Annotated in this window: 43 protein-coding genes and 2 pseudogenes (1 of these 45 running past the window's edge); 14 read left to right on the forward strand and 31 right to left on the reverse strand. The window is 64.3% G+C overall.

The window, feature by feature from the left end; genetic code table 11:
* The 6 genes from NPS29_RS06055 to NPS29_RS06080 all read left to right on the forward strand — a co-directional run.
* Positions 1–450, forward strand: partial view of an amino acid ABC transporter permease gene (locus tag NPS29_RS06055; RefSeq protein WP_274131348.1) — the 3' portion only. It extends 222 nt beyond the left edge of the window; only the last 450 of its 672 coding nucleotides appear in the window; its start codon lies off the left edge, out of view; the stop codon is at positions 448–450.
* Between the two features lie 74 nt (positions 451–524).
* Complete coding sequence (locus NPS29_RS06060) at positions 525–1,349, forward strand: amino acid ABC transporter ATP-binding protein (RefSeq protein WP_274131349.1); 825 nt, start codon at positions 525–527, stop codon at positions 1,347–1,349.
* Between the two features lie 179 nt (positions 1,350–1,528).
* Positions 1,529–2,266 (forward strand): histidine utilization repressor, encoded by a 738-nt coding sequence (gene hutC / locus NPS29_RS06065; RefSeq protein WP_274131350.1) that lies wholly within the window; start codon positions 1,529–1,531, stop codon positions 2,264–2,266.
* An 86-nt stretch (positions 2,267–2,352) separates the two neighbouring features.
* Positions 2,353–2,538 carry a hypothetical protein gene (locus tag NPS29_RS06070; RefSeq protein ID WP_274131351.1) on the forward strand — a complete coding sequence of 62 codons (186 nt, stop codon included), beginning with the start codon at positions 2,353–2,355 and terminating at the stop codon, positions 2,536–2,538.
* 337 nt (positions 2,539–2,875) lie between these two features.
* A complete protein-coding gene (locus NPS29_RS06075; RefSeq protein WP_274131431.1) occupies positions 2,876–4,189 on the forward strand; it encodes an MFS transporter in 1,314 nt (437 codons plus the stop codon).
* A gap of 115 nt (positions 4,190–4,304) precedes the next feature.
* Entirely contained in the window at positions 4,305–5,138 is an 834-nt protein-coding gene (locus NPS29_RS06080) for an oxidoreductase (RefSeq protein WP_274131352.1), read from the forward strand.
* Positions 5,139–5,355: 217 nt separating this feature from the next.
* Here NPS29_RS06080 and NPS29_RS06085 read toward each other — a convergent pair whose 3' ends face one another.
* The 9 genes and pseudogenes from NPS29_RS06085 to NPS29_RS06120 all read right to left on the reverse strand — a co-directional run bounded on the left by NPS29_RS06085 (position 5,356) and on the right by NPS29_RS06120 (position 14,081).
* Complete coding sequence (locus tag NPS29_RS06085; RefSeq protein ID WP_274131353.1) at positions 5,356–6,678, reverse strand: cytochrome c; 1,323 nt, start codon at positions 6,676–6,678, stop codon at positions 5,356–5,358.
* A 12-nt stretch (positions 6,679–6,690) separates the two neighbouring features.
* Entirely contained in the window at positions 6,691–8,466 is a 1,776-nt protein-coding gene (locus NPS29_RS06090) for a GMC family oxidoreductase (RefSeq protein ID WP_274131354.1), read from the reverse strand.
* A 2-nt stretch (positions 8,467–8,468) separates the two neighbouring features.
* A complete protein-coding gene (locus NPS29_RS06095; RefSeq protein ID WP_274131355.1) occupies positions 8,469–9,218 on the reverse strand; it encodes a gluconate 2-dehydrogenase subunit 3 family protein in 750 nt (249 codons plus the stop codon).
* Positions 9,219–9,445: 227 nt separating this feature from the next.
* Positions 9,446–9,961, reverse strand: a pseudogene (locus tag NPS29_RS28810) (methyl-accepting chemotaxis protein); the annotation flags it as partial.
* 342 nt (positions 9,962–10,303) lie between these two features.
* Positions 10,304–11,128: pseudogene (locus NPS29_RS28815) on the reverse strand (cache domain-containing protein); the annotation flags it as partial.
* 88 nt (positions 11,129–11,216) lie between these two features.
* A complete protein-coding gene (gene fhuF, locus NPS29_RS06105) occupies positions 11,217–11,975 on the reverse strand; it encodes a siderophore-iron reductase FhuF (RefSeq protein WP_274131357.1) in 759 nt (252 codons plus the stop codon).
* A 30-nt stretch (positions 11,976–12,005) separates the two neighbouring features.
* Complete coding sequence (locus tag NPS29_RS06110; protein WP_274131358.1) at positions 12,006–12,839, reverse strand: formyltransferase family protein; 834 nt, start codon at positions 12,837–12,839, stop codon at positions 12,006–12,008.
* 11 nt (positions 12,840–12,850) lie between these two features.
* The gene (locus tag NPS29_RS06115) at positions 12,851–13,837 is read right to left on the reverse strand and encodes a TauD/TfdA family dioxygenase (protein WP_425312453.1); all 987 of its coding nucleotides are present in this window, start codon (positions 13,835–13,837) and stop codon (positions 12,851–12,853) included.
* A 43-nt stretch (positions 13,838–13,880) separates the two neighbouring features.
* Positions 13,881–14,081: an MbtH family protein gene (locus NPS29_RS06120; protein ID WP_081569556.1), complete on the reverse strand. Its 201-nt coding sequence runs from the start codon at positions 14,079–14,081 to the stop codon at positions 13,881–13,883.
* A gap of 967 nt (positions 14,082–15,048) precedes the next feature.
* Here NPS29_RS06120 and NPS29_RS06125 point away from each other — a divergent pair.
* Positions 15,049–15,270 (forward strand): hypothetical protein, encoded by a 222-nt coding sequence (locus NPS29_RS06125; RefSeq protein WP_274131360.1) that lies wholly within the window; start codon positions 15,049–15,051, stop codon positions 15,268–15,270.
* 56 nt (positions 15,271–15,326) lie between these two features.
* Here the strand turns inward: NPS29_RS06125 and NPS29_RS06130 are convergent, their stop codons facing one another.
* The 6 genes from NPS29_RS06130 to NPS29_RS06155 form a co-directional block, all read right to left on the reverse strand.
* Entirely contained in the window at positions 15,327–16,121 is a 795-nt protein-coding gene (locus tag NPS29_RS06130; RefSeq protein ID WP_274131361.1) for an acyl-CoA thioesterase, read from the reverse strand.
* 99 nt (positions 16,122–16,220) lie between these two features.
* Positions 16,221–17,000, reverse strand: coding sequence for a CHAD domain-containing protein (locus NPS29_RS06135; RefSeq protein ID WP_274131362.1), 780 nt, complete (start codon positions 16,998–17,000; stop codon positions 16,221–16,223).
* Between the two features lie 20 nt (positions 17,001–17,020).
* Positions 17,021–19,024, reverse strand: coding sequence for a transglutaminase TgpA family protein (locus NPS29_RS06140; RefSeq protein ID WP_274131433.1), 2,004 nt, complete (start codon positions 19,022–19,024; stop codon positions 17,021–17,023).
* Positions 19,025–19,037: 13 nt separating this feature from the next.
* Positions 19,038–20,021, reverse strand: coding sequence for a DUF58 domain-containing protein (locus NPS29_RS06145; protein WP_274131363.1), 984 nt, complete (start codon positions 20,019–20,021; stop codon positions 19,038–19,040).
* Positions 19,991–20,908: an AAA family ATPase gene (locus NPS29_RS06150; RefSeq protein ID WP_274131364.1), complete on the reverse strand. Its 918-nt coding sequence runs from the start codon at positions 20,906–20,908 to the stop codon at positions 19,991–19,993. The genes NPS29_RS06145 and NPS29_RS06150 overlap by 31 nt, the downstream gene beginning before the upstream one ends.
* 284 nt (positions 20,909–21,192) lie before the next feature.
* Positions 21,193–21,471 carry a hypothetical protein gene (locus NPS29_RS06155; protein WP_166595210.1) on the reverse strand — a complete coding sequence of 93 codons (279 nt, stop codon included), beginning with the start codon at positions 21,469–21,471 and terminating at the stop codon, positions 21,193–21,195.
* Between the two features lie 177 nt (positions 21,472–21,648).
* Between NPS29_RS06155 and NPS29_RS06160 the strand changes: the two genes are divergently transcribed.
* Positions 21,649–22,707 carry a patatin-like phospholipase family protein gene (locus tag NPS29_RS06160; protein ID WP_274131365.1) on the forward strand — a complete coding sequence of 353 codons (1,059 nt, stop codon included), beginning with the start codon at positions 21,649–21,651 and terminating at the stop codon, positions 22,705–22,707.
* Here NPS29_RS06160 and NPS29_RS06165 read toward each other — a convergent pair.
* The 6 genes from NPS29_RS06165 to kdpF form a co-directional block, all read right to left on the reverse strand.
* Positions 22,704–23,393, reverse strand: coding sequence for a response regulator (locus tag NPS29_RS06165; RefSeq protein WP_274131366.1), 690 nt, complete (start codon positions 23,391–23,393; stop codon positions 22,704–22,706). The two genes, NPS29_RS06160 and NPS29_RS06165, sit on opposite strands and share 4 nt — an antisense overlap.
* A gap of 145 nt (positions 23,394–23,538) precedes the next feature.
* Positions 23,539–26,199, reverse strand: a complete 2,661-nt coding sequence (locus NPS29_RS06170; protein ID WP_274131367.1) for a sensor histidine kinase — start codon at positions 26,197–26,199, stop codon at positions 23,539–23,541.
* Positions 26,200–26,395: 196 nt separating this feature from the next.
* Positions 26,396–26,953 carry a potassium-transporting ATPase subunit KdpC gene (gene kdpC, locus NPS29_RS06175; protein WP_274131368.1) on the reverse strand — a complete coding sequence of 186 codons (558 nt, stop codon included), beginning with the start codon at positions 26,951–26,953 and terminating at the stop codon, positions 26,396–26,398.
* Positions 26,954–27,026: 73 nt separating this feature from the next.
* Positions 27,027–29,090, reverse strand: coding sequence for a potassium-transporting ATPase subunit KdpB (kdpB, locus tag NPS29_RS06180; protein WP_274131369.1), 2,064 nt, complete (start codon positions 29,088–29,090; stop codon positions 27,027–27,029).
* Between the two features lie 10 nt (positions 29,091–29,100).
* Entirely contained in the window at positions 29,101–30,795 is a 1,695-nt protein-coding gene (kdpA, locus tag NPS29_RS06185) for a potassium-transporting ATPase subunit KdpA (protein WP_274131370.1), read from the reverse strand.
* Between the two features lie 5 nt (positions 30,796–30,800).
* On the reverse strand, positions 30,801–30,896 hold the full coding sequence (gene kdpF / locus NPS29_RS06190; protein ID WP_037009437.1) for a K(+)-transporting ATPase subunit F: 96 nt from the start codon (positions 30,894–30,896) through the stop codon (positions 30,801–30,803).
* A 377-nt stretch (positions 30,897–31,273) separates the two neighbouring features.
* On the opposite strand from kdpF, the gene NPS29_RS06195 reads away from it, so the two are divergent.
* The 3 genes from NPS29_RS06195 to xopAW all read left to right on the forward strand — a co-directional run bounded on the left by NPS29_RS06195 (position 31,274) and on the right by xopAW (position 33,897).
* On the forward strand, positions 31,274–32,026 hold the full coding sequence (locus NPS29_RS06195; protein ID WP_274131372.1) for a response regulator: 753 nt from the start codon (positions 31,274–31,276) through the stop codon (positions 32,024–32,026).
* On the forward strand, positions 32,023–33,108 hold the full coding sequence (locus tag NPS29_RS06200; RefSeq protein WP_274131373.1) for a sensor histidine kinase: 1,086 nt from the start codon (positions 32,023–32,025) through the stop codon (positions 33,106–33,108). The genes NPS29_RS06195 and NPS29_RS06200 overlap by 4 nt, the downstream gene beginning before the upstream one ends.
* 252 nt (positions 33,109–33,360) lie before the next feature.
* Entirely contained in the window at positions 33,361–33,897 is a 537-nt protein-coding gene (gene xopAW, locus NPS29_RS06205) for a XopAW family type III secretion system calcium-binding effector (protein ID WP_274131374.1), read from the forward strand.
* A 57-nt stretch (positions 33,898–33,954) separates the two neighbouring features.
* On the opposite strand, the gene NPS29_RS06210 is transcribed toward xopAW, so the two are convergent.
* The 8 genes from NPS29_RS06210 to NPS29_RS06245 form a co-directional block, all read right to left on the reverse strand.
* Positions 33,955–35,007 (reverse strand): AI-2E family transporter, encoded by a 1,053-nt coding sequence (locus NPS29_RS06210; RefSeq protein WP_274131375.1) that lies wholly within the window; start codon positions 35,005–35,007, stop codon positions 33,955–33,957.
* 97 nt (positions 35,008–35,104) lie between these two features.
* A complete protein-coding gene (locus NPS29_RS06215) occupies positions 35,105–35,935 on the reverse strand; it encodes a DUF4892 domain-containing protein (protein WP_274131376.1) in 831 nt (276 codons plus the stop codon).
* A gap of 150 nt (positions 35,936–36,085) precedes the next feature.
* Entirely contained in the window at positions 36,086–36,940 is an 855-nt protein-coding gene (locus NPS29_RS06220) for an alpha/beta hydrolase (RefSeq protein ID WP_274131377.1), read from the reverse strand.
* A complete protein-coding gene (locus NPS29_RS06225) occupies positions 36,937–37,770 on the reverse strand; it encodes an alpha/beta fold hydrolase (protein ID WP_274131378.1) in 834 nt (277 codons plus the stop codon). Before NPS29_RS06225 ends, NPS29_RS06220 begins: the two co-directional genes overlap by 4 nt.
* 117 nt (positions 37,771–37,887) lie before the next feature.
* Positions 37,888–38,331, reverse strand: coding sequence for a hotdog fold thioesterase (locus NPS29_RS06230; protein WP_274131379.1), 444 nt, complete (start codon positions 38,329–38,331; stop codon positions 37,888–37,890).
* Between the two features lie 165 nt (positions 38,332–38,496).
* The gene (gene sixA / locus NPS29_RS06235) at positions 38,497–38,955 is read right to left on the reverse strand and encodes a phosphohistidine phosphatase SixA (RefSeq protein WP_274131380.1); all 459 of its coding nucleotides are present in this window, start codon (positions 38,953–38,955) and stop codon (positions 38,497–38,499) included.
* On the reverse strand, positions 38,952–39,296 hold the full coding sequence (locus NPS29_RS06240) for a DUF4389 domain-containing protein (protein WP_274131381.1): 345 nt from the start codon (positions 39,294–39,296) through the stop codon (positions 38,952–38,954). The genes sixA and NPS29_RS06240 overlap by 4 nt, the downstream gene beginning before the upstream one ends.
* A gap of 21 nt (positions 39,297–39,317) precedes the next feature.
* The gene (locus NPS29_RS06245; protein ID WP_274131382.1) at positions 39,318–40,343 is read right to left on the reverse strand and encodes an NAD(P)H-dependent glycerol-3-phosphate dehydrogenase; all 1,026 of its coding nucleotides are present in this window, start codon (positions 40,341–40,343) and stop codon (positions 39,318–39,320) included.
* A gap of 283 nt (positions 40,344–40,626) precedes the next feature.
* On the opposite strand from NPS29_RS06245, the gene NPS29_RS06250 reads away from it, so the two are divergent.
* From NPS29_RS06250 to fabB, 3 genes are all read left to right on the forward strand, one after another.
* Positions 40,627–42,552, forward strand: a complete 1,926-nt coding sequence (locus NPS29_RS06250; protein WP_274131383.1) for a response regulator — start codon at positions 40,627–40,629, stop codon at positions 42,550–42,552.
* 197 nt (positions 42,553–42,749) lie between these two features.
* Positions 42,750–43,265 (forward strand): 3-hydroxyacyl-[acyl-carrier-protein] dehydratase FabA, encoded by a 516-nt coding sequence (gene fabA, locus NPS29_RS06255; protein ID WP_274131384.1) that lies wholly within the window; start codon positions 42,750–42,752, stop codon positions 43,263–43,265.
* Positions 43,266–43,275: 10 nt separating this feature from the next.
* Entirely contained in the window at positions 43,276–44,496 is a 1,221-nt protein-coding gene (gene fabB, locus NPS29_RS06260; RefSeq protein ID WP_274131385.1) for a beta-ketoacyl-ACP synthase I, read from the forward strand.
* A gap of 542 nt (positions 44,497–45,038) precedes the next feature.
* Here the strand turns inward: fabB and NPS29_RS06265 are convergent.
* Together NPS29_RS06265 and NPS29_RS06270 are read right to left on the reverse strand one after the other, a co-directional pair.
* Positions 45,039–55,643, reverse strand: coding sequence for an autotransporter-associated beta strand repeat-containing protein (locus NPS29_RS06265; RefSeq protein WP_274131386.1), 10,605 nt, complete (start codon positions 55,641–55,643; stop codon positions 45,039–45,041).
* A 311-nt stretch (positions 55,644–55,954) separates the two neighbouring features.
* Positions 55,955–57,580 (reverse strand): methyl-accepting chemotaxis protein, encoded by a 1,626-nt coding sequence (locus tag NPS29_RS06270; protein WP_274131387.1) that lies wholly within the window; start codon positions 57,578–57,580, stop codon positions 55,955–55,957.
* Positions 57,581–57,671: the final 91 nt, after the last annotated feature.

Genomic DNA, 57,671 nt, shown 5'->3' on the forward strand with positions numbered 1-57,671 from the left:
TATTACGGCGGGCCGTCCTTCGGCCTGAGCCTGGACCCGGTCCCTGCGGGGATACTGGGCCTTGGGGTGTACGGCAGCGTGTATTTCGCCGAGATCTTCCGTTCCGGCTTCGAGTCCGTCGCCCGTGGCCAGCTGGAAGCGGCCGATTGCCTGGGCATCACCCGCCTGCAATGCATCTGGCGCATCCAGGTGCCGCAAATGCTGGTGATCATTCTCCCGGCGCTGGTCAACATGATCACCGTGCTGTGCAAGGAAACCGCCGTGCTGTCGATCATCACCATTCCGGAACTGACGATGGTGCTGACCGGCATCGGCTCGGAAACCTTCGCCTTCGTCGAAACCCTGCTGATGCTGTGCATCGGCTACCTGATTCTGGTGGAACTGTGCTCGCGGCTGGGCATGCTCCTGGAAACCCGCGTCGGCCGCTTCATGAACAGGCAAGCACGATGAACAGTTTTCTGATCCCTGGTGGCGGTGCGAGCGCCGAGCCACGTAAGCAAGCCAGCGAGCAACAAGGTGACAGCATGAAGACTTCTGCAACCGCGCCCGGCGAGCAGCCCACCATTCTCACGCTGAGCAAGGTCGGCAAGAGCTTCGGCCAGTTGCGGGTGCTCAAGGGTATCGACCTTGAGGTGCGCCGCTCGGAAGTGGTGTGCCTGATCGGGCCTTCGGGTTCGGGTAAGAGCACACTGCTGCGCAGCATGGCGTTTCTGGAGGAATACGACGAAGGCCAGATTCACATCGAAGGCAAGTTGCTCGGCTGGCAGGAAACCGACCGGGGCCGCAAGCGCGCGCCACAGTCACAGATCAACCAGGTGCGGCGCAACGTCGGCATGGTCTTCCAACAGTTCAACCTGTGGCCGCACATGACTGCGCTGGGCAATGTGTGTGAGGCGTTGCGTCAGGTACGCAAGCTGCCGGCGGACGAAGCGCGCAAGCGTGGCATGGCGATGCTGGAGAAAGTCGGCCTGGCGCACAAGGCCGACAGCTACCCGGCGCAGTTGTCGGGCGGGCAACAGCAGCGCGTGGCGATTGCCCGGGCGCTGGCGATGGAGCCGCACATCATGCTGTTCGACGAGCCCACCTCAGCGCTGGACCCGGAGCTGGTGGGCGAGGTGCTGCAGGTGATGAAGACCCTCGCCAAGGAAGGCATGACCATGGTCGTGGTCACCCACGAAATGGGCTTTGCCGCCCAGGTGGCCGACTCGGTGATTTTCCTCGACCAGGGCGAAGTGGTCACCCGCGGCACACCCCGGGACATCTTCCACAACGCCACCCAGCCCCGCTTGCAGCAGTTCCTGCAGAACTACCTGGATCGCAATGCGTTCTGGCAGGACGGTGGTCGATGAGCATCCACTCCCCCCGTAGCAGCACGGCTTGCCGGCGGGCTGCCGCGCAGCGGCAGTAGATTCAGACGACCGCGTCGTGTCAGGCGAATCGCGTTCACCGGTTTTACTGCCGCTTCGCGCCAGCCCGCCGGCGAGCCGTGCTGCTACGGACAGGTGTTGAACCAGAAGGAGGATTGCAGATGGACAAAACCGTGCCCCAGGCTCTGTATCGCCAGGCCAAGGATTTCGTCCATGGCAAGCTCGCCTCGGGCGAATGGAAACCCGGCGACCTGATCCCTTCGGAGAACCGCCTGGTACTGGAGCTGGGCATGTCGCGCATGACGGTCAACCGTGCCTTGCGCGAACTCAGCGAGGAAGGCCGGCTGGTGCGGGTTTCCGGGGTCGGCACTTTCGTGGCGAAGGCCAAGCCGCAGTCGAACCTGTTGCAGATCACCAACATCGCCGACGAGATTCTCGCCCGTGGGCACCGTTATCGCTGTCAGGTGCTGCACCTGGCCCGGGAAGCGGCGTCGATGTCCATTGCCGCCGCCCTCTCGCTGCCAACGGGTGCCTCGGTGTTTCACCTGCTGTGCGTGCATTACGAGGAAGATGTCGCGGTGCAACTGGAGGACCGTTATGTGAACCCGCAGACGGCGCCGGACTTCCTGCATCAGCCCTTTGGCGATCAGGTGCAGTCGGCGCGCTATCTGTTGCAGATCATCGAGCCGGACGAAATGGAGCACATCGTCGAGGCCGGCCACCCGAGCGCCGACGAGGCCCGGCACCTGCAGATCGACGCCAGCGAGCCGTGCCTGGTCCTGATGCGCCGCACCTGGCACAAGGACCGGGTGGTGACCTTCGTGCGATTGGTCCACCCTTCTTCGCGCTACCGTCTGGGCAGCCGGTTGCCGGTGACTGGTGCCTGGCGCAATGCCTGACCGATCGGCGGATTGATCGAACCCCTGCGCCGTCACGCCCTCGATATCAACAAGACCCGTTCACCAGGGCTTGCGAGGAGAGGTATATGAACGACCAGAGCACCGAACGTAACGACCCGGGCATCGATCCGGAGAAGACCAACGGGGAAACAACCGACGATAACAGCTACACCCCGGATTTCGAGCCCGAGGAACACGAGTCGCCGGACACCACCAAGGAAGAGAACCAGACGGGTGAGACGGACCGGGATATCGATACGGCTGGGGGCTAGGAACTCCCCCAATCCTGTAGGAGTGAGCTTGCTCGCGATAGCATTTTGTCTGGCAATACTGTTGTGACTGTCAGACCGCTATCGCGAGCAAGCTCACTCCTACAGGGGATATGTCGCCCGAGAAGCAACAGGCGCCCAACATCGTGGATTTGTCCATTGCATAGCTGCCTAACCAATAGGCACCATAGCGCTTTCGCCTGCCTTGGCAGCCTTGTCTGCCGCGATGCCCGGAGCGTTGTCGATAATGGTCCAGTCCACCACCCAGCTGCCTGGTCAGCCGGCTACCCAGAACCCTCCCCCGATCAATGACAAGCTCACCTCCCGCGAATTTCGCGGCATGGTGGCGATTCTCTTGTCCATCGCCCTGGCCACCCTCGACACGGCCATCGCCAATACCGCCCTGCCCGCCATTGCCGCAGACCTGAAAGCCTCCCCCGCTGCGTCGGTGTGGATCATCAACGCCTACCAGCTCGCCGCCGTCGCCACGCTGTTGCCCTTCGCGGCGCTGGGCGGGGTGCTGGGCCAGCGCAAGGTCTACCTCGGCGGGCTGATGCTGTTCGTACTGTCGTCGGCGCTGTGCACCTTTTCCTGGTCCCTTGAAACCCTGACCATCGCCCGCGTGCTGCAAGGCCTGGGCGCCAGCGCGATCATGAGCGTCAACGCCGGTCTGATCAGTTCCATCTTCCCCCCTGAGCGCCTGGGCCGTGGGTTGGGCATGAACGCGCTGGTAGTCGGCACATCGTTCTCTATCGGCCCGACCATCGCCTCGCTGGTGCTGTCGGTTGCCAGTTGGCCGTGGCTGTTCGCGATCAACCTGCCCATCGGCGTGTTCGCCCTGGTGTTCGCCTGGAACTCGTTGCCGGTGGTCAAGCCCGGCAGCCTGACCTTCGACCGCGTCACCGCGCTGCTCAACGTCCTGACCTTTGGCGCGCTGATCTTCGCCCTAAGCCAGGCCGCGCAACTGGGCTCGCTGGCTAGCGTGCTGATTGCCCTGGCGGTGTTCCTGGTGTGCGGCGCGGCAATGATCAAACGCGAGACAGGGCACCCGGCGCCGATGTTTCCACTGGACCTGCTCAAGCGGCCAATGTTTGCGTTGTCGGCACTGACGGCTTTCTGCTCCTTCGCAACCCAGGGCCTGGCGTTTGTCTCGCTGCCGTTCTTTTTCGAGGCGACACTGGGCCGCGACCCGGTGCAGACCGGCTTTCTGATGACGCCCTGGTCGGTCGTGGTGGCGATGATCGCGCCGTTCGCCGGACGCATGTCCGACCGTTATCAACCGGGGCTGCTGGGCGGCATAGGGCTGGCCTTGCTGTGCTGCGGGATGATTTCCCTGGCGACCATGCCCGCCGACGCCAGCGTGGTGGCCATCGCCGCGCGGATGGTCCTGTGCGGCATCGGCTTTGGCTTCTTCCAGGCGCCGAACCAGAAAGCCCTGATGACCAGCGCCCCGAGGTCACGTTCCAGTGGCGCCAGCGGCACCATCGCCACGGCGCGCCTGATCGGCCAGGCCACAGGGGCGGCGCTGGTGGCGTTGAGCTTCGGGATCTCCAGCGAACACGGCCCGGTGCTGGCGTTGAGCATCGGCGCCGGGTTTGCGGCGGTGGGGAGCATCGCCAGCGGATTGCGCCTGGTCACCCGCACTGCGGTCTAAACGCCACGGCAGGATCAGGCAAGCATCGCGTAGAACTGATCCATCGCCCGCCACGTCAATGTTTCTAACATGGGGGTCTTACAGCCACGGCATCACGTTTGACGAGGTACATCACATGAGCGATACCAAAACCCTGTTCATCACCGGCGTCAGCACAGGCTTCGGCAGGGCCCTGGCGCAACAGGCGCTGGCCGCCGGGCACACCGTCATCGGCACCTTGCGCAACCCTCAGGCGCTGGCGGACTTCGAAGCCCAGGCACCGGGACGCGCCCATGGGGTGCTGCTGGACGTGACCGAATTCTCGGCCATCGACAGCGTCATCAATGACGTCGACACCGCCTATGGCCCCGTGGACGTGCTGGTCAACAATGCCGGGTACGGCCACGAAGGGATTCTGGAAGAGTCGTCGCTGGACGATCTTCGCCAGCAGTTCGATGTGAACGTGTATGGCGCGGTAGCGATGATCAAGGCGTTCGCGCCGTTGTTCCGCCAGCGCCGCAGCGGCCACATCATCAATATCACCTCCATGGGCGGCTTCATCACCATGCCGGGGATTTCCTATTACCACGGCAGCAAGTTCGCTCTGGAGGGGATTTCCGAATCGCTGGGCAAGGAGCTCAAGCCGTTCAATGTCTTCGTCACGGCGGTGGCGCCGGGCGGATTCCGCACTGACTGGGCTGGCCGTTCGATGCAAAGGGCGCCACGGCAGATCGCCGATTACGATGAGAGCTTCGATCCGGTCCGCAAGGCCCGCGAGGAACGCAGCGGCAAACAGCCGGGCGACCCGGTCAAGGCCGCTGACGCGATGCTCAAGCTGATCGCCAGCGACAACCCACCCGCCCACCTGCTGCTGGGCAGCGATGCACTGAAACTGGTGCGGGACAAACTGGCGCAGCTCGAAGCCGAGATCACGGCGTGGGAAGCGGTGACGCGGTCTACCGATATCTGATGGTATCCCTTTGATTTCGTAGCAGCACGGCTTGCCGGCGGGCTGGCGCGAAGCGGCAGTAAAACCGGTGAACGCGATTTGCCTGATACAACGCGGTCGTCTGATTTTACTGCCGCTGCGCGCCAGCCCGCCGGCAAGCCGTGCTGCTACGGGGTCGGGGGGCAAATTTGATGAAAGAAAGCGGCGTCATGCATTGCGCGTGACGCCGCTTCTGCTTTTATGGCTTGGGCAAAGTCGCGCGCAGTTCGGCGACCTGGCTGGCTTTCACCGCAGGCGCCTGGTTGCCCCAGTTGCTGCGGATGAAGGTCAGCAGTTGCGCCACTTCTTCATCGGACATGCGCCAGGCAAAGCCCGGCATGCCCAGTTCCGACGGCGCCGTTGCCGTAGCCGGCAGTTTGCTGCCAGTCAGCACCAGACGAATCATCGACACCGGATCCTGCGACAGCACGGACGAGTTGCCGGCGATCTTCGGGAATACCCGCTGATAGCCCTGGCCGTCGGTGCGATGGCAGGCTGCGCAGTTGTCGACGTACAGCTCGGCGCCGCGACCGCTCTCCTGCCCTGCCTGCAACGCCTTGGCGGTGGCCGGATCGGCCTTGAAGCTCGATACCGAATGGGCGCTCGGCGGCAGGCTCTTCAGGTAGGCCGCCACGGCGTGCAAGTCGGCGTCGTTCAAGTGCTGGGTGCTGTGCACCACCACATCGCCCATGGCCCCACCCAGTACCGCGTGGGTTTCGCTGCGGGCGCTGCGCAGGGTCGCGACGATGTCATCGGCGCTCCAGTTGCCCAGGCCGTCTGCCGGGTTGGCGCGCAGGTTCACCGCCAGCCAGCCACCGATCACCGGGCCGCCAGCCAGGTACTCGCTGCCCGACTCATCCAGCGCCTTCTCCTGCAAGGTCAGCGCCCGTGGCGTGTGGCAACTGCCGCAATGCCCCAGGCCCTGCACCAGATAGGCGCCGCGAGCGATCTGCGGGTCCTGGTAACGCGCCGCGTCGAACGCCACCGCTTGCGGCGCCGGTGCGAACACCTTGCGCCAGATCGCCAGCGGCCAGCGCATCGACAACGGCCAGGGCACGTCGTTGGCGCGATTCTCGGCTTTCACCGGCTCCACCCCCTGCATGAAGTACGCATACAGCGCACGCACGTCATCGTCGCTGGCGCGGGCATAGGACGGGAACGGCATGGCCGGGTACAGGCTGTCGCCGTTGGCCGCGATGCCGTGACGCAGCGCGCGGTCGAACTCGTCCAGCGAGTACTTGCCAATGCCGGTGTCCTTGTCCGGCGTGATGTTGGTGCTGTACAGCGTGCCCACCGGCGAGGCGATCGGCAGGCCACCGGCGAACGGCTGGCCGCCCTTGGTGGTGTGGCAGGCGGTGCAGTCACCGGCGTCGGCCAGGTAGCGGCCCTTGTCGATCAACGCCTGGTCGATGCTCGCCGAGGCACTCAACGCAGGCGTCGAAGTGGGCCACAGGGCGAACGTGAACAGCGCCACGAACACCAGCACGCCCAGTGCGATAAGGCTCAAGAGAAACTTTTTCATCGTTGTTTCTCCTTATGCCTGAACCAGCGGGCCGGGGTTTTTCAGGTACTGCTCGCGAATGGCCTTGGCAGACCAGTACGCCAGCGCACCCACCATCCCGGTCGGGTTGTAGCCGTTGTTCTGCGGGAAGGCGTTGGCGCCGATGGCGAACACGTTGTGCACGTCCCACGATTGCAGGTAGCGGTTGAGCGCCGAGGTCTTCGGATCGCTGCCCATGATCGCGCCACCGCAGGTGTGGGTGCTCTGGTACTTGGTGATGTTGTAGTGCTCGCCCGGCTTCTTGGCGTCGCCGGACATGGCGGTCGGGTTGAGGATCTTCGACATCTCCATGGCCTTGCCCACCAGGAACTGCGACGCCTTGACCTCGTTGTCGTGCCAGTCGAAGGTCATGCGCAACAGCGGCCTGCCGAAACCGTCCTTGTAGGTCGGGTCCAGGCTCAGATAGTGCTGTTTGTAGGACATGCACGCGCCCTGCACCTCGAAATAGAACGAGTGGCGGAACGCATCGCTGGCCGCCTGTTTCCAGGCCGTGCCCCAGTTCGGCGTGCCCGGCGGCACGTTGATCCCGCGCACCGGCCCGGCACCCGGCTGACGTGCCCAGATGATGCCGCCGCCGACGAAACCGGCCTTGGCATTGTCCAGCTGGTTGCCGTTGAGGTTGTCCATGGTGGTGCCGGCGCCGCCGATCCCGATGAACTGGTTGGCCTGCACGTCCTTGTTGAAGAACAGAACCACGCGGTTGAGGTTCTGGTAGGAATAGTTGCGCCCCACCGTGCCTTCGCCGGTCTGCGGGTCATAGGGTTTGCCGATGCCCGACAGCAGCATCAGGTGCACGTTGTACAGCGAGAACGCGCACAGCAGCACCAGGTCGGCCTGCTGCTCGACTTCCCGGCCCTGGGCGTCGAGGTAGGTCACGCCGGTGGCCTTCTTGCCGTCGCTGTCCAGGTTGACCTTGAGCACTTGCGCGTGGGTGCGCAGCTCGAAGTTCTTGCGCTGGCGCAGCACCGGCAGGATGCTGATGTTGGGACTGGCCTTGGAGTAGTTCAGGCAGCCGTAGTCGCTGCAGAAACCACAGGCGTTACACGGGCCCATCTGGCAGCCGTAGGGGTTGACGTAAGGTGCCGAGGCGTTGGAAGCGGGAATCGGGTACGGATCCCAGCCCATCTCGCGGGCGCCCTTGTAGAACATCTCCGCGCCCAGGTAATTGGGGTTGGGCCCCAGCGGGAATTCACGGGAACGCGAACCTTCGAACGGGTTGCCGCCGGCCTGTTTCACGCCCTGGATCACCCCAGCCTTGCCCGAGGTGCCGCAGACGTATTCGAAGTGATCGAAATGCGGTTCCAGGTCCTCATAGCTGACCGGGAAGTCCTGGATGCTCATGTCGCTGGGGATGAATTTCGCGCCATAGCGCTGCTCGACATTGCTGCGCAGCTTGAAGTCTTCCGGCAGTGCGCGGAAGTGGCAGCCCGACCAGTGACTGCCCGCCCCGCCCACACCGGTGCCCGGCTTGAACGAACCCATCTGCCGATACGGCACGGCGGTGCCGTTGAGGCCGTGACGGGCAGTGACGGTCTCCTGGGACAGGCTTTGCAGGTAGCGCCGATGCACCGAGCCTTCCAGTTCATCGACCACCTTGGGGTAGGCGAAATCCGGCTGGGTGTCGCGGTCGGCGCCGCGTTCCAGCACCACCACGTGCAGGCCGGCGTCGGTCAGTTCCTTGGCCAGGATCGCGCCTGTCCAGCCCATGCCGACGATGACGGCGTCCACTTTAGGTTTTGCAGTTGCCATGTTCAGCCCCTCCGTCCGGCCAGATCGACTGGCGGCAATGGATACGGCTTGTCGCGCACCGTGACCCAGTCCATGTAATCGGCGCGCATGCCCGGATAGCCGATCATCTTCCACGCGCCCATGTTCTTGTTGCCACCGTGGGACGGATCGGCGAAGTAGCCGTTGCGCACCTCGTTGAGCAGATTGGTGAAGAACAACTTCGACGAGATGTCCTGCAGCGCAAGCTTGCCGCTCTCGGCGGCCTTGAGCAGTTCTTCCTGCTGCGGATGGGACAGCTCGGCGAAGACCTTGCCGGAGAAGGTGCTCTTGCAGCTCTCGTCCATGGACTTGATGCCAATGCGCAGGGTTTCGCGCAGGTTCAGGCGGCCCTGGTAACCGAACTCGGGCGCGGCCTCCAGAAACGGGCCTTGCATGTACCAGATACCGCCGTTGGCGTAGGGCGTCTGCATGTGGCGGTCGAGAAACTCCGGCACGCCAAGCTCGACGGCGCCGGGGCCGACGTGATCCGACGGGATCAGCCGGTCACAGGCGGCGATCAGAAAGGCCCACTCCTGCGGGGTGAAGAAGGTCGGCTTGTAGTCGCCGGGCACTGCCGGGGCGACCGGTTGCGCGGCCTGGGCGGCGTCGCTTGCCGGCGTCTGCGCGAAGGAGGTGCCGGGAAGGCCGGCACTGGCCAGGGTTACAACGGGGATAAGGGTCAACGACTTGCGCAGGAAATCGCGCCGCGCCGGTGACGTGTCGTCATCGAACATCGGGTTTTACTCCTCGGACTGAACACGGGTGTGCTGCGTTTTTCTTGTGGGGTGTTACGGCCTCTTGTCGTGGCTCTCGTTGTGCATCGCCCATACGCGAAGGCTTGCACAGCCTCCGCGACGGAAGATTCGATTGCCAGCTAATCATTAGATAGCTAAGCAATTGGGCGTTACTAAACCAGCTATTGCCGCCCTCGGCTACGAGCAGGGACGGGTTAAACGATTCATCAAATCTTGAACTGCCCTACCAGCACGCTGAGGTTGTTACCCAGTGCCGAAACGTCGCGCATGGTACGGGCGCTCTGCTCGGTTTCCTCGGCGAGGTTTTCCACGGCGCCGGCGATCTGGTGCACGCTGCGGTTGATCTCCTCGGCGACCGAGGTCTGCTCTTCGGCGGCACTGGCGATCTGCGCGTTCATGGCATTGATGGTGCCGATCAGGCCCGAGATGGAGTCCAGCGAGACGCCGACTTCGTTGGTCTGCTGGTTGGCGCCCTCGCCCGCTTCGGTGGAACGGCGCATGGCCGCGACCGAGGCATGGGTGCCTGTTTCAAGGCGGGTGATCATGCCCTGGATTTCCTGGGTGCTCTGCTGGGTACGGCTGGCCAGCGCGCGAACCTCGTCGGCGACCACGGCAAAACCACGCCCGGCTTCACCGGCCCGTGCCGCCTCGATGGCCGCGTTGAGCGCCAGCAGGTTGGTCTGCTCGGCAATCGAACGAATCACGTCGAGCACCGAGACGATGGAGCGCACGTCCTGTTGCAGGTTGTCCAGACTGGTGCCGCTCAAGCGGATGTCATCGACCAGCGAACTCATGCCGGTGATGCTGGTGCCCACCACCTTGCGCGCGGCCTGGCCTTGCTGGTCGGTTTCGCTGGCGGCTTCGGCGGCACGCTGAGCGCTGAGGGCCACTTCCTGGGCTGCGGCGGACATCTCGTGAATCGCTGTCGCCACCTGATCGGTTTCCTCGCGCTGGCGCTGCATGGCCACCTCGGAACGCTGGGTCTGCTGCGTCGCCTGGTCCACCAGGCCTGCGAGATCTGTGGTCATCTGCGCGATCTGCCGGACCATCGCGTGGATCTTGTCGACGAACAGGTTGAACGACACGGCCAGATCACCCAACTCGTCGCGGCTGGTCACCACCAGACGGTGGGTCAGGTCGCCGTCGCCGGCGGCGATGTCATCCAGGTTGGTCTTGAGAATACGCAGCGGACGCACGATACCGTTGGCAGTCCAGACACCGGCAGCAGCGGTCACCAGCAGCAGGATCAGGGTCACCACGAACACGCTGGCCAGAATGCTGCGGGTACGGCTGGTCACCGCTTGCTGTTCCAGCACCATGGCCGCGTCGATGTCGTCCATGTTGATCGCGCTGCCCAGCACCATGTCCCACTTGTCCAGGAACACGGTGTAGCCCAGCTTGGGCACCTGCACCGCTTCGTCACCCGGCTTGGGCGCCGCGTAGTCGATGTAATGCTTTGCGTTTTTAGCGACCTCGACGAAGGTCTGGTAGTGATACGAGCCATCGGGATCGCGGGTGTCCCAGAAGCTCTTGCCGACACCGGCCGGACTGTCGCCCCGGAAGATGCGCACGCCCTTGGTGTCGTAGCCGAAGAAATAACCGTCCTCGCCGTACTTCATCGGCTTGAGCAGTTCCAGCGCCTTGTCCCGCGCGGCCATGTCGCCTTTGGCAGACGCGTCATGCAGCGGCTTGATGGTGGTCAGCGCGACATCGACATAGTTTTTCAGCACCTGGCGGTTGCGTTCCACCAGTTGCTCACGGGTTTCCTTCATTTCCTGATTGGCACTGTTTTGCAACATCCATGCGGCCACGCCACTGAGAATCAGGGCGAACAGCAACGCGGGAACGATGGCAAGACAGAGCAGCTTGCTTTTGACGGTCAGCTTCATGAGACGAATCACCTCCTGGTCGTGTGGTGATCCCCTATCGGCCGGTGATCGTACATCTTGAAATAAATTGATGGCAAATTGACGCCAATCAGTTGGCAGATTTAATCAGGGCGCACTCAAGCCGGCGTTCACGGGCGGGCAGCGGGCAGTTCTCGCAGTACTCGAGCCCCCCTACCAGATAGCGCACGCAACACACCCGACGCTGTCGCTTGAGGCCATGTTGTCCGATCACTTTGACGTAGCGCACCGGCTGATACAGCGGGTTGCGCGTGCCGTCAGGCTGGGTCGGCGCGGCCAGCAGTTCGTGGCCGTGGCCCAGGTCGGCGTGTGGAACGCCAGCGGCAAGCACGCCCAGCAACCACTCGAAATAATTGCCGGCATTGCTCCACAGCACTTTGGGCGAGACGCGCACACGCCCGGCGACGCCGTCGATGAAGGGACGCAAATGGCCCTCGATGAGGTCTTCGAAACGCTGGAAGGGATCCGTGGGTGTCGACGCCCAGCGTTGGCCGGCGTCAGGCAATTTGAAGGCCTGGGGCATGCCCTGCTCGTCCAGCACCAGTTGCAGCCGTTCCAGGTGCAATGGCAGCCGGTGACCGAGAACCAGCGAAGCGGCCACCACGGGCGGAATCAGCTTGATGAAATAGTACTTGGTCCAGATCGACGCCAGACCGCGTCGGTCACCCCCGGCGTAGTGCGCACCAAAGCGGTCGAGCACCTGATCGAAAATTTCGGGGTCGAGCAAAGTGCGCAGGGGAATCCCCTCGCGCGGGTCGTCGTTCAGCACCAGCACATCGCGGTAATGGGCGAACTCGGCAATGAACAACGGCGCCAGGGCGGGGATCATCGCGCTGGCGCCGTTTGTGTGGTTCGACCGTTAATGAGGCTGACGCCGCGCCAGCACCAGCAACCCCTGCTCCAGCGCCGGGAACAGGCTGTTGTTGAAGTTGTTCCAGCGCAGTTCCAGGATGGTGTCGTCGGGGGCGATGGGCGTGTCGAGGACGTCGAAGATCACCTCGCCCGAATCGATGCCGTTATCGACGTAATGGAACGAAGCGCCGGTCATGTCCACCACCGGGATGTCCACGGTTTCGCGGGTCTTCCAGTCGATCACCTTCTTGCCACTGGCGCCGTACAGCGCGTCGAGGGTGGCGTAGGCGCCGCGACGCTCGTAGGGCGATTCCAGGCGGGTGATGCCCGGATGGATGTTGACGATACGCCGATGGAAATCCGCACCGGGACGCACCAGTTCATCGAGGATCACCAGCAGGCCATCGAGCACCACGACCTCCGCTTCAAGGGCATGCAGCCGCTCGCCCAGACGACGCTCGAAATCCGACTTGCCCGCCGGACGGCCCGTGTCGCCCAGAGGCAGGGCACGGTAGGTGGATGGCACGTTTTCCAGCAGGTCATTGACCAGGCGCCCCTGCACCTTGAGCCCGGCAGGATAGAACCAGTGCTCGCCCTGCCCCGGCGCGAAGCCGTATTCCCTGATGTTTTCCCGGTCGCGGGGCGATTGCGGGTTGTCGTCGCAGATCACCGCTTCCAGGGAGTAGTAATCCCCCAGCGGCGTGTCGTTGAGCGCCTGCACCAGGAACTCCAGGGGCGACTTCATGTAGCGTTTCTCGCCGTGGTAGTCGACATACTGACCGGCCTTGTCGGCCGCCCCGTTGCGCAACGACCAGACGTACACAAGCTTGGTTTTTTGCATGGATTTCGAACTCATGGAGTGTTGTGCAGCGTGTGACCGTTGACGCCTTCGGCCATGGCGACCACCACTTTGCGCTCGCCGCTGAAGGGCTTGCGCGAGTGGGCGACGAGCATGTTGTCGAGCATCAGCACATCGCCGGTCTGCCAGGGGAACACCACCTCGCATTGCGCGAGCACGCCGCGAATCTGCGCCAGGGCGTCGTCTTCCAGCGGGCTGCCGTCGCCGTAGTAGACGTTACGCGGCAGGCCCTCCTCGCCCACGGTGTCCAGCAGGATTTCCTGCATTTCCGGATCGAGGTTGGAGAGGTGGAACAGGTGCGCCTGATTGAACCAGACCCAGTCTCTGGTGCGTGGATGTTGCGCCACGCCCTGGACCTGCTCGCGGGTGCGCAGGTCGCCGTCCTCGGTCCACTCGTACTGGATGCCGCGCTTGCGGCAGTAGGCTTCGACCTCGCTGCGTTGCTCGGTGTTGAACACCTGCTCCCAGGTCAGGTCCAGGCCGTTGCCGTAGTTGCGCACGTACATCAGGCGCTTCTCTTCGAAGCGTTTGCGCAGCGCCGGGTCGATGCGGCGGAACACTTCGCGGCTGTCGGCAATCGGCGTCTCGCCGCCACTGGCTGCGGCCTTGGCGCAGTAGAACCAGATACGCATCGGCCACTCAGTGGTGTAGGCCTGTTCGTTGTGCAGCGGGATCGAGCGGTGCGCGGGGTACTCGGTGGAGGTGTAGACACCCTTGCCACCGACCTTGCTGCGCGGGGTCGAGCCGAACTCGTAGTTGAGCAACGGGTGGCCGAAGGCTGCGGCGAAACGCTGGAAGCCTTCGACGCCTTCGCTGTCAAAACCGCTGAACAGGATGGCACCGTCGCGTTCGAGCATCCGGTCGACCACGCCGCGCAGGGACTGGAATTGCGCCGCCAGCGACGCATCCGCCTGGCCTGGGTAGACGCGCAGCGGAAAGCCGGTTTCGAGGTGGAGCTGGTGTGGCGTGAGCATGCTCATGTTCATGGGCAGGTCGCTCCGCAGGCAAATGGGTTTGTCTGATTCAGGCCATGGCCTTGCGCAGGCTCAGCGGGCGCATGTCGGTCCAGGTGGTTTCGATGTAGTTGAGGCAGGTCTGTTTGTCGCCTTCGACGCCAACGCTTTTCCAGCCTTCGGGGATGGCCTTGTAGTCAGGCCAGATGGAGTATTGTTCTTCGTGATTGATCACGACCCGGAACTGGGTGTTTTCGCCGTCAAAGCTCATACGCAAAACCTCTTCAGATGGAAATCGCCTACGTGCAGGAGGCGTTATCTAGAAGACGATTGAGGGGGCGGGATGATTAGTGGTTCTTTCAAAAAATCGGCGGAAATCCCGCTGGTTATGATCGTTCCCACGCTCCGCGTGGGAATGCGTTGTCTGACGCTCCGCGTCTTCTTGCAACGCTGAGGTCGGGTGTATATCCGTTTTCGCGGGGGTTTTTAGCTTAGGGTTTCGCCCCTTACGGGCGACCTACTTTCTTCCGGGAAAGTAGGCAAACCATTTGCTCCTGGCTAGGGTCCTTCGGACTTCCCTCGACTCCGGCGCCGTTCCGTGGGCACGCCGTGATGGGCCGTCCCTGGCCCGCACGGCTTTCGCGGCTTCCTGCCGCTCATCCCCCTCCACGACACCTGCGCTCGGCCTGGCGCCTTAACGTCGCATTCGGCGGCGCCTGCACCATCGCGCACAAGATCAAAAGCAAGATCAAAATCTTTGGTCGAATCCCATCCCGTAGCAGCACGGCTTGCCGGCGGGAGCGATCTCAAAGGCGCCATCGCGAGCAAGCTCACTCCTACAGGTTGAGGTGACCACACCCGTAGCAGTCCGGCTTGCCGGCGTCGGCGGTCTTCCGGACGCCATCGCGGGCAAGCTCACTCCTACAGGTTGAGGTGACCACACCCGTAGCAGTCCGGCTTGTCGGCGTCGGCGGTCTTCCGGACGCCATCGCGGGCAAGCGCGCTCCTACAAGGTTGAGGTGACCACACCCGTAGCAGTCCGGCTTGCCGGCGTCGGCGGCCCCGAAATCGCCCCGCCGGCAAGCCGTGCTGCTACGGGAGGTGGGGCCGATGCGATTGGCTAAACCCATGCCCCCTATCGCGGCGATAGCAAACCTCCATTCGCCGCGATGGGCTGGCGGGCCTATTCTGAATCCATCGAAAACAGTTCTTATTCAGTGTCCATGGAGGCCTGCATCATGCCCAAGTTCATCACCAACCTGCACCTCGACGATTTCTTCTCGGCCGTGAACAAATCCGGCCTGTCATCCAATCTGGTGCTGTCGTCGATGGCGTTCCCGTTGTCCATCGTCTCGGGTCTGCTGCTGCTCGACGGCGCGTTGAACGCCAGCGTGACGTCGGCGGGGATCGGCGTGTTGGGCCTGATTGCGGCGCAGGCCATCAAAGCCCGAGGCCAGTAGGGTCTCGGGGCGGGTCTCGAAGCAGCGCTCATCGGCCCTTCTTCAGCACATCATACCTATCCGAACACCGTCACCGTCTGGCGGCTGATCGCCACCAACTCCCCCTTCGGCGTCCACAACGCGGCGGCCACATGGCCGTAACCGTCTCGCGCGTGTTCGATCACCGCACGATATTGCGTCCAGTCATGGGTAGTCATGGCCGGCAAGGGTTGAACGAATTCGATGGTCCAGGTCAGCGAGCTGCCCGGCGCCGGTTTGCTCAGGTGCGGCAAGGTCGCTGGCGGCCAGGTGTCTACCAGGGCCAACAGATGCGCCTCGGTCAGCGGTTCTTCTTCCACGTCGCGCAGGCGCGCGTAGCCGCCAATGGCGGGCGATGGCGTGTTCGAATAGGGAAAGCCGCCCAGCGCCCAGCGCATTTCGATGAAGCGCAGGTATTCGGGCATGACACCGGGGATGAACGGAAAGGCCGGTACATCCTGCACCGGTTTGAACGACGGCGCGGGCTCGGCCCGTACCGCGATCGTCGATTCACGCGGCGCGCCGAAGCTGCCCTGGATCAGGGTCACGGTCTGGCCGTTCTGCACCGCCCGGCCCAGCACCTGGCTGACCGCCTTGCCCTCACGCAGAATCTCCACCTCGAAGGAAATCGGCACATCGACCGCAGGCGGCCCGACAAAGCAGATCGCCAGGGAACGCACAGGCCGGTCAGCCGCAACCCTGGCGCGCATGGCTTCGAACTGCAGCGCCGCCATCAGGCCACCGAAACAGGAACGGCCCTGGCCCCAGGCAGCGGGGATGGAAACGTTACCCGGGTTATCCCGCACGGCATCGAGTAATTCGGAAAATTTCATGCGCACTCCTGGAGGCGGACGACAGGGTTTTCCGGATGTTAGCGAGGCCGATGGCGCAGGACAGGGCTCATAACTGCCAATCCTGCGGCCTGATCGGGATCAGTGGGCGGGCTTTTCGCCAAAGCAGGCATGAAACAGGCGATCCAGCGCCTTGTCGGATTTCTCCTCGGCACGCAGAATCCCCAATTCCCACCCGGCCACACAGGGCGCAAGGTCCTTCTGTTCTTCGGCCTGGGCCAGCCACTGCAAGTGATCGTGCCAGTCGCCCAGCGCGCCCTGGGCCGACTTGAGGCGCTTCTGCATCCCGTCAGGCTGATGGCTCAGCTCAGGGTAGGCCTCGGCGGCGTAGCGCACCCGCTTGATCAGCAGGCGCAGGCGATGGCGGTCATGGGCAGGGTCGGCCATCGCCTCGCGCAGCTTCTTCCACTGTTTGTCCATGCGCTTCTCGATCCGCTGACGCAGCTTCTTGAGCAGGCCATGGCGTTGCTGGGCACGCAGGAACGACGGCAACTGGTCCAGCACGCCGAGCAGGCGATTGAGTTCAGCGCTGGTGGCCACTTGCGGGCAGGCCGTGTCCAGATAGTGCGTGCGTTTGCGGGCAGGCTCGTGCATGCCTTGCTTGTGCAGGAAGGCCGCCAGCACCTGCATGTCCCGCAGCGGCGTGGTCAGGTCACCGACGCCCTTGGCCGCCTCTTCGACCTGATCCATCCCCGGCAGACCGCGCAGCGGGCGCAATACACTGCGCAGACGCCTGACGGTGGTGCGCAGATCGTGCAGCGCTTCGCTGTCCGTCGACGCGGCCAGCCGTGCGTGACAGGCCAGCAACTTGACGTTGAGACTGAGAATCTCGGCGACCAGATGATCGACCATTGAGGACATCGAACCACTCCTTTATTCATTCATGACCGCGGCTTGTCTCTGACCGCCGACAGGCGCCAGGGCAGGCTACGGCGTAGATATTTCAAACGTCGGCGTAAATGCCCGACCGAGCCTGCAACTCCGGCGTACCGCTGGGCTTCGAATTCCCGGGCGAACGCTTCGATGGCCTCGGCCTGCGCGGGAAAACGCAGGGCCGCGCGTCGGGCGAACGCCTGCGCACCTTCGCCCTGCTGTCGTTTAAGACCATGGCGGGCCAGCAGTCGTTCGAATGCGTTGAACAGCCGCAACTGCGAATCGCTTTCCCGCCGCCAGGGTTTGAACACCCACAGCGCCAGCAAGCCGAGGATCGCCACGGCGCCGCCCGCGAATACCGGCGCGTGAAACCCGGAGAACCAGCGCCCCAGCACCTGCAACTGCTGCTGCCCCTGATAGCCAAGTACCCAGCGCTGCCAGCCGTAGTTGAGGTTATCCCAGCTCATGCGGATCGCGTTGAGCCAGGCCAGATGGCGGTAGCGCAGGGCCGACATCGGCGAGTCACCGAGAAATTCCTCGTCAGCGGCCAGTGCCTGTTCCAGTCCCTGTTCGATTCGCGCCGGTGCCACCGCCGCCGTCGGGTCGACGCTGCGCCAGCCCACACCCGCCTGCCAGTATTCGACCCAGGCGTGGGCATCGAACTGACGCACGCTGATGTAATTTCCGTCAGGGTTCAGCTCCCCGCCCTGATAGCCCGCCACCACTCGTGCCGGTATGCCGGCAGCCCGCAGCACGAAGGTCATCGCCCCCGCGTAGTGCGCGCAGAACCCCGAGCGGCTGCCGAACAGGAAGTCATCGATGCTGTTGGGGCCCAGCGCCGGCGGCTTGAGGGTGTAGTGAAACGGCTGTTCGGCGAAATTCGACAGCACGGCGTCAACCAGCCTGTCGGGCTGAGGGTAGCGCCGGTGCAGGTCGGCCGCCCATTCCCGGGCCTCGGGGTTGACCTTCGCCGGCAGCTGCAGGTCCTGGGAACGGGCGCCGTCGCTGAGGGTGGTTTCCCGCACGGCGTCAGGCCAGGAGTTGACCGTGTAGAGGATCGACTGGTCGATGGGCCGCCTGCGCTGCCAGCGGAAATCGCTCATCTGGCGCACCCCGGCAAGGTCCGTCTCACCCACATCCAGGGTCATCAACCAGGGTTTGCCGGTCGGCTCCATGACCACGCTGTAGCTGACCTTTTCGCCATCGCGGCGCCAGTCCGGCGCATCGGGCACCTGGGCCCGGGATGACTGGGACCAGCGGCGTCCGTCGAACTGTTCAAGGGTCAGGCCGCGCCAGTATTGCTGATCGCGTGGTGGCACCGGCCCCTCGAAACTGGCTCGAAACACCAGCGCAGCCGACTTGCTCAACTCGGTGACATCGGCCGGCGCCATGCTGTCGGACAGACCGGTCAGGGCCTTGTTGCTGGGCTGGGGCAGCGACCACAGCGGGTCCAGGCGCGGAAAGAACAGAAACAGCAGCAACATCAGCGGCACAGCCTGCAAAACCAGCTTGCCCGACAGCATCAGGGTGTCCGCCGGCTTGCTGGCAAAACCGGACTGCTGCAAGCCGATCAGCGCCGCCAGCAGGGTGACGATGGGCAGAATCGTGAACAGTCCCCAGAGCAGGGCATCCTCGAACAGATACCCCACCGACACGCAGAAGAACCCCAGGAAAATCAGCACCAGGGCATCGCGGCGGGTCTGCATTTCCAGCATTTTCAGGATGAACGCCGCGATCAGCAACGCCGCCCCCGCGTCCAGCCCCACCAGGCTGCCTCGGGCCAGGAAGATGCCGCCCGCCGTGCCCACCAGCAACCCGGACTTGACCCAGTTGCCGGGCATGCGCACGCGCATGCGAAAGATCTGGATGCGCCAGAAGGTGCAGGCCAGCCACAGCACGATCAAGGAAACGGGAACGTGCAGGGAAAACGGCACGATGACCAGTGCCTGGGCAATCAGCAGCCAGTTCAGGCTGGTCCTGGGGATGGGCTTGGCAAGATTGCCCAGGGTCATGGCCGCGCGCCCCTCATGCCCGCACGCCGTACAGCGCCAACTGGCGCAGGCAGGCTTCACGATGGGCATCGCCGCTGTCCACCGCCGACAGGAAGCCCGGCAGGCGCAGGGCGAACGGCTGCTGGCGTTGCGACAGCTCCAGCACCCAGTAACACAAGCGCGACAGGCGCTCTTCGATATCGCCGCCCAGCGCCATGAAATCCAGGCACAAATCGTGGCCCGACAGGTCCGTGAACTCCTTGACCATCAGCCCCTGCCCCCGGGACCACGCCTTCCAGTGCATGCGCCGCAGCGAATCGCCGGCCTGCCACGGGCGCAGGCCCTGATAATCGTCGACGCCTTCCCCGCGCGTGGCCTGGCCGTCGTCCTCGGCATGAGGTTGCACCCCTTGCAGCAACGGCATGCTGCCGGGCACCGGGCGCGGGTAGATCAACACCGTCTGCTCCAGGTCCAGCCAGCTCCAGGCGCGGAAGATGCCCAGCGGAAACACACTTTCGACCCGCAGGCGCGGCGCCCGCAGCCAGCCGCGGTTGATCGCAGGCAGGGTCAGCGCCACTTCCTGCTGGCTATGGGCAGCGACGTCGGCCTGTTCGAGCTGTTCGGTGTCCCAGCCCAGGGCGATGGCATGATGGCCGCTGCCGGCACTCTCCAGGCGCAGGCGCAGTTGCACCGGCTCGCCGACGAACACCGAGCGGGCGTTGCTTGCACTGAGCACCAGCCCGGTGAAATTGCGGTAGGTGTGCAGAATCGCGAGGATGCCCACCGACAGCATCAGGAATGTCAGGCCGTAGGCCAGGCTGTTCTGGTAGTTGATCGACACCAGCAACAGTAACACCAGCACGAATGCGTACGTGCCACCGACCCGGGTCGGCAGTATGAAGATTCGACGGTGATTCAGCTCGATCCGCGAGGCCGGGGGGATACGGCGTCCCACCCAGCGCTGCCAGAGCGGCTTGAACTGTTCGATCAAAGCACCGGCACCTCGCGCAGCAGCCACTGGACCAACGCCCCGCCTCCATGCCCGGTGGGGTCGGTACGATCGCGCAAGCGATGGCCGATCACCGCAGGCAGGATCGCCTGGACGTCTTCAGGTATCACGTAATCACGACCGATCAACAACGCCCAGGCCCGCGCCGCCGACAGAATCGCAAGGCTGGCCCTGGGCGACAGCCCGTACGCAAACTGCGGCTGGCTGCGAGTGGCGTCCACCAGGCGCAGGACATAGTCGATCAGCGCATCGCTGGCCCGCACCCGCCGGGCCTCTTCCTGCAAGGCGGCCAGTTGCCCGTGATCGATGATCGGTTCGATGCGCGGCAGCAGCTCGCGGCGGGATTCGCTCTGCAACAGCGCCTTTTCCGCCGAGCGCGCCGGGTAGCCCAGCGACAGGCGCATCAGGAAACGGTCCAGTTGCGACTCGGGCAAGGCAAAGGTGCCGCCCTGGCTGAACGGGTTCTGCGTCGCAATGACAAAAAACGGATCAGGCAGCAGCCGGGTTGCCCCTTCGATGGTCACCTGCCCTTCCTCCATGGCTTCGAGCAATGCGCTCTGGCTCTTGGGGGTGGCCCGGTTGATCTCGTCGGCCAGCACCAGTTCGGCGAAGATAGGCCCCGGATGAAAGGTGAACTGCCCGGTTTCCCGGTTGAAGATCGAGGTACCGAGGATGTCGCCCGGCAGCAGGTCGGAGGTGAACTGGATGCGCTGGAAGCTCAGGCCCAGGACCCGGGCCAGGGTGTGGCTCAAGGTGGTCTTGCCCATGCCGGGCAAATCCTCGATCAGCAGATGGCCCCCGCCGAGCAGGCAGGTCAGGGCCAATCGCACCTGAGGCTCCTTGCCCAGTACCACCTCGTTGATCGCGTTCAGACACAGATCGAGTTTTCTGCCCATTGGAAAGCCTCCCCAGGCGACTGCTCACGGCTCAAGGACCGCAGAAAAGACCTAGCGTACAGCCACTTTAAAATCAGCGTAGGCCTTTTCGCCAGAGCGGGATGGGATTGGGGATGGATTTATTGCACATGGGCGAGGCAGAGCGGCAAGAACGAAGCGTTCCATGGCATTGATCGTCCCCACGCTCTGCGTGGGGATGCCGCCGGGGACGCTCCGCGCCCCGTGACGCGGAGCGTCACATGATCGTTCCCACGCCGGAGCGTGGGAACGATCATTATCCGAACTCAGCGGCCGGCGCGGGATTCGCGAATGTAGAAGCGCGCTTTCTCGGCCTTCTCGTTGCAGCCTTCAAAGGCTTCGAACTGCTGCTGGGTCTTGGCGCCGGTCAGCAACGACAGGGCCTTGGAGTAACTGACGGTACCGGCAAAGCCTTCGGCCTTGGCCAGGTCCAGCTCGTGCCAGGCAGCGTCCAGATTGGTGGCGCAGCTGTCGCGGTAGGCGGTTTTACCGGCGCAGCCTGTGAGAACAAGGGCGAGCAATGGCAGGCAGATCCAGGCTTTCATCGGGTGTTACCTCAACAATGGAAATCGACATTGCGAGTTGGACGGTGCGGCGATGCAAAAGTGCCATAACGGCGCGTCGCAGAGTATCTGTTTTATGTCGCACGGGTTATACAAACACCTGATGATTCGCGGCAGGCTTGGGCGTAGGGTAGAAGCACTGCAACGGGGGACCTGCCAATGAAAAAAAGAATAGCGCTGGTGTTGGGGTCCGGCGGTGCCAGGGGGTATGCGCACATCGGGGTGATCGAGGAACTGGAGCGGCGCGGGTATGACATCGCCTGCATCGCCGGGTGTTCGATGGGGGCAGTGGTCGGCGGGATTTACGCCGCCGGAAAATTGCCGCAGTACCGGGCCTGGATCGAAAGCCTCGATTACCTGGACGTGCTGCGTCTGGTGGACGTGAGCTTTCGTCTGGGGGCGATTCGCGGGGAGAAGGTGTTCGGGCAGATTCGCGAGATCGTCGGCGAGGTGAATATCGAGGACTTGCGCATTCCCTACACCGCCGTCGCGACCGACCTGACCAACCAGCAGGAAATCTGGTTCCAGGAAGGCAATCTGCATGCGGCCATGCGCGCGTCGGCGGCGATCCCCACGCTTTTCACCCCGGTGGTCCAGGGCAACCGCACCCTGGTGGACGGCGGCCTGCTCAACCCTTTGCCGATCGTGCCGGTGGTCTCCAGCCACTGCGACCTGATCGTGGCGGTCAACCTCAACTCCACCAACCAGAAGCAGTATCAGCTCCCGGTGATCGAACGCCCGCCGGCAGTGAAGAAACGCTTCGACAGCCTGATCGCCTCCATCGGCTCGCACCTGCCATTCCGGCGCAAGCTGGAGGTCGGCGGTGGCGATGTGTTGCGGCTGCAGCAGGACAGCCTCAAGGCCACCGCCGCCGTGCTGCCGGATCCCTGGCCTGGCGCGGGAGGCGAGTCGGCCAATCCTCAGGGCCAACAGCCGGCGGCGGCCCCCACCGAACCCGGCGCGCCGAAGTCGGCCAGCGGCGCGGTGATCATCGATAACGTCGGCCCCGCCTCACTGCTGGACCTGATCAACCAGAGCTTCGAGGTCATGCAGACGTCACTGGCGCAATACAAGATCGCCGGTTACCCGCCCGACATCCTGATCAACGTGCCCAAGCGGGTCTGCCGTTTCTTCGAGTTCTACAAGGCCCCGGAGCTGATCGCGCTGGGGCGTGAAATTGCCCGGGATACGCTGGATCGGTACGAGCGCGAGCACTAGGCCGAAATCAGCCGATACCCTACCCCCGCCTCGGTCACGATGAAGCGGGGCGCGGTCGGGTCATCGGCGAGTTTCTGGCGCAGGTGGCCGACGACGATGCGCAGGTAATGGGTATCCTCCACGTGGGTCGGCCCCCAGATGTCCTTGAGCAGTTGCTGCTGGGTGATGACCCGCCCCGGATGCCGCGCCAGTTGCGCAAGGACTGCGTATTCCTTGCGGGTCAGGGCGACTTCGTTGCCGTCGAGCATCACCCGCCGATAGGCAAGATCCACGGTCAGCGGACCGATCACCAGCGCCGACTCGGCTTGACCGGTGTCCGGCGCCTGGCGCAACAGGGCCCGGATGCGCGCCAGAAACTCCTGGATGCCGAACGGCTTGGTCACGTAGTCGTTGGCGCCTGAATCCAGCGCCCGTACCTTTTCCCCTTCACTGGCGCGCACCGACAACACCAGCACCGGCACTGCCGACCATTCGCGGAACTGGCTGAGCACGTCCTGGCCGTCCATGTCCGGCAGGCCCAGGTCGAGCACCAGCAGATCGGGCTTGTTCAGCGCCGCCTGGCTCAGCCCGTCGCTGCCGGTGCCGGCTTCCAGCACTTTGTAACCCTGTGAGGCGAGACTGATGCGCAGGAACTTGCGAATCTGCGGTTCATCGTCGATCACCAGAATGGTTGCCGTCTGGCTCATGGTTGTCCTGTTAAATAGTCACTTGGGACCCGTAGCAGCACGGCTTGCCGGCGGGAACGGTACATCCGTCAGTGATGCATTGCCTGACACGCCGCCCCCGCCGGCAAGCCGTGCTGCTACGGGTCCTCATTTTGTCAGCAGAAGCCTAACCCATTGCCGCCTCGGTTTCCCCCTGGGGCTGCGTCTGCAGCGGCAGGTGCAGGCTGATGCGGGTGCCGCGTCCGTCGATGCCGTCACTCACACTGATCCGCCCGCCGTGGGCGCCGACCATGCCCTGACAGATCGCCAGCCCCAGCCCCGTGCCCTGCCCGCCGCGATCGCCACGGGCGGCGGTGTAGAACATGTCGAAGATCTTCGCCCGTTCATCCTCGGGAATGCCCGGCCCCTCGTCGCTGACTGAAAAAACCAGTTCATCGGACGAGGCGTTCACCTCCATCTGCAAGCGGCCATGGAGCGGCGAAAAGCGCGCTGCGTTTTCCACCACGTTGATCAGCGCCTGCTCGATGAGCGCCGCATGCACGTACAGCAACGGCAGCTCGACGGGCAGCTCGGTACTGACCTGCAACGGCGCCAGCACCGCACGCAGGCGGTTCAGGGTGCTGCCGACGATATCTGCCGGGGCGACCCAGTCCCGGGCCAGTTTCAGCGCACCGTGGCCCAGGCGGGTCATGTCCAGCAGGTTCTGGATGTAGCGATCCAGGCGCTCGGCCTCATCGCGAGTGCCTTCCAGCAGCTCCTGACGATCCGCCAGCGGGATCGCCTCGCCCAGCGCCAGCAGGCTGTCGATGCTGCCACGCATGGCGGTCAGGGGCGTGCGCAAGTCATGGGACACCGAGGCCAGCAAGGCGCTGCGCAGCTGTTCGGTTTCGCCATGCAGGCGGGCGGCTTCCAGGTCTTCGGCCAGCCGCGCGCGCGCCAGCGCCTGACCCAATGGCTGGCTCAGGGCAGTCAGCAGACGTCGGCGCTGGGCTGTGAAACTCTGCCCGGCCCGTGGCCGGACGCCGAGCAACGCCAGCGGCGCATCATCGACCCACAACGGCAGGAACCACCAGGCACCCGACGGCAAGGTGCCGGTGCCCTTGCCCGCAGGTTGGCCGTGCTGCCAGGCCCAATCGGCGGCGGCCCGCTCGAACTCGGACAACTGCAGGGCGCCGCCGCTTTCCACTTTCCAGCCTTGCTGGTTCTGGTTGTCGAGGATGCACACCTCCAGCTCCTGCCAGCCGGCCAGATGCTGCTCGGCGGCGCTGAGCACGGCCTGGCGGTCGGTTGCGGCGGTCAGGCGCCGGGACAGGTCAAGCAGTTCGCTGGTTTCTTCCTGAGTGTCGCGCAGCGCCTGCAATTGCCGCCGTTGCCGGGCCGCGAGGTTGCCGGTCAGGGCGGCCATCAGCAGGAAGAACAGCAAGGTCAGCACGTCTTCTTCGCGCTGGATGCTCAGGGAGAAATTCGGCGGGATGAACAGGAAGTCATAGGCCAGGAACGACAGCACCGAGCAGACCATCGCCGGGCCCACGCTGCTGCGCACTGCCACCAGCAGCACGGCGGCAAGGAACACCAGCGAGATATTTGGCAGTGCCAGCACGCTCGCTACTGCCCAGGCCAGGGCACTGGCGCAGATCGTCGCCAGCACCGCCAGCAGGTAATCGAACCAGGGCGTCGCACGGGGCGTGTTCGAGCGCGGCTGATCAGGCCGCGCTTCGCTGTCTAGCACGTTGATCTCAAGGCCATGGGCGTTACGCAACAACCGGGCCGCCAGGCCACCGCCGAACACACGACGGCGCAACAGAGGCCGCGACTGGCCCACCAGCACCAGGCTAGCCCGACGTTCGGCGGCGTGCTGAATCAGGGTTTTCGCCACTTCCGGGGCACGCAACACCACGACCTCGCCACCCAGGCGTTCGGCCAGTTGCTGGGCGTTTTGCAGGCGGCTGCGGGCGACTTCATCGAAGAACCGGCCGTTATCGACGTGCACCAGGGTCCACGGCAAATGCCGGCGCTGAGCCACGCGGCTGGCATGGCGCACCAGCCGTTCAGCCTGCGCATCGCCGTCCACGCCCACCAGCAATCGGCCGCGTACCGCAGGCGCGGCCTGGCCCAGTTGGCGATAGCCCAGCGCCAGATCGTTATCGACCTGGGCTGCGGCGGTCTGCATCGCCAGTTCGCGCAGGGCGGTGAGGTTGGTCTGAGTGAAGAAGGCATCGATGGCCGCGCGCGCCTGCTCGGGCACATACACCTTGCCGTCGCGCAGACGCTCCAACAGCTCCCGGGGCGGCAGGTCGATCAGCACCAGCTCGAAGGCTTCCTGCAGCACCCAGTCCGGCAGGGTTTCGCGCACCTGTACGCCGGTGATGCCGCGCACCTGATCGTTGAGGCTTTCCAGATGCTGCACGTTGACCGTGGTGTAGACGTCGATGCCCGCCGAGAGCAACTCCTGAATGTCCTGCCAGCGCTTGGCGTGGCGGCTGCCCGGCGCGTTGCTGTGGGCGAGTTCGTCCACCAGTGCCAGTTTGGGACGGGCCTTGAGCAGGCCGTCCAGGTCCATTTCCTCGAGCATCACGCCACGGTATTCGCTGCGCAGCATCGGTTGCTGGGCCAGCCCGCCGAGCAAGGCTTCGGTCTCGCTGCGACCGTGGGTTTCCACCACGCCCACCAGCACCGAAACGCCCTGGCGCAACTGGGTGTGCGCGGCCTGCAGCATGGCGTAGGTCTTGCCAACGCCTGGCGCGGCCCCCAGAAAAACCTTGAGCCGGCCACGGTCGTCCCGGGGAAGAGAGGCCAGCAAGGCGTCGGCGCGGCTGTCTGAATTCACGATGGTTGTCCTGATGCAATGACGCGGTTCACGTTTTTTGTCCTTGTACCTTGCTACACCCGAGCGCCTTCGCCGTACACACCCCCTGTAGGAGTGAGCTTGCTCGCGATGGGTTGTGTCAGTCACTGCATTTGGCACAGACACGCCGCTATCGCGAGCAAGCTCACTCCTACAGGAGAAGGGTGATCCCATCCAGCTACTTGCCCAACTGCAACTCACTCAAACCCTGGTTCAACGCCAGCACATTCACCACCGGCGGGCCGATCAGCGAATGTTCGGTGTTGGCCGCCACCAGCCGCTGCACGGTTTCCCGCGGCAGGTGCCGGGCGACGGCCACGCGGGTTACCTGGTAATCGGCCGCAGCGGGCGACAGATGAGGGTCCAGGCCGCTGCCCGAGGTGGTCAACAGGTTCAGCGGCACCGGCCCCTGCCCTTGGACTTTCTCCTGGGCGGCATCATCGCCGATGCGCTTGGCCAACGCCGGGTTGCTCGGCGACAGGTTGCTCGCGCCGCTGGCCACCGTGGCGTAGGCCCCCGCGGACGGACGCGAATGAAACCACTCTTCACCGGTGAAATTCTGCGCGATCAGTTCCGAGCCGCGCACCTTGTCCTGATCGTCGTACACCAGGCTGCCATTGGCCTGTTCCGGGAACGCCACCTGGGCGACGCCGGTCACCACCAGCGGATATGCCACGCCGGTGATCAGGGTCATCAGCACAATCAGGCTCACGGCGGGACGCACTATAGTCGACATCTCTCAATCCTCGATCAATTCAGTGGCTGCGGCGGTCGCCCTCTGGCAATCACGCCCGCAGCGCAGGTAACGGTTACACCAGGTGCAGCGCGGTCAGCAGCAGGTCGATGAGCTTGATCCCTACAAACGGCACCACGATCCCGCCCAGCCCGTAGATCAGCAGGTTGCGCCGCAGCAGATGCGCCGCGCTCGCCGCCTGCACCCGCACGCCGCGCAGGGCCAGGGGAATCAGCACCACGATGATCAGCGCATTGAAGACGATGGCCGAGAGAATCGCGCTCTGGGGGCTGGCCAGGTGCATGATGTTGAGCACGCCAAGCTGCGGGTAGATCGCCGCGAACAGCGCCGGCAAAATCGCGAAATACTTGGCCACGTCGTTGGCAATCGAAAAGGTGGTCAGCGCGCCACGGGTCACCAGCAATTCCTTGCCGATCTGCACCACGTCCAGCAGCTTGGTGGGGTCGCTGTCCAGATCGACCATGTTCGCCGCTTCCCGCGCCGCCTGGGTGCCGTCGTTCATCGCCATGCCGACGTCTGCCTGGGCCAGCGCCGGGGCATCGTTGGCGCCGTCGCCACACATCGCCACCAGACGCCCGTCGTTCTGCTCCTGACGAATGCGCTCCAGTTTCTTCTCAGGCGTAGCTTCAGCCAGCACGTCATCGACACCCGCCTCGGCGGCAATCGCAGCGGCGGTGAGCGGGTTGTCGCCGGTCACCATCACGGTGCGAATCCCCAGCTTGCGCAGCTCGTCGAAACGTTCGCGGATACCGGGCTTGACCACGTCCTTGAGGTGAATGGCCCCCAAAAGCTTGCCGTCGCCACACACCAGCAGCGGCGTACCACCGGTCTTGGCGATCTTGTCGATTTCCCGGGCCAGCGGCGCGGGCAGGTCGCTGCGATCACGGCCCAGGAACGCCAGCAGCGAATCCACTGCGCCCTTGCGGAACACGCGACCGTCGTAATCGACGCCGGACAAGCGGGTTTCGGCGCTGAAAGGGACGGCGGTCAACTGGCTCGCCGCAGGTTCGGCAAACTGGTGCAGCCCGCGCAGGTATTCGACGATGGACTTGCCTTCGGCGGTGTCGTCCGCCAGCGAGGCCAGCAGCGTGCCTTCGCTCAGTTCCTTGCCACTCACGCCGGGCGCGGCATACACCGCCGCGCAACGACGGTTGCCGAAAGTGATGGTGCCGGTCTTGTCCAGCAGCAGGACGTGCACGTCCCCCGCCGCTTCCACCGCACGGCCGGACTTGGCAATCACGTTCAGGCGCACCAGACGATCCATCCCGGCGATACCGATGGCCGACAGCAAGCCACCGATGGTGGTGGGAATCAGCGTGACCAGCAGCGCCACCAGGAACACCAGCGGCAGGTCGCCGCCGGCGAAATGGGCAAATGGCTGCAGGGTCACGACCACCAGCAGGAAGATCAGGGTCAGGCCGATCAGCAGGATGTCCAGCGCCACTTCGTTGGGGGTTTTCTGGCGCTTGGCGCCTTCGACCAGGGCGATCATGCGGTCCAGGGTCGACTCGCCGGGGTTGGCGCTGATGCGCACCAGCAGCCAGTCCGACACCAGCCGGGTATTGCCGGTGACCGCCGAACGATCACCGCCGGACTCACGAATCACCGGCGCAGACTCACCGGTGATCGCCGCCTCGTTGACCGCCGCGATGCCTTCGATGACCTCGCCGTCACCGGGAATCAGCTCCCCGGCTTCGACGCGCACCACATCGCCCTTGCGCAGGGTGCTGGCGTTGACCGTGATGTAGGCCCCAGTCGCCCCTTGCAGGCGCGCCTTGAGGCCTTCGGTCCCGGCCTTGAGGCTGTCGGCCCGCGCCTTGCCACGGCCTTCGGCCAGTGCTTCGGCGAAGTTGGCGAACAGCACGGTGAACCACAGCCACAGGGCGATCTGCACGGCGACAAAGGTCGGCACGGCAGGATTGGGAATCACACACAGGATCGTGGTCAGGATCGCTGTCAGTTCGACCACCAGCATCACCGGCGCACGTTGCAACTGGCGCGGGTCGAGCTTGACGAAGGCTTGAATCAACGCCGGGCGCCACAGCTGGGCGAAACCGGTTTTGGCCGACTCCGTCACCGGCTGTTGAGCATTTTTGATTACAGGTGCAGGCATGTTCATGATTCGGTCCTCAGAAACCCAGGCTCAAATGTTCGGCAATCGGCCCCAGTGCCAGGGTCGGCAGGAAGGTCAGGCCGCCCACCAGCAGGATGGTCACGGTCAACAGGCTCACGAACAGCGGGCCGTGGGTCGGGAAACTGTTCAGGCCCAGCGGCGCGGTTTTCTTCGCTGCCAGGCTGCCCGCCAGTGCCAGCACCGGCAGGATGTAGCCGAAGCGGCCGATGAACATCGCAAGGCTGAGCATCAGGTTGTGGAACAGCGTGTTGGCACTGAAACCGCCGAATGCCGAACCGTTGTTGGCCGTGGCCGAGGTGTAGGTGTAAAGCAGCTGACTGAAGCCGTGGGGGCCGGGGTTGCTCACCGCACCGGCAGGCCCCGGCAGGGAGGCCGCCAGCGCACCCAGCACCAGCACCCCCACGGGCATCACGATCAGGGTGGCGACCAGCAGCTTCACTTCCCGCGCCTGTAGCTTCTTGCCCAGGTATTCCGGGGTGCGGCCGATCATCAAACCGGCCAGGAACACGGCGATCAGCACGTTGAGCAACATCCCGTAGAGCCCCGCGCCCACACCGCCGAAGATCACCTCGCCGACCATCATGTTGGCCAGGGCGATCATGCCGGTCAGCGGGTTGAGGCTGTCGTGCATGCCGTTGACCGAGCCGTTGGATGCCGCAGTGGTGGTGGTCGCCCACAGCACGGTGGCGGTTGTGCCGAAGCGGGTTTCCTTGCCTTCCATCGGCGCGGTCTGCTCGACCGAGGCCAGGTTCAGCGTCGGGTTGGGCTGGTATTCGGCCCAAAGCGCCGTGGCGCCGCCAATCAGGAACAGCGCCAGCATGCAGGCGATGATCGCGCGGCTCTGGCGCATGTCCTTGACGTAATGGCCGAAGGTGAACACCAGCGCCACCGGGATCAGGATGATCGACACCAGTTCAAAGAGGTTGCTCCAGGCTGTCGGGTTCTCGAACGGGTGCGCCGAGTTGACGCCGAAGAAGCCGCCGCCGTTGGTGCCCAGTTGCTTGATCGCGATCTGGCTGGCCGCAGGGCCCAGGGGAATGGTCTGGTCGGCGCCTTGCAAGGTCACGGCATCCACGTAATGGGCGAAGGTTTGTGGGACGCCCTGCCAGACCAGGAACAACGCCAGCACGATGCACAACGGCAGCAGGCCGTAGAGGGTGGCGCGGGTCATGTCGGCCCAGAAGTTGCCCAGGTGTTGTGTCGAGCGGCGACCGATACCGCGACAGAACGCCACCAGCACCGCGATACCGGTGGCGGCACTGACGAAGTTCTGCACGGTCAGGCCGGCCATCTGGCTCAGGTAGCTCAACGAGGCCTCGCCGCTGTAGCTCTGCCAGTTGGTGTTGGTGACGAAACTCATCGCGGTGTTGAACGCCAGCGACCACTCCATCCCCGGCAAGCCCTGAGGGTTGAGGGGCAGCGCGCCCTGAAACAGCAGAATCGCGAACAACGCGACAAAGCCCGCCAGGTTGAATGCCAGCAGGGCCAGGGTGTAAGTTTTCCAGTTCTGTTCGACCTTGGGGTCAACGCCGGACAGGCGATAGCAGATGCGCTCCACCGGCCCCATCACCGGGGTCAGGAAGGTGCGTTCGCCCTCCATGACCTTGTAGTAGAAACGGCCCAGCAACGGCGCGGGCAGCAGCACCAATGCGAAGAAGGCCAGAATCAGCAGATAGTCATACCCGTGCATGGCCGTCACTCCTCGACCCGGCCAGCGCGCAGCAGCGCCACCAGCAAGTACACGAACAACCCTGCCGCCAACAGCAGTGACACCCCATCCAGAACGCTCATGAAAAAACTCTCCGTCATACGGCGATTGCCGTGTGTAGGAATTGTCGTCATGAGGGGTGTAAAGGAACGAGATCGAGGGTAGGCGCGGGGCATAAAGAAAGCGTAAAGAGTGCCGATTTCACCCCAGTCCGTAGGAGCGCGCTTGCCCGCGACCGCGGTGTGTCAGGGCATCTGATGTTGAATGACACACCGCGGTCGCGGGCAAGCGCGCTCCTACAACAAACGTTATTAACCGCTTTGTACATTTCTTGATACATTCAAGACATCGCGCCGACACCCGACAGGCTCACCCTTCCGCCCCGCTCGCCTGCGCAGTAGCATGGCAGCGTCGTTCCTCACCCGCGGCCTTCCCGGCGGCATCACATGGCGGCAGCAACATGCAAACGACCCCTGACAGCAACACCGCCAACGCTCCGGCTGAAGAGCGGCGCTGGAACACTCGCGCGCTGATCGTCGATGACGACGTGCCGATCCGCGAACTGTTGTGCGACTACCTGGCCCGTTTCAACATCCAGAGCACCGGCGTCACCGATGGCAATGCCATGCGCCAGGCCCTGGCCGAGGAAACCTACGACGTGGTGGTGCTGGACCTGATGCTGCCGGGCGAAGACGGCCTATCGTTGTGCCGATGGCTGCGCAGCACCTCTGACATTCCGATCCTGATGCTGACCGCCCGCTGCGAGCCGACCGACCGCATCATTGGCCTGGAACTGGGCGCCGACGACTACATGGCCAAGCCCTTCGAGCCTCGCGAGCTGGTGGCGCGCATCCAGACCATCCTGCGCCGGGTGCGCGACGACCGCACCGAGGAGCGCACCACCCTGCGTTTCGACAACTGGCGCCTGAACAGCGTGCTGCGCCAACTGACCGCGCCCGACGGTCTCGTAGTGCCGCTGTCCAACGCCGAATTCCGCCTGCTGCGCGTGTTCCTCGAACGCCCGCGCCGGGTATTGAACCGCGAACAACTGCTCGATGCCGCCCGTGGCCGCTCCATCGAGGCATTTGATCGCAGCATTGACCTTTTGGTCTCGCGCCTGCGCCAGAAACTGGGTGACGATCCCAAGTCCCCGCAACTGATCAAGACCGTACGTGGCGAAGGCTATATGTTCGACGCCAGGGACATTGGTTGATCCGCTCGGCCGACACCCTCTTCGCCCGCCTGTTCGGCGGCGCGCTGCTGGCCATCGTCCTGGCGCACCTGCTGGCGTTCATCTGGTTTCACCACTACGGCCCGGCGATGCCGCCACCGCCGCCTGCCGGTCAGCAGAACGCCCACCCCATGCCGCCTGCAGGGGAACAGAGCGAGCTGTCGTCGGCCCTCGACGCCCTGCGCCCGCCCCCACCGCCACCCGGACGCCCGCCGTTTCTCGGCATTCCGCTGATCCCGCTGTTCTTTCAACTGGTCACCCTGGTGATTGCCGCCTGGTTCGGGGCCAAGGCCTTGAGCCGGCCGGTCCAGCGCATCAGTGACGCGGCCGAGCGCCTGAGCGAAAACCTCGACAGCCCACCGTTGACCATCACCGGCCCCAGGGAGGCGCGTCAGGCGGCTGCGACGTTCAACCTGATGCAGGAGCGTATTCGCGAACAGGTGCAGCAACGCGGGCGCATGCTGGCCGCCGTTTCCCACGACCTGCGCACGCCCCTGGCGCGCTTGAAACTGCGCGTCGAACAGATTGAAGAGCCCAGGCTGCATGGCCAGATGACCCAGGATCTGAACGACATGATCGGCATGCTCGATGCGACTCTGACCTACCTGAACGAGCAGCGCACCAGCGAGGCCCTGCAGTACTTCGACGTGCAGGCGCTGATCGAATCGTTGACCGAGAACGCCCAGGACAATGGCGACGACGTGCAGGCCAGCGGTACATGCAAACCGCTGAAATCCCAGCCCATGGCCCTGCGCTCCTGCCTGCACAACCTGATCGACAACGCCCTGCGCTACGCCGGACACGCGCGAGTGGTGATCGAGGATGCCAGCGACAGGCTGCAAGTGCGGGTGATAGATCAGGGCCCGGGCATTGCGGAGAATTTGCGCGAAGCGGTGTTCGAGCCCTTCTACCGCGTCGAGGGTTCGCGCAACCGCAACTCCGGAGGCGTCGGCATCGGCATGACCATCGCCCGGGAGGCCGCCCGGCGCATGGGCGGTGATCTGCGCCTGGAAGAAACGCCGGGCGGCGGCCTGACCGCCGTGCTCGACCTGCCACGTATCTGACTGCTCTTTCCATGCTGGCCGTTCCGAAGGCACACCTGTAGGAGCGCGCTTGCCCGCGACCGCGGTGTGTCATTGACCATCAGGTGCCCTGACACACTGCGGTCGCGGGCAAGCCCGCTCCTACGGTGCATGTACGCAGGCGCCGCGTAAGCCCCGCGTTACAAACCCCACACACCCCCGACACCCACACCCCCGACGCTGCATGAGCCGGTAAACCGAGCCGGCTCTATCCATTCGAAGGGAGGCAGTCCGATGATCTCAGGCATCAGCGGCAGCAGCAGTTATTCCGGGTACGCCAGCTCAAGCAGCACCACCAGCACTGACAAGAGCAAGAAATTCGCCGAGGATCTGCTGAAGAAACTCGACACCAATGGCGATGGCAGCATCGACAAGGATGAACTCAGCTCAGCCTTGTCTTCCGACTCCAAGGACGGGATCACGGTCAGTCTGAGCAAGGCGTTCGGCGATCTGGACAGCAATGACGATGACAGTCTGGACGTCGATGAGCTGGCCGCCATGACCCCGCCACCGCCACCGCCCATGCAGATGGACGCAGGCTCGGCGGCAGACCAGGCCCAGGACCTGTTCAGCGCACTGGATACCGACGGTGATGGCAGCATCAGCGAGTCGGAGCTGACCGCGGCATTGCAAGGCGACGATTCAAGCAGCGACTCGAACACCAGCACCCAGGCCACCGAAGCCTTGAATCGCATGGTCGCGGCCATCAGCCAAAGCTACAACCTCACAAGCAGCGCGACGGCGGGCAAGTACTTGAGTACTTCTGCCTGACAAAAAAAGACCGCCGCCGGGTCAGTGCCCGACGGCGGTCGCGTTGTTACGCCCGGTTTACTTGGGCAACTGCCTTGCGCGGCTGTCGGCCACCCAGTCCAGCAACAGGCTGTAGGCCACTGCCAGCAAGGTCGGGCCGATGAACAGGCCGATGAAACCAAAGGCCAGCAATCCGCCGAACACGCCCAGCAGCACGATCACCAGCGGCAGGTTGCCGCCGCGGCTGATGAGGTACGGTTTGAGCACGTTGTCCACGCCACTGACGATGAACGTGCCCCACAGGCCCAGAAACACCGCCATCCCGTATTCGCCTTTCCAGGCCAGCCACGCCGTGGCCGGAATCCAGATCAGCGGCGGGCCCATGGGCACCAGGCTGAGCAGGAAGGTACCGATGCCCAGCACCAGCGCGCCCGGCACGCCGGCAATCAGGAAGCCGATCAGCGCCAGGATGCCCTGGGCCGCCGCCGTGCCGATCACGCCGTTGACCACCCGCTGCACCGTGCCTGCCACCAGATCGACGTAGTATTGCGCACGATCGCCGATCAGCCGCTCCAGCAGGCTGAGCACGAACGCCGCAAGTCTTGGGCCGTCGCGGTAGAAAAAGAACACGAAAACGATGCTCAGCGTCAGCTCGAGAATGCCGCCGCCGATCTGCGCACTGCGGGCCAGCAGCCAGTTGCCGACCTGCCCCAGATACGGCTTGATGCTCGCCAGCAATGCCGCGCCCTGCTGATCGATGGTGGTCCAGTAGCCCACCAGGCGCTCGCCCACCAGAGGAATGTTGCCAAGCCAGGTGGGTGGATCAGGCAGGCCATCGACCTGCACATCCTTGACGAACACCGTGGCATCGCGCACGTGGTCCGCCAGGTTGAAGCCCAGCCACACCAGAGGCGCCGCCACCAGCAGCATCCAGCCCAGGGTCAGGATACCTGCGGCCAGGGATTCGCGGCCATTCAATGCGCGGGTCAGCAGACGCATCAGCGGCCAACTGGCGAAGGCCAGCACCGCGCCCCAGAACAGCGCCGACCAGAACGGCGCCATCACCCACAGACAGGCGCCCAGCAAGGCGAGCAGAAGAATCTGCACCAACAGGCGGTCGTTATTGAGCATGGATCAGTCCGCTGAAAAGAAATCGAGAGTATTCAAGCATAGGGGCGAACGATGACGTTCACCGTTCCCCGTGATAACGCCAATGATAGAACCTGCATCAGCGAATGAGTTCGATGGCCAGCCCCCGGGTTTGTGCGGCGCCGATTTCAAGCCGCGCCGCGCGCACGCCTGCATCGGTCAGGGCCTGGCGCCAGGCCTCGCTTTGCGCGCCGGACAGGGTCACGCGCACCGTGCTGTCCAGGTTCAGGCCCCGTGACAACAGGGTGATCCAGGGCTGGGCGGGAGCACCACTGAGCATCGGCAAATCCAGATCCCCGGTGCTTTTGAGTTCGCGCAGCAAGGTTGCGGAGGTCGGCAGCAGCTCGCCCAGTGGCGCACTGGCCTGGAACTGCTCGACGTGCAGCAGTGCCCGGCGGTTGCCCCGGGTGATGCTGTACAGCGCCACCAGCGTGTCGTTGGCAGGTTCGGCCAGACGCAGCAGCAGATAGGCCTGGCCGTTGTCGGCGCCGTACAGCCGGGCGTTGCCGAACACCTCGTTGGCCCACAGGCTGCTCTCGCCGCAATCGCGAGCCTGACACCAGAACAACAACTGCGCCCCCTGCTTCTGCAACGCTTCGCGGGCAGCGGTGAACGCTTCGTCGGCGGAACGCTCGGCGGGCAATTGGTAAGTCACGGAAGCCGCATTGCCCCGCGCGGCCACCTGGCCGTCGAAGCGCAACTGGCCGCTGATCTTGCGGATCGAGCCCATGGGGTAGATCCGTTCGAGTTCGACCGCAGGTTTGTAATCGACGATTTCAGCATCGGTGGGGCGCGGCACGATGGAAAAATCCTGACTCCCCGCCACGTCAGCCGCCTGGCTTGCGCTGGCAAAGCCGGTCAGGCACAGCAGCAACCCGAGCGCGTAGCCACGCCCCAGAGGGAAGTTCATAGGCCAGCCATCGGCGGGCACACAAAAACCGGCGCGTTGTGCCGGCTTTGTGAGGAATAACGGGTGGATGAATGGGTGAAGCGTGTGCAGTGGTCCATCGGGCAGTCTCCTGTTTCTACCCGCCCAGCGTCGGCAGTTGCGCCGCGCAAGTCAAGAAACGGCGAAGAACCGATTGAAACAGTCTGCAACAGCGTGTGTACCGGCCTCGTCGTTCAGGTGCAAATGGTGGCCGCCAGGCAAGACGCTGACGGCAAACGGCACGCTGGCCAGCAGCTCCTTGTTCTGTGCCAGCATGCCCTCCTCGGCCACCACCAGATGCGCCGGACAGCGCACCGCATTGACGAACGACATCGCCTGGGCGCGGGTCAGCCGGGTCGGCGAGGCCAGGGTCAGGCGGCTGTCGCTGCGCCAGGTGTAGCCGCCGGGGACCGGCATCAGGCCGCGTTGGGCCAACAGCTCGGCCGCTTCGCGACTGACCGCGACCATGCCGCGCATGCGCGCCTCCACGGCGCGGTCCATGTCCTGATACACCGGCTTGCGCTTGTTGAACTGATTGAGTTGCGCCTGCAAGGCAGCACCCATTCGCTCCGCCGCCGCTTCCGGCTCGCCAAGGGGCGGGATCAGCCCGTCGATCAGCGCCAGGCGGTTGACCCGCTCCGGCACGGCGCCCGCCAGGATCACCGACACGATGGCCCCCAGCGAATGCCCCAGCAGGGAAAACTTCTCCCAACCCATCTGCTGCGCCACCTGCAGCACGTCATGGGCGTAGTCGGGCAAGCCGTAACCGGCGCCCGGTGGGCGGTGATCGGAATGCCCATGCCCGGCCATGTCCAGCGCCAGGATGCGCAGGCCCTTGAGCCGGGGCGCCAGGCGAGCGAAGCTGTTGGCGTTGTCCAGCCAGCCATGCAGGGCAATTACCGGCAGGCCGTCCTGCGGGCCGAACAGGTGCGCCGCCAGTTCGATATGCGGCAGGCTCAGGCGTATCTCTTCGACCGAACAGCTCATGCGCGGGCTCGCTGGCTGCCCTGCGGGTTGCTGGCGTGCAGCGATCTGTCGGACCAGCGGGAAAACAGGTTCTTGAGCATCTGCGCGGTATCCTCCGGGTGTTCAAGCGGGAACATGTGCCCGCCCGGTACCGAAAGATACTCGCCTTCGCGCATGCTTTTCACCGACATCGCGTGATGGCGCCGCACCACATCACTGTGCTCGCCGCGCACCATCGCCAGCGGCACCCGCAGATGCCGGGCCATGCCGGGGCTGGTGTGGGGCACGCTGCGGTAGATGCTGATTTCGGTGGCCGGGTCGAAGCGCAGGCGCAACTGTTCGCCATCGGGCTGCAGGCCGTGCAACAGATAGGCTTCGAAGCACTCGGGGTCGAAGCGACGGAACAGGTTCTTGCCGGAGAAATACTGCCGGGCAGCGCTCAGGTCGCTGAATACTTCGCGCCGCCCCAGAGTGCGGCCCGCTGGCGTGATGCGGTCGATGAAACCGAAACGTTTGGCCGCGCGAATCATCCACTGGTCAAAGCGGGTGAGCACTGGCGAATCGAGCATGACCACACCTCGGTACAACTCGGGATGGCGCAAGGCTGCGTGGTAATGCAGCACGCCACCCAGGGAATGCCCCACACCCCAGACCGGTTGCGGCTGCTGCGACAGATGGTGGATCAGCTCGTCAACCAGGTTGGGCCAGTTGTCGGTGACCGGAAAACGCGGGTCATGGGCGTGCTGGCCCAGATGGACGATTTCGTACTCGTCACCCAGCGCGGCGAACAACTTGCCATAGGTCGCCGAAGGAAAGCCGTTGGCGTGGGCGAAAAAAACCGGTTGGGTCATGCAGGCGTGTCCAGTGAACCTCGATCAGGACTCAATTGTGCGCACCGGCCCGCAGCAGCGGCAATGACCGGAACTGCCATCGGGGATGACACTCCGGTCATGCGAGCCAAGCGTGGCTCAGCGCGCCGGAGGCTGCTCGCCGTGGGGCACGACGGCAACGGTCAGGCGCGAGATGCAACTGGCCTTGCCGTCGTCGCTGGTCAGGCGGATGTCCCAGACGTGGGTCGTGCGGCCGATATGCACCGGATGCGCCACCGCCGTCACCCGCCCGCTGCGCAGACCACGCAGATGGTTGGCGTTGACCTCGATGCCCACGCAGAAGTACTTGCTGGTGTCGATGGCCAGGTAACTGGCGCTGGAACCCACGGTTTCCGCCAGCACCACCGACGCACCGCCGTGCAACAGGCCGTAGGGCTGATGGGTACGATGATCGACGGCCATGCTGGCGGTCAGCGAGTTGTCGTCGAAGGCTTCGAAGCGGATGTCCAGCAGCTCACCGATGGTGTTTTTCTGCATGGCATTGAGGGCTTCGAGGTTGGGTGTGTCGCGCCATAGACTCATGATTTTTCCTTGTTGTTGTGTATCAGGCTGGCCCACGCGCTCCTGTAGGAGTGAGCTTGCTCGCGATGCGTTGTGGCAGTCACCGCAGTTGGCACAGACATGACGCCATCGTCCGAATGCGGCCCAGAGCAAGCTCACTCCTACAGGGGCGGGGCGTGTCGGGATCTATGCAGGATGCCGAACGCTCACCAGGTTCATCGCCCCCGCCAGCGGGAAGTCCGCCTCGAGTTCGGCAAGGCTTGCGGTGTGCATGGCCTGGGCCTGTTGCAGGTTGCCGTGCACCGCCAGGCCGATCAGCGTGCCTACAAGGGGCTGATGGCTGACCAGCAGCACTTCATCCGCGGCATACAGATCCAGGTTGTCCAGCACCTTGCGCGGGTCGCTGTCCGGGGTCAGCCAGGGCACGGTCACCACCGATTCGGCGAAACCCAGCGCCTGGCGCACCAGCTCCGCCGTCTGCTGCGCACGCACGTAGGGGCTGGCGAGGATGAAGCGCAGCGGCTGGCCCAACAGGTGCGCGGCGCTTGCGAGCACCTCTTCCCGGCCGGTGGCGGTCAGTTCCCGTTCGGCGTCGGTGCGCGCCCGGTACTGGGCTTCGCCGTGACGCAGAATCCACAATTTCATAGCTTGGGTTCCTCGTCGCGCACCGGGTGTGCGGCGGCAGGCACCTTGTGCGGCGCCTCGCCTTCCGGTGGGCGTGGCGCTGGCCAGTCAGCGAACGGCCAGGGCTTCTGGTCGGTATGGAAGGTGCCGAAACGGCCGATCTGCGCCAGGAACTGGCTCAGGCTGTCACCAAACGACAGCAGGCTCAGGCTTGGCGCGCCATAGAACAGGCGATAGGCAAGCTGCACCAGCACCACGACGGCCAGGACGATCTCTGCGACGTGCCAGACCACCAGAAACACCAGCATCCAGAGGACGCGCAGCAGGATCGATTCGTGTTGCTTGATTTTGGACTCGTTCAAGTGTTTCTCCCGGACAAGGAATCAGTTGAAATCGCTGGTGGAAATGAAGTCGACGTCGGTCTTGGGCTCGGCGCGCATCAGCAGCTCGATGACCTGTTCCAGCGTACGCCCTTCGAACAGGATGGCATGCAGACCGGCCACCAGCGGCATGTAGACCTGCGCTTCCTGCGCGCGGGCCTTGAGCACCTTGAGGGTGTTGACGCCCTCGGCGACCTCGCCCAGGCGGGTCACGGCCTCGTCCAGGCTCAGGCCCTGACCCAGGGCAAAACCGACCTGGTAGTTGCGGCTCTTGGGCGAGGAGCAGGTCACGATCAGGTCGCCGACGCCGGCCAGCCCCAGGAAGGTCATCGGGTTGGCGCCCTGACTCACCGCAAAGCGGGTCATTTCAGCCAGTGCCCGGGTGATCAGCATGCTCTTGGTGTTCTCGCCCATGCCCAGCGCGACCGCCATGCCGGAGATGATCGCATAGACGTTTTTCAGCGCGCCGCCCAGCTCCACGCCAAAACGGTCGGCACTGGCGTACACGCGGAAGGTGCGGCCATGCAGCACGGCCTGCACCTGCTGGCACAGTTCTTCGTCTTCACTGGCGACCACGGTGGCCGTCAGCGCATGTTCGGCGATCTCGCGGGCGAGGTTGGGCCCCGACAACACGCCGATGCGGGCCTTGGGCGCGATGTCCTGGAGGATCTCGCTCATGAGCTTGAAGGTCTGCGCCTCGATGCCCTTGGTCAGGCTGACCAGCATCTTGCCGGTGAGCAGTTCGACATGGGGCGTCAGCACGCCGCGCAGGGCGCTGGAAGGCAAGGCGACGAACACCAGTTGGCTGGCGCTCAGGGCCTGTTGCAGGTCCGTCACCGGCTCCACCCCGTCGAGCACCTTGATGCCCTTGAGGTAACGCGGGTTTTCACGGTTGACGCGAATCGCCTCGGCCTGCTCGGGATCGCGCATCCACTGCAGCACGCGGTGGCCATTGCCGGCCAGCAGGTTCGCCACTGCCGTTCCGAAGCTGCCGCCACCCAGAACTGCGATCGGTTGCTGTTGGGTCATAAAACAATCCATCTAGAGCCATCAGAACTGGCGATGGCAGCATTATACGGAGCGCCGTGCTCGCCACCAGCGGCAAAACACGGCCGTGGATACATATAAGCCAAACCCTACCTTTCACAAGGAAATGCCTGACAACTCGGTTAAGATGCGCGCCCCGGATGAAAATTCCGCGATGCCTCTGATGCGCTATCTTTAGCACGCGCGCCGATGAAATTCCGTTCGATGAGACCGACCTTGCACCCACGATGGCGAATCAAGCACCCATGACGACCGGGATCCTGGCATGACGGCACAACGGGGCTGGAATATCAGCACTCGCACGCAGATCCTCAGCCTTGGCCCCGCCTTGCTGCTGACCCTGCTGCTGATCAGTTTCTTTACCGTGGTGCGCATCCAGGATCTGCGCCAGGAGCTGACCCACACCGGCCAGTTGATCGCCAACCAGTTGGCCCCGGCCTCGGAATACGGGGTGATCGTCGGCAACGATGACGTGCTCGAACGGCTGATGAAAGCCACCATGAGCACGCCCCACGTGCGTTTTCTCGAAGTCCAGGACAGCAACGGCAGCGTGCTGGTGCATGTCGAGCAGCCCGTCGAGGCCGGCCATGCGCGGCAGATCGAGGTGTTCCAGGCACCGATCCGCCTGCAGCAGGTCAGCCCCAAGGACGGACCGCTGAATGACATCGACGATTTCACCAGCGTGCCGGTCGAGGACTACCTGGGTCGGGTGCTGGTGGGCATGTCCAGTGAAGCCTTCAACCTGCGCGAGCAGGAAATCCTGCTCAAGGCCGGCATCCTCGCCCTCTTCGCCCTGCTGTTTACCTATATTCTCGCGCGGCGCCTGTCCCTGAGCCTGTCGCAGCCGATCAGCGCCATGAGCGATGCAGTCAAAGCCATCCAGCACGGCGACTACACCGTTCCGCTGCCGGTGGCCGACGATGCGGAACTGGGCGATCTGGCCCGCCACATCAACAACCTGGCGCTGGGCCTGGAGAAAGCCAGCCGCGAGCAGAAAAAGGCCATGGACGAGCTGATCCGCACCCGGGAAGAAGCCGAGCGCGCCAACAGTGCCAAGTCCGAATTCCTGGCGATGATGAGCCACGAATTGCGTACGCCGATGAATGGCGTGCTGGGCATGCTGCAATTGCTGGAAACCACCCGCATGACCGAAGAGCAGGCCGAATACGCTGCGCTGGCCAGTGAGTCCACCGGGCATCTGCTGCGGGTCATCAACGACATCCTCGACTTTTCCCGCTTCGAACGCGACGCCATGGAGTTGGAGAACATTTCCTTCAACCTGGCAGAGTTGATTTCCACCTCGGTGCAGGCTTTTGCCCACAACGCCCAACAGCGGGGTCTGGCACTGGAAGTCGATCTGTCGCCGGGGCTGGATTCTCTGCGGGTCAAGGGCGACCCGACACGGATTCGGCAGATCCTGGTCAACCTGATAGGCAATGCCCTCAAGTTCACCGAATTTGGCAGCGTGTGCGTGGAAACCACCTGGCAGCACACCGACGCCCAGCAGATCCTGTTCACTTGCGCGGTGCGTGACAGCGGCATCGGCATCTCGCCGGATCTGGTGGAATCGATGTTCGATGCGTTTCAGCAGGCCGACAATTCCATTTCAAGACGTTACGGGGGCACTGGCCTTGGCCTGCCGATCGCCCGCAACCTGGCCGAGCGCATGGGCGGCACGCTCATGGCCCAGAGCAGCGAAGGCCTGGGTTCGGTGTTCACACTGGAAATTCCGTTGCAGGTGGTCCAGCAGGAAGATCCCCAACCGGCCCCCGGCGCGGTGGGCGAATTGCCACAGGAGCGCGAAGGCTGTGTGCTGCTGGTAGAGGACAACCCGGTCAACCGCACGGTGGTGGACGCCATGCTGCGCAGCCTCGGATTGCAGGTCAGCATGGCCGGCGATGGCGCCGAAGCGGTCAGCATGGCCAGCAAGGAAAAATTCGCACTGGTGCTGATGGACTGCCGCCTGCCGGTCATGGACGGCTATGAAGCGACCCGCCGGATCCGTCAGCTCCCGGGCCTGGACACCCTGCCCATCGTGGCGCTGACCGCCAATGCGCGGCACGGAGACCGGGAGATTTGCCTGCAGGCGGGCATGAACGACTACCTGGCCAAACCCTTCAAACGAGCTGATCTTGCGCAGGTTTTGCAACGCTGGCTGACCTTTAAGCCATCTGCGACTGGCGATAAATGATAAATTGCGGCAGTCTTGTGTGCCGTGATCGATCCGCAGATGCGTGCGAACGGACAATTTCAGTGCACAGGTGTGCATTCATTTCACCTGTGCTGTGACTTTCATTACAACGCAATAGTCTATGAGTAGGCTGCCAGCCGAGGGATGACCCGCTGGTCAGATGTACGTATGCCGCACAGGATTATCGAGGAGCTCGCATGACCAAACAAAACGCCTTTACCCGGGAAGATCTGTTGCGCTGCAGCCGCGGCGAGCTGTTCGGCCCAGGTAACGCGCAACTGCCCGCCCCCAACATGCTGATGATCGACCGGATCACTCACATCAGCGAAGAAGGCGGCAAGTACGGCAAAGGTGAATTGGTCGCCGAACTGGATATCACTCCCGACCTGTGGTTCTTCGGCTGCCATTTCGAAGGCGATCCGGTCATGCCGGGCTGCCTGGGCCTGGATGCCATGTGGCAACTGGTCGGTTTCTTCCTGGGCTGGCAAGGCCTGCCGGGCCGCGGCCGTGCGCTGGGTTCGGGCGAAGTGAAATTCTTCGGCCAGGTCCTGCCGACCGCCAAGAAGGTCACCTACAACATTCAAATCAAGCGCGTCCTCAAGGGCAAGCTGAACCTGGCCATCGCCGACGGTTCGGTGACCGTGGACGGCCGCGAAATCTACACCGCCGAAGGCCTCCGGGTCGGCGTGTTCACCTCCACTGACAATTTCTAAGGGTATTCGCATGCGCCGCGTCGTTATCACTGGTCTGGGCATTGTTTCCTGCTTGGGCAATGACAAAGACACCGTTTCCGCCAATCTGCGTGCAAGCCGCCCTGGCATCCGATTCAACCCGGAATATGCCGAAATGGGTCTGCGCAGCCAGGTTTCCGGCTCCATCGACCTGAACCTCGAAGAGCTGATCGACCGCAAGATCTACCGTTTCGTCGGCCACGCTGCTGCCTACGCCTACCTGGCCATGCAGGACGCGGTCAAGGACTCGGGCCTGACCGAAGAGCAGGTGTCCAACCCGCGTACCGGACTGATCGCAGGTTCCGGCGGCGCGTCGACCCTGAACCAGATGGAAGCGCTGGACATCCTGCGCGAAAAAGGCGTCAAGCGTGTAGGTCCGTACCGCGTGACCCGCACCATGAGCAGCACCGTCTCGGCTTGCCTGGCGACGCCATTCAAGATCAAGGGCCTGAACTACTCCATCGCCTCTGCCTGCGCCACCAGTGCTCACTGCATCGGTACCGCCATGGAACAGATCCAGATGGGCAAGCAGGACATCGTGTTCGCCGGCGGCGGTGAAGAAGAGCACTGGAGCCAGTCGTTCCTGTTCGACGCCATGGGCGCACTGTCCAGCAAGCGTAACGAAACCCCTGAGCAGGCTTCCCGTGCGTATGACGCCGACCGTGACGGCTTCGTCATCGCCGGCGGTGGCGGCATGGTCGTGGTCGAGGAGCTGGAACACGCTCTGGCTCGCGGCGCGAAGATCTACGCCGAACTGGTGGGCTACGGCGCCACCTCCGACGGCTACGACATGGTCGCCCCGAGCGGCGAAGGCGCGATCCGCTGCATGCAGCAGGCGCTGTCCACCGTTGACGGCAAGATCGACTACCTGAACACCCACGGCACCTCGACCCCGGTCGGCGACGTCGCGGAAATGAAAGGCGTGCGTGAAGTGTTCGGCACCGACGCTCCGGCCATCAGCTCCACCAAGAGCCTGTCGGGTCACTCCCTGGGCGCCGCCGGCGTTCACGAAGCGATCTACTGCATGCTGATGATGGAAGGCAACTTCATGGCAGGTTCGGCGAACATCGACGAACTGGACCCTGCGGTGGCTGATCTGCCGATCCTGACCAAGACTCGCGAAAACGCCGAGATCAACCTGGTCATGAGCAACAGCTTCGGCTTCGGCGGCACCAACGCCACGCTGGTGATGAAGCGCTGGACCGGCAAGTAATACGGTCTTTCGCAGCATCCAGGAAAGCGCCCTTCGGGGCGCTTTTTTTATGCCTGTCGCGGCACGATCTGATGGCGGCGGTGAACGCGCGGGCCTCCCCGCGGGCAAGCCCGGCTGCTACGGGATTCGGGGCGGTCACCGGTTTTCGGCACCCCTCGGTACCGTAGCAGCACGGCTTGCCGGCGGGGCGAGCTTGAGGGCGAGGACGCCGGCAAGCCGGACTGCTACGGGATCGGAATGATCACAAAATCCCGGGACTGGACCTGTAACCTGTGGGAGCGGGCTCGCCCGCGAAGACGGCAGGCCTGACAGTTCGATGGTGGTTGCCACAACGCCTTCGCGGGCGAGCCCGCTCCCACAGTTCTGAGCCCGGCAATAGTCACAGGTTCGCATTAAACCCGTAGCAGCACGGCTTGCCGGCGGGGGCGGGCTTGAGGGCGCGGACGCCGGCAAGCCGGACTGCTACGGGTGACGGGGGAGCGCCGTAGGACCTGCGGCATGAAAAAACGCCCTTTCGGGCGTTTTTTGTCTTTCGGTGCGCATCAGAACCCGAGGCTGAAACTCACGGTCATGGCGTGGTCCTTGGCTTCGTTCGACAGTTGCCCCGAGTAGCCAATCCCCAGTTTGCCGGTCGGGCTGATCTGGAAGTCCACGCCGGCCTCGACGATGGCGCTGTCCTTGGCGATCGGCACGCCTTGGGTCTTGAACGAGCCGCCGCCGTCGATGAAGGTCAGGTCTGCGTCGGGCTTGGTGTCACCAAACGCATGCCGCCAGCCGATGGCCGCGCGCGGGGTGAACTGGCCGCCGTTGTTCAGGGTAATCACCTTGCCAGCCCGCAGGCCGAGGGTCGAGAAGGTGATGTCCTGGTCAGCTTCGGCCGTCAGGCGCCCTACCCCACCCTTTTCCTTTGCTTTGTCTGAGTCGTAGTTGACGTAGGCCAGCCCGGCGAACGGCTCGAGTGCAACACCTGCCGCTTCAAGGGTGTAGCCCACTTCACCGAAGACCTGAGCGGTGCGTGCGTCATAGTCGGCCTTGAGGCGATCATTGTAGTTGCCGACGCTGACATCGCGCTTGGTCTCGATGTCATGCCAGCTGTACGCCGTACCCAGGCGCACCGCCAGGGCATCGAACTGCGAGTTGAGGTACGCCGCCACATGGTAGCTTTCCACCGTCGCATCGGAACGACGGTCATGGGCATCCAGGTCGCTGCGGGTGTACCCGGCTGCCATGCCCACGCGCCAGGCGTCATCGAGCTGCTTGTCGGTACCGAGCATGAAGCCGCTCAGGTTGCGATCCAGGCTGGCCGTGTTGCTGTTGCCATCCGATTTCCCCCAGGCGCCGAGTGCACGGGCCCAACCGACCATTTCGCCGTGGCAGCCATTGCTGCTCAGCTGGTTGTCGCTCGGCGCCAGCGCCAGGCGTGGATCACCGGCTGCGCCACATGAGGGCTGGCGCATCCTGTCATTGACAGCGTTACGCACGTGACCCGAATCTTCGAGGATCGCGCTGGCGGTGCTGGCGTGGATCTCTCCGGACAGGCTGTCGAAGGCATTGCGCGCACTGTCCACCGTGAAGTTGACGATTTCATTCTGCAACGCAGCCCCGGCCGCACCGTTGGCCGCCAGCGCCGAAGCGGTGTTGCGCTGGTTGCGGGTGACCGCCACGTCGGCGAATGCATTGCTGTTACGGCTGACCGCCAGGGTCACCGAATCCGGGTTGTAGGCGAGCAAGGTATTCAGGAACGCGTACTGCGGCAGGTCGGTGCTGCTGAAGGTGCCGACCACCCCGCCGCTGGCGGTGATCAGCGAGTAGGTGGTGTCGCCGGTGAACGGCGTGATGCCCGTGACGCGCAAGCCGCCGCCCAGGTTGGCCGTGCCGTTCACCACCAGGGAAGTGCCGGTCGCTGGCGCGACGGCCAGGGCCAGCACCCTGCTTCTGGCCAGGCTTGCGAACCTGGCGACAGGCGCCGCTTCTACCGTGGTGGTTGGGGCAACGGCGGTCAGGTCCAGGATCCCGCTTGAGGTGTTGGTCAGGTTGCCGGCCACGCTCAAGGTTCCGTCCGTCCCGCCGGACGCGACCACGCCCTTGTTGATCACCCCGCCGACGCTGCCGTTACCGCTGAGGCCGGCACCACTGGCGACCGTCACTTCAGCGCCCAGCGATGCTGGCGCCTCGCGATTGCCGACCTGCAGCACCCCTTGATCCAGCGACAACGGTCCACTGAACGACTGGTTGCCCGTCAGCAGAAGCCGCGCGAAACCTCGTTTGAACAGCTGCCCGGTGCCGCTGAGTGCGCCGTTGAACTGCCCGTCGGCGTTTTGCTGGAACACCAGTTGCGCGTCGTTGGTGATGTCGCCTTGCAGGCTGGTGGTATCGCCGATCAAGGTACCGCCGCTGACGATGGTGCCACCGCTGTAGGTGTTGGCGCCGCTGAGGATCAAGGTGCCGGAATCCATTTTCTCGATGCCGCCCTCGCCCACCAGCGCTACGGAAATCTGCGCAGTGCCGCCGGCATTGACCCGCACCGGCGCCAGGCTGCCGTCGTCGCCGTTGACGGGGGTCAGGCTGCCATCGGTGCCCGCAGTCAGGTTGTAGCCGCTGGCGAGAAATTGCAGCCCGGTGAAACGTCGGTTGCCAAGCACGGTGACCGTACCGGCCCGACCGCCAAACACCGCGAACTGCCCATTCGATGCCAGGGCCTGGGTACCGGTCGAATCGGTCCAGTTGGTGGCTGGGCCCCACACGCCATCGCCGCCGCCGATGCTGCCGTCAGGATTGGTGGTGCCGCCGTTCCAGAACTGCACCTCGCCTGGCGAGCCTTGCACCAGCAGGTTGACCTGATTGGCGATGGCGGTTTGCAGGGTCAGGCTGGCTGCCGAAACCGGCAGGCTGCCGTACACCAGGCCGTTGTCGGTCAGGTTGCCACCGTAGCTGAACAGCTGGTACACCCCGGCGCCGAAGCCGCCGGCATTGCTGATGTTCAGCGTGCCGTCCAGGGTCAGGTCGCCGGCCACGTTGACCACCGTGGTGGAACTGGCGGCCGAACCCAGGCTGAAGTCCAGGTTGGTGCCCGAGGACAACGCAAGCGAGCCCACCGACAGCGGCGATGCACTGCCACCGCCCGCAAGCGTCGCGCCGTCAGCCAGTTGCAGCGTCCCGCCAAACTGACCGCTGCCGCCGATCTTCGCGCCACTGGCGACGTTGATGCTGGCGCTGTCCAGCACACCGTTGACGGTCAGGGTACCGGCCTGCACCGAGGTGTCGCCGGTGAAGCTGTTGTTGCCGGTCAGGAGCAGTTGGCCGGTGCCGGTCTTGTTCAGCGTACCGGTACCGGTGAGATTGCCCGAATAGGTGCCGTCCGCGTTCTGTTCGAAGGTCAAGGCCGCGTTGTTGACGATGGCGCCTTGCAGGCTGCTGGTGTCGCCGCGAGTCGTACCGCCGTTGAGCGTGGTGCCGCCGCTGTAGGTGTTGGCACCGCTGAGCAACAGCTCGCCGCTGCCATTTTTCACCAGGCTGCCGGTACCGGTGACAGCGCCGATCAGCGTGGTGCTCTGGTTCCCGGCCAGGGTCAGTTGCGCGCCCAGGTTGATGGCGTTGGCCAGTTGCAGGGCCGAGGTGCTGTCCAGGCTCGAGTCGGCCAGCACGCTCACTGCGCCGCTGCCCAGGGCGCTGTTGTTGCCCAGCAGCAAGGTGCCGCCGCCCAGACGGGTGCCGCCGCTGTAGGTGTTGTTGCCGTTGAGGGTCAGCGTCGAGGCGCCGGCCTTGATCAGGCTGCCGCTGCCGCTGACCACGCCGCCCAGGGTCAGGGCATTGGAGCCGGCGACGGTGAGGCCGCCATCGAGCACCACGTCGTTGGCCAGGCTGATGGCGCGATTGCTGTCCAGGGCGGTGCCGTCGGCTGCGGTCAGCACACCGGTACCCAGTGCCGCGTCATTGCCCACGACGATCTTGCCGCCATTGAGTGCGGTGCCTCCGGAGTAACCGTTGGCAGCGTCGAGTACCAGGGTGCCGCTGTCGTACTTGCCCAAAGTACCTGCGCCGTTGAGCGCAACACCGACGGTCGCGGTGGCGCCTGGATCGACGCGCACCGAAGCATTGCCCAAGGAACCGTTGACCAGGTTCAGCGACCCCGCGGTGCCGTCCTGCAGGCTGTAGCCGTCGGTGACGAACTGCATGCCGGTGATGGTCTGCGCGCCATCGACGGTCACGGTGCCCGCAGTGCCCTGGAACACCGCGAAGTTGCCGGTCCAGGCCTGGTTGAAGGTGCCGTTGACGTCGGTCCAGTTGGCACTGCCAGTGGCCCAGGTGCCGTTGCCGCCGTCCACCGAGCCGTTGGCGGCCAGTTGGCTGCCGTCCCAGAACTGCACGGTGACACCTGGCGCAGTGACCAGCAGATTGATCTGGTTGGCCAGCGCGGTCTGCAGGCTCAGGTCTCCCGGAGTGACGCTGCCGGGTACGGCGCCGATCAGCATGCCGTTGTCGGTCAGACCGCCCGTGTAGTTGATCAGGCGGTACACACCACTGCCGAAGCCGCCGATGTCACTGACATTGAGTGTGCCGTCCAGGGTCAGGTCGCCGCCGACATTCACCAGCGCGTTGCCGCCACCGGAAACCGGGGCGCCGAGGCCGACATCAAAGATCGAGTTGCCGTTGAAGACCAGCGAGTTCACCGACAGGGTGCTGCCTGTGACGCCCGCCAGATGACCGCCATCGGCCACGGTCACTGCCCCGCCCAGCGAACCGCTGCCGGCCAGGGTGCCACCGCTGTTGACCAGCACGCTGGCGCTGTCCAGCGATCCGTTGACGCTCAAGGTGCCGCCGTTGACCGTGGTGTTGCCGGTCAGGCTGTTGATGCCCGTCAGGGTCAGAGTACCAGTGCCGAGCTTGTTCAATTCGCCGGTGCCGGTGAGCACACCGTCGAAAATGCTGCTCGCACCGTTGCCACCGATACTCAGGATGTTGCCGCCGCCGATCAGCGCGGTGCCGCTGCCGGTGAGGCTGGCGAGGCTGCCCGAGCCGCCGAGGTTGAGAGTCGCGGCATTGCCGAGATTGACCCCGGCGTCGTTGCCCAGCGCCGAGTTGCCCAGGGTGGTGAGGCTACCGGACTGCACGTCGAAGGTGCCGCTGAAGGTGTTGTTGCCGCTCAGCGTCAGGTCGGCCAGACCGTTTTTGGTCAGCGTGCCTGCCCCGCCGATCACGCCGCCCAGAGTCAGGTTGTTGTTGCCGGCTACGCTCAGGTTGGCATTGATGTCGAGGTCATTGGCCAGCACCAGCGGCGCGGTGGTGTCCAGGGTCGAGCTGCCAGCCACGGTCAGCGCGCCGGAGCCCAGGCCCGCAGAGGTGCCGAGGGTCAGGGTGCCGGCATTCAGGGTGGTGCCGCCGGAGTAGGTGTTGATGCCGTTGAGGGTCAGGTTGGACGCGCCGTTCTTGATCAGTGCGCCGCTGCCGCTGACCACGCCGCTGAGGGCCACGTCGCTGTTGCCGGTGTTGGTCAGATTGGCGTTGAGCACCACGTTGTTGCCCAGCGACACCGAAGTGTTGCTGTCCAGCGCCGAGGCGCCGGCCACGGTCAGGTTGCCAAGGCCCAGCGCGCCGTTGCTGCCCGCAGTCAGCGAGCCGGCGTTGAGGGTGATGCCACCCAGGAAGTTGTTGGCGCCGCTAAGGATCAGGTTGGCCGCGCCGTTCTTGGTCAGGCTGCCGGCGCCGTTGATGGCTCCGCTGAGTGTCAAATCGTTGCTGCCGATGATGCCAAGGTTGCCTGCCAGGTTGATCGCGTTGCCCGCACTGACGCTGGCGCTGGAGTCCAGAGTGGTGCCGTTCGCCGCGTTCAGGGTGGCCGAGCCCAGCGCACTGTTCGACGCCAGAATCAGACCGCCCGCGTTCAGTGCAACCGGCCCGAGGAAGGCGTTGTTGCCACCGAGAGTCAGGCTGGCCGAACCGTTCTTGATCAAGCCGCCAGTGCCGGAAATGACACCATTGAGGGTCAGCGCATTGCTGCCGAGCACGGTGAGATTGCCGTTCAGCGTGGCAGCGTTGGCCAGGGTCACGGCGGTGTTGCTGTCCAGTTGCGTACCGGCATTGGCGATCAGCGCACCAGTGCCCAGTGCGGTGTTGCTGCCGACCACCAAGGTGCCGCCGTCCAGCTGGGTGCCGCCTGTGTAGCTGTTGGCGCCGTTGAGCACCAGGGTGCCGCTGTCGAGTTTGTTGAGAGTACCGCTGCCGTCGATGTCCACGCCGACGGTGGCGGTCACGCCCGGATCGACCCGCATCGCCGTGGTGCCGCCGGTACCGTTGGCGGCGGTCAGCAGCCCCGCCGTGCCATTGACCAGGTTGTAGCCATCGGTGAGGAACTGCATCCCGGTGAACAGCTGCGTGCCATTGACCGTCACTGTACCCGCCGTGCCCTGGAACACTGCGAAGTCATCCGCCCAGGTCTGGTTCAGCGTGCCGTTGGAATTGGTCCAGTTGGTGCCGCCGGCATTCCAGGTGCCGCTGCCGCCATCCACTGTGCCGTTGGGAATGGTCTGGCTGCCGTCCCAGAAACGCAGGGTGGCGTTCGGCGCCGAGACGATCAGGTTGACCTGATTGCCGAGGGTCTGCACCAGCATGTCGCCCAGGCTATACCCCACCGGCACGCCAGCAACGGTCAGGCCGTTGTCAGTCAGTGCGCCAATATAGTTGAAGAGGCGATAGACACCCACACCGAACCCGCCGGCATCGGTGACGTTGAGGTTACCGTCCAGGGTCAGGTTGCCGCCGACGTTCATCAGCGAGCTGGTGGATGGCGTGGAGAGGCTCGCATCGACGTTGCTGTTGGCGCCAAGCACCAGCGACGAGGCCGACAAGGTATTGCCCGAAGACAACGCCAGGTGGCCGCCGTTGTTGATGGTGATGAGACCAAGCGCTGAACCGGTGCCCGTGAGGGTGCCGCCATTGTTGACATTGAGCTGGGTGCTGGCCAGGGAACCTGTGAGGTTCAGCGTACCGCCATTGACGGTGGTGTTGCCGGTGATGCCATTGGTGCCGGTCAGGTTCAGGGTGCCGGTGCCGACCTTGGTCAGCGCGCCGCTGCCACCGAGGTCGCCGTCGAAGGTGCTGGTGGTGCTCACGCCGCCCACTGACAGGGTGTTGCCACCGCCGATCTGCACGCTACCACTGCCGCTGAGCGCCGCCAGGCTCGCATCGCTGCCCAGGTTCAAGCCTGCACCGGCGCTGATATTGGCACCGGACGTGTTGCCCAGCGCCCCGCTGCTCAGGGTGGTCACGCTGCCGGACTGGATATTCAGCGGACCGGTGAAAGTGTTGTTGCCACTGAGTGTCAGATCGCTGAAGCCGTCCTTGTTCAGGGCGGCTGCACCATCGATCACGCCACTGAGGTTCAGGTCATTGTTGCCTGCCAGCGTCAGGTCGGCATTGAGCGTGATGTTGTTGCCGACGTTCATGGCGGTGCTGTTGTCCAGCGTCGAGGCGCCACCGACGTTCAGCCCGCCGCTGCCCAATGCAGCAGCCGAACCGAGGGTCAGCGTGCCCGCATTGAGGGTGGTGCCGCCGCTGTAGGTGTTGGTGCCGTTGAGGGTCAGGTTGGCCGCACCATTCTTGATCAGCTCGCCCGCGCCGCTGATGACGCCGCCCAGGGTCAGGTCCTGGGTGCCGCCGTTGCTCAGTGCCGCATTGAGCACTACCGAGTTGCCGAGGTTCACCAGCGGTGAACTGCTGTCCAGCGTCGACGCACCGCCAACGGTCAAGGCTCCCAGGCCCAGCGCCGCACTGTTGCCGGCGGTCAGGGTCCCGGCGTTCAGGGTGGTGCCGCCGAGGTAGGTATTGATGCCGTTGAGGTTCAGGTTGGCCGCACCGTTCTTCACCAGGCTGCCGGCACCGGCGACAGTGCCGCTCAGGGTCAGGTCAGCGCTGCCGTCCACATTGAGCGCCCCGGCGAGGTTGACCTGATTGCCCAGGGTGACTGCGGTATTGGTGTCCAGCGTGGTGCCGGCCGCTGCATTCAGCGCGCCGCTGCCGATCGCGGTGTTGCTGCCGAGGATCAGTTTGCCGGCGTTCAGCGCGGTGTTGCCGAAATAGGTGTTGGGGCCATTGAGAATCAGATCGGCGGGGCCGTTTTTGGTCAGGCCGCCGACACCGGAGACCACGCCGGCTAGGGTCAGCGCGTTGCTGCCGCCGATGGCGACGTTACCGCCGAGGTTGACGTTGTTGGCAAGGCTGGTCGCGGTGCTGGCGTCCAGCGTGGTGTTGTTGCCTGCGTTGAGCACGCCGGTGCCCAGGGCTGTGTTGGAGCCGACCACCAGTGTTCCGGCATTCAGCGACGTGGCACCGGTGTAGGTGTTGTTGCCGGTCAGGGTCAGTGTCGAAGAGCCGGTCTTGATCAGGTTGCTGGCGCCACTGATGACGCCGCCCAGGGTCAAGGGGTTGGCCCCGCCAGCGGTGAGGTTGGAGTTGAGCGCGATCGCGTTGTTCAGCGTCACGTTGGCGCTGCTGTTGAGCGTGGCGCCCGCGCCGCCCACGGTGAGGGTGCCGGAACCCAGCGCTGCACCATTGCCGACGGTCAGGCTCCCGGCATTGATGGCGGTGCCGCCGGTGAAGGTGTTGGCGCCGTTGAGCGTCAGGTTGGCGGTGCCGTTCTTGATCAACTGGTTGGTACCGCTGAGCACGCCGCCCAGGATCAGGCCGTTGCTGCCACCGACGGCCAGGTTGCCGTTGAGTGCAACGTTGTTGTTCAGGATGACAGATGTGTTGCTGTCCAGCGTCGCCGCGTTGACGACGTTCAGATCGCCGCTGCCCAGTGCCGCGCTGTTGCCGACGGTCAGCGTACCGGCATTGAGGTTGGTGCCGCCTGTGAAGGTGTTGGCACCGTTGAGAATCAGATTGGCGGCGCCGTTCTTGGTCAGCCCGCCGCTGCCACTGACGACGCCGCCCAGGGTCGTGTTGGCGTTGCCGGCCACGTTGAGATTCCCGCCCAGGTTGACGGCGTTGGCCAGCGATACCGAGGTGCTGGCGTCCAGGTTGGTGCCCGCTGCGGTGTTCAGCGCACCGGTGCCCAGCGCGGTGTTGGAGCCGACGATCAGCGTCCCGGCATTCAGCGTCGTGCCGCCGGAGAAAGTGTTGTTGCCGCTCAGGGTCAGGTTCGCGGTGCCGTTCTTGATCAGGTTGCCGGCGCCGCTGACGACACCGCTCAGGCCCAGCGCCTGGGTCCCTCCGAGGCTCAGCCCTCCGGCCAGCGCAACGGCGTTGGCCAGCGTGACTGCCGTGGTCGCATCCAGCGTGGTACCCGCCGCTGCGTTCAATGCGCCCGTGCCCAGCGCGGTATTGCTGCCGACGAACAAGCTACCGCCGTTGAGCGCGGTGGTACCGCTGTTGGTGTTGTTGCCGGTCAGGGTCAGGCTGGCAGCACCGCTCTTGGTGATCGCGCCGGTGCCCGAGACGATGCCGGCCAGGGTCAGGGCATTGCTGCCCAGCACGTTGAGCGCGCCGGTGATGCCCACGTTGTTGGCCAGGGTCACGTTGCCCGTGCTGTCCAGGCTGGTGCCGTTACTGGTGTTGAGCACCCCGGTGCCCAGGGCGCTGTTGTTGCCCACGCGCAGGGTGCCGGCGCTGAGGCTGGTGATCCCGGTGTAGTTGTTGATGCCGTTGAGGGTGAGGCTGCCGCTGCCGGTCTTGGTCAGGTTGGCCGCGCCGCTGATTACTCCCCCCAGGGTCAACGCACCGGTGCCGGTCGCGGTCAGGGTGCTGTTGAGCGTGATCGCGTTGGCCAGCGAAATCGGCGCCGTCGCCGAAATGCTCGAAGAGCCGCCGACGGTGATGCCACCGCTGCTGAACGCCTGATTGTTGCCCACCAGTACCACGCCACCGTTGAGTGTGGTGTTGCCGGAGTAAGTGTTGATGCCATTGAGGTTGAGCTGGCCGCTACCGATCTTGGTCAGGCCACCGGTGCCGGAAATCACACCGTTGAGGGTTGTACCGTTGATACCCTGCAGGGTCAGGCCACCCGCGCCAAGGTTGATCTGGTTGGCCAGGGTCAAACCGGCGTTGCTGGCCTGGAGAATCCCGCCATTGGAGGTCAGCACGCCGCTGCCGAAGGTGCCATTGTCATTGAACTGCGCCACACCGCCATTGAGCGTTGTCGAACCGCTGACCAGCGGCCCCTGCAAGGTCCAGGTACCACTGTTGAGGGTCAGGTTGTTGAAGTTGACGTAGGTGGCACTGGACGCCGTGCCGGTCCCGGTGGTCCCGCCACCCAGTCCGATGGGATTTTGCAGGATCAGCGTGTTGCTGCCGGCCGCACCGCCATCGACAGTCCCGGTGGGAGCGAAAGTCAGGTTGACCCCGATCAGGCCACCCAGGCCCGTGGTGACTTGCACGCCGTCACCGACGTTCACGCTCGAACCGGTGATCCCGTAGAAGGTGTTGGTGCTGCCCACCCCCAGGGACACACTGCCGGTGATGTTGCCGGCGTTGGTGAAGGTGTTGCCCGCAGCCGAGGTCTCGAACGCCACGCGGCCGAGGATCGTCCCGCTGGCGCTGTTGGTCATGTTGACCTGCGAGCCGCCATAGATACCGACCACGGGAGTATCGGCCTGGGTGATACCGCCGACCGACAGACCGGTCGAGGTGATGGTGCCATTGTTGGCGACGGTGGTGGTGCCGGACGCGGCGTTGTTCACCGCAAGCGCCAGGCCGTCGATGCTGGTGAGGTTCAGGCCCAGCATCATGCCGGTGCCACGAATGATCCCTGTGGTGTTGTTGAGCACATTGACGACACTGCTGCCTCCGGTGCCGATGAACGCGCCGCCGCTCAATATGGACACCAGGCCCAGCAAGGCAGGGTCGATGGTGCCGGAGTTGTTGAGGGTGATGTTCACCCCGGTCAGGTTGAGCACCTTGCCGCCCAGGGTCGCGTTCATCTGCGCCCCGGAGTTGACGTTGACCGTCAGGCCGTTCGTGGCGCTGGAGTAGTCATTTAGAAACAGCGGCAGGGTCGGCACACCGGTGCAGGTGATGGTGGAGCCAGCCGCCGAGCACGTCGCGTTGGCCTGGGGCACCGGTGCCCAGAACAACAGTCCGGCAATGCTCAGTTTTACGGCGAGAGAAAGGGGGGAAATGTTCCAAGCGGGGGCGACGCCAAACCGTGATTCCACGTCCTACTCCTTGCGTGGCTGAACATCATCCTTGAAGGGCGTACGACACGACGATCTCGTTCGACACGCGAATCAAGACTGTATCGGTCCTGACAAAAACCGATAGATTTCAGAGACACGCTAGTTCAAAGCGGCGGGACGGCGTTGAATAAATAGTGTTAATACTTTGGTGATATGGACATGCAGAAAGGTATGTAACAAACACCACCCCGTAGGAGCACGCTTGCCCGCGACGGCGCCCGATCAGGCACTGCCGCAATGGATGGCAGATCGCGGTCGCGGGCAAGCGCGCTCCTACGGGGTGATGAGGCCTAGACCGAGAACGCCGCTACCATGCCGTTCAGATCCGTCGCCAGACGCGACAGGTCCTGGCTGGCGGCGCTGGTCTGGTTGGCGCCTGCCGAGCTTTGCAGCGCCAGGTCACGGATGTTGGTGAGGTTGCGGTCCACTTCCCGGGCGACTTGCGCCTGCTCTTCCGAGGCGCTGGCGATCACGGTGTTGCGCTCGGTGATCAACGTGATGGCCGAGGCGATTTCATCCAGTGCCACCCCCGCCGATTGCGCCATCTCCAGCGTCGCGCGGGCACGGTCATTGCTGCCCTGCATTGCCGCCACTGCCTGATCGGTGCCCTGACGGATATCGCCCACCAGCAATTCGATTTCCTGGGTCGATGACTGGGTACGATGGGCCAGCGCCCGCACCTCGTCAGCCACCACCGCGAAACCACGTCCCGCCTCTCCCGCCCGCGCCGCCTCGATGGCAGCGTTGAGCGCCAGCAGGTTGGTCTGCTCGGCCACCGAACGAATCACGTCCAGCACCTTGCTGATGCCGTAGACCTTCTGCGCCAGGGTTTCCACCTGATCGCCCGTGCGGGTGACGTCCTGCGCCAGGTGATTGATCGAGGCCACGGTTTCCTGCACCTGATGGCGGCCGCGCTGGGCAACCCGCTCGGATTCGTCGGACGCCTGAGACGTCGCCACTGCGTTGCGCGCCACCTCCTCCACTGCCGCTGTCATCTGGTTCACGGCGGTGGCGGCCTGGTCGATTTCCAGGCTCTGCTGATGCAGGCCACGGGTGGAATCTTCGGTCACCGTGCTCAACTCCTCCGAGGCCGACGCCAACTGGTTCGAAGAGTCGGAAATCCGCAAGATGGTATTGCGCAGGCTCAATTGCATGGCCTTGAGCGCTTCGAGCAGGCGTGCCGGCTCATCGCGCCCTTGCACCTCGATCCGCGCGGTCAGGTCACCCGAGGCAATCACCTGAGCGATGCCCAACGCCTGGGCCAGCGGTTGCAGGATGCTGCGAATCAGCGCCCAGGCCAGCAGCAGGGTAATCACGGCGGTGAGCACGATCATGCCCATCACCCAGCCCTTGGCACTGCCGAACACCTGCAACGCCAGTTCACCGGCCTGGCTGGCACCCTGGCGGTTGAGGGCGGTCAGGTCATTGAGCGCCTGGGTCATGGTGTCGGCGTACTGGTTCATTTCGCTGTTGATGACCACCAGCGCCTCGTCGAGCTGGTTCTGCCGGGACAATTCCATCACCCGGCTCTGGCGCTGCATGTAGGCCTGTTTGGCCACAGTGAAGCCATCGTAGAGCTGCCGCTCCCGGGGTGATTCGATCAATGCCTGATAGCGCTGCTCGGTGCTCTGCAGGCCAGCCTTGAGCTGGTCGATCTTGTTGTAGTTCTGCTGCAGCGACGACGCATTGCGATCGAGCATCAGGCGCAGTGTCAGGGTCCTGATCCGCATCAGGTCCTGGCCCATGGTGCCCAGCTCCATCACGCTGGGGAGCCACTTGTTCTCCACCAGATCCGACTGTTTGCGCATGTTCGACATCTGCAACAAGGCAAATGCCCCCAACGCGAATACCAACAGCGCCAGCACCCCGAAGCCCAATGCAGCACGGGGTGCAATATTCATGTTTCTGACGCTCATAATGGGTCCCTTCCCAGATAAAACCCTGCACCGAAAATGTGCAGCCGGTTGTCGCCCCTGATATCGGCGGATATCTGAAAAACCTGTAGGA

The organism is Pseudomonas putida (genome assembly GCF_028682175.1).
GTDB classification, from domain to species: domain Bacteria; phylum Pseudomonadota; class Gammaproteobacteria; order Pseudomonadales; family Pseudomonadaceae; genus Aquipseudomonas; species Aquipseudomonas putida_AD.

Coding starts and splice junctions, on each gene's coding strand:
- NPS29_RS06060 (WP_274131349.1), top strand. CDS start 525: ATGAAGACTTCTGCAACCGCGCCCGGCGAGCAGCCCACCATTCTCACG.
- hutC (WP_274131350.1), top strand. CDS start 1,529: ATGGACAAAACCGTGCCCCAGGCTCTGTATCGCCAGGCCAAGGATTTC.
- NPS29_RS06070 (WP_274131351.1), top strand. CDS start 2,353: ATGAACGACCAGAGCACCGAACGTAACGACCCGGGCATCGATCCGGAG.
- NPS29_RS06075 (WP_274131431.1), top strand. CDS start 2,876: ATGGTGGCGATTCTCTTGTCCATCGCCCTGGCCACCCTCGACACGGCC.
- NPS29_RS06080 (WP_274131352.1), top strand. CDS start 4,305: ATGAGCGATACCAAAACCCTGTTCATCACCGGCGTCAGCACAGGCTTC.
- NPS29_RS06085 (WP_274131353.1), bottom strand. CDS start 6,678: ATGAAAAAGTTTCTCTTGAGCCTTATCGCACTGGGCGTGCTGGTGTTC.
- NPS29_RS06090 (WP_274131354.1), bottom strand. CDS start 8,466: ATGGCAACTGCAAAACCTAAAGTGGACGCCGTCATCGTCGGCATGGGC.
- NPS29_RS06095 (WP_274131355.1), bottom strand. CDS start 9,218: ATGTTCGATGACGACACGTCACCGGCGCGGCGCGATTTCCTGCGCAAG.
- fhuF (WP_274131357.1), bottom strand. CDS start 11,975: ATGATCCCCGCCCTGGCGCCGTTGTTCATTGCCGAGTTCGCCCATTAC.
- NPS29_RS06110 (WP_274131358.1), bottom strand. CDS start 12,839: ATGCAAAAAACCAAGCTTGTGTACGTCTGGTCGTTGCGCAACGGGGCG.
- NPS29_RS06115 (WP_425312453.1), bottom strand. CDS start 13,837: ATGAGCATGCTCACGCCACACCAGCTCCACCTCGAAACCGGCTTTCCG.
- NPS29_RS06120 (WP_081569556.1), bottom strand. CDS start 14,081: ATGAGCTTTGACGGCGAAAACACCCAGTTCCGGGTCGTGATCAATCAC.
- NPS29_RS06125 (WP_274131360.1), top strand. CDS start 15,049: ATGCCCAAGTTCATCACCAACCTGCACCTCGACGATTTCTTCTCGGCC.
- NPS29_RS06130 (WP_274131361.1), bottom strand. CDS start 16,121: ATGAAATTTTCCGAATTACTCGATGCCGTGCGGGATAACCCGGGTAAC.
- NPS29_RS06135 (WP_274131362.1), bottom strand. CDS start 17,000: ATGTCCTCAATGGTCGATCATCTGGTCGCCGAGATTCTCAGTCTCAAC.
- NPS29_RS06140 (WP_274131433.1), bottom strand. CDS start 19,024: ATGACCCTGGGCAATCTTGCCAAGCCCATCCCCAGGACCAGCCTGAAC.
- NPS29_RS06150 (WP_274131364.1), bottom strand. CDS start 20,908: ATGGGCAGAAAACTCGATCTGTGTCTGAACGCGATCAACGAGGTGGTA.
- NPS29_RS06155 (WP_166595210.1), bottom strand. CDS start 21,471: ATGAAAGCCTGGATCTGCCTGCCATTGCTCGCCCTTGTTCTCACAGGC.
- NPS29_RS06160 (WP_274131365.1), top strand. CDS start 21,649: ATGAAAAAAAGAATAGCGCTGGTGTTGGGGTCCGGCGGTGCCAGGGGG.
- NPS29_RS06165 (WP_274131366.1), bottom strand. CDS start 23,393: ATGAGCCAGACGGCAACCATTCTGGTGATCGACGATGAACCGCAGATT.
- kdpC (WP_274131368.1), bottom strand. CDS start 26,953: ATGTCGACTATAGTGCGTCCCGCCGTGAGCCTGATTGTGCTGATGACC.
- kdpB (WP_274131369.1), bottom strand. CDS start 29,090: ATGAACATGCCTGCACCTGTAATCAAAAATGCTCAACAGCCGGTGACG.
- kdpA (WP_274131370.1), bottom strand. CDS start 30,795: ATGCACGGGTATGACTATCTGCTGATTCTGGCCTTCTTCGCATTGGTG.
- kdpF (WP_037009437.1), bottom strand. CDS start 30,896: ATGAGCGTTCTGGATGGGGTGTCACTGCTGTTGGCGGCAGGGTTGTTC.
- NPS29_RS06195 (WP_274131372.1), top strand. CDS start 31,274: ATGCAAACGACCCCTGACAGCAACACCGCCAACGCTCCGGCTGAAGAG.
- xopAW (WP_274131374.1), top strand. CDS start 33,361: ATGATCTCAGGCATCAGCGGCAGCAGCAGTTATTCCGGGTACGCCAGC.
- NPS29_RS06210 (WP_274131375.1), bottom strand. CDS start 35,007: ATGCTCAATAACGACCGCCTGTTGGTGCAGATTCTTCTGCTCGCCTTG.
- NPS29_RS06215 (WP_274131376.1), bottom strand. CDS start 35,935: ATGAACTTCCCTCTGGGGCGTGGCTACGCGCTCGGGTTGCTGCTGTGC.
- NPS29_RS06220 (WP_274131377.1), bottom strand. CDS start 36,940: ATGAGCTGTTCGGTCGAAGAGATACGCCTGAGCCTGCCGCATATCGAA.
- NPS29_RS06225 (WP_274131378.1), bottom strand. CDS start 37,770: ATGACCCAACCGGTTTTTTTCGCCCACGCCAACGGCTTTCCTTCGGCG.
- NPS29_RS06230 (WP_274131379.1), bottom strand. CDS start 38,331: ATGAGTCTATGGCGCGACACACCCAACCTCGAAGCCCTCAATGCCATG.
- sixA (WP_274131380.1), bottom strand. CDS start 38,955: ATGAAATTGTGGATTCTGCGTCACGGCGAAGCCCAGTACCGGGCGCGC.
- NPS29_RS06245 (WP_274131382.1), bottom strand. CDS start 40,343: ATGACCCAACAGCAACCGATCGCAGTTCTGGGTGGCGGCAGCTTCGGA.
- NPS29_RS06250 (WP_274131383.1), top strand. CDS start 40,627: ATGACGGCACAACGGGGCTGGAATATCAGCACTCGCACGCAGATCCTC.
- fabA (WP_274131384.1), top strand. CDS start 42,750: ATGACCAAACAAAACGCCTTTACCCGGGAAGATCTGTTGCGCTGCAGC.
- fabB (WP_274131385.1), top strand. CDS start 43,276: ATGCGCCGCGTCGTTATCACTGGTCTGGGCATTGTTTCCTGCTTGGGC.
- NPS29_RS06270 (WP_274131387.1), bottom strand. CDS start 57,580: ATGAGCGTCAGAAACATGAATATTGCACCCCGTGCTGCATTGGGCTTC.